The 57,170-nt window shown below is 45.1% G+C and carries 53 protein-coding genes and 3 tRNA genes (1 of these 56 cut by a window edge); 31 read left to right on the forward strand and 25 right to left on the reverse strand.

The window, feature by feature from the left end; genetic code table 11:
* The 5 genes in view from hisH to hisG are tightly spaced (at most 3 nt apart) and all read right to left on the reverse strand, a layout consistent with a single transcriptional unit that may run on beyond the window.
* Positions 1-262: the start of an imidazole glycerol phosphate synthase subunit HisH gene (gene hisH / locus E0Z06_RS05525; RefSeq protein ID WP_132582673.1), read on the reverse strand. It extends 335 nt beyond the left edge of the window; 262 of the gene's 597 nt are visible here — the first part of the coding sequence; it begins with the start codon at positions 260-262; the stop codon falls past the left edge of the window.
* The gene (gene hisB / locus E0Z06_RS05530) at positions 262-1,332 is read right to left on the reverse strand and encodes a bifunctional histidinol-phosphatase/imidazoleglycerol-phosphate dehydratase HisB (RefSeq protein WP_132582675.1); all 1,071 of its coding nucleotides are present in this window, start codon (positions 1,330-1,332) and stop codon (positions 262-264) included. The genes hisH and hisB overlap by 1 nt, the downstream gene beginning before the upstream one ends.
* Positions 1,329-2,423: a histidinol-phosphate transaminase gene (hisC, locus tag E0Z06_RS05535; protein ID WP_132582677.1), complete on the reverse strand. Its 1,095-nt coding sequence runs from the start codon at positions 2,421-2,423 to the stop codon at positions 1,329-1,331. Before hisC ends, hisB begins: the two co-directional genes overlap by 4 nt.
* A 3-nt stretch (positions 2,424-2,426) precedes the next feature.
* Positions 2,427-3,764, reverse strand: coding sequence for a histidinol dehydrogenase (gene hisD, locus E0Z06_RS05540; protein ID WP_243695567.1), 1,338 nt, complete (start codon positions 3,762-3,764; stop codon positions 2,427-2,429).
* The gene (gene hisG / locus E0Z06_RS05545) at positions 3,764-4,672 is read right to left on the reverse strand and encodes an ATP phosphoribosyltransferase (RefSeq protein WP_132582679.1); all 909 of its coding nucleotides are present in this window, start codon (positions 4,670-4,672) and stop codon (positions 3,764-3,766) included. The genes hisD and hisG overlap by 1 nt, the downstream gene beginning before the upstream one ends.
* Before the next feature lie 453 nt (positions 4,673-5,125).
* On the opposite strand from hisG, the gene E0Z06_RS05550 reads away from it, so the two are divergent.
* The 8 genes from E0Z06_RS05550 (at position 5,126) to E0Z06_RS05585 (ending at position 11,552) form a co-directional block, all read left to right on the forward strand.
* Positions 5,126-6,319, forward strand: a complete 1,194-nt coding sequence (locus E0Z06_RS05550) for a Xaa-Pro peptidase family protein (protein WP_132582681.1) — start codon at positions 5,126-5,128, stop codon at positions 6,317-6,319.
* Positions 6,320-6,412: 93 nt separating this feature from the next.
* Positions 6,413-6,664, forward strand: a complete 252-nt coding sequence (locus tag E0Z06_RS05555; protein ID WP_132582683.1) for a hypothetical protein — start codon at positions 6,413-6,415, stop codon at positions 6,662-6,664.
* A gap of 112 nt (positions 6,665-6,776) precedes the next feature.
* On the forward strand, positions 6,777-8,702 hold the full coding sequence (locus tag E0Z06_RS05560; RefSeq protein WP_132582685.1) for an ATP-dependent DNA helicase: 1,926 nt from the start codon (positions 6,777-6,779) through the stop codon (positions 8,700-8,702).
* Between the two features lie 3 nt (positions 8,703-8,705).
* On the forward strand, positions 8,706-9,398 hold the full coding sequence (gene tsaB, locus E0Z06_RS05565) for a tRNA (adenosine(37)-N6)-threonylcarbamoyltransferase complex dimerization subunit type 1 TsaB (RefSeq protein WP_132582687.1): 693 nt from the start codon (positions 8,706-8,708) through the stop codon (positions 9,396-9,398).
* 61 nt (positions 9,399-9,459) lie between these two features.
* Complete coding sequence (locus tag E0Z06_RS05570) at positions 9,460-9,759, forward strand: hypothetical protein (RefSeq protein ID WP_132582689.1); 300 nt, start codon at positions 9,460-9,462, stop codon at positions 9,757-9,759.
* A 62-nt stretch (positions 9,760-9,821) separates the two neighbouring features.
* Entirely contained in the window at positions 9,822-10,562 is a 741-nt protein-coding gene (locus E0Z06_RS05575) for an SDR family NAD(P)-dependent oxidoreductase (protein ID WP_132582691.1), read from the forward strand.
* Entirely contained in the window at positions 10,559-11,059 is a 501-nt protein-coding gene (locus tag E0Z06_RS05580) for a DUF2878 domain-containing protein (RefSeq protein ID WP_132582693.1), read from the forward strand. The genes E0Z06_RS05575 and E0Z06_RS05580 overlap by 4 nt, the downstream gene beginning before the upstream one ends.
* Positions 11,043-11,552: a chalcone isomerase family protein gene (locus E0Z06_RS05585; RefSeq protein ID WP_132582695.1), complete on the forward strand. Its 510-nt coding sequence runs from the start codon at positions 11,043-11,045 to the stop codon at positions 11,550-11,552. Before E0Z06_RS05580 ends, E0Z06_RS05585 begins: the two co-directional genes overlap by 17 nt.
* A gap of 12 nt (positions 11,553-11,564) precedes the next feature.
* Here E0Z06_RS05585 and E0Z06_RS05590 read toward each other — a convergent pair whose 3' ends face one another.
* Positions 11,565-12,863, reverse strand: coding sequence for an alkaline phosphatase (locus E0Z06_RS05590; RefSeq protein ID WP_132582697.1), 1,299 nt, complete (start codon positions 12,861-12,863; stop codon positions 11,565-11,567).
* 251 nt (positions 12,864-13,114) lie between these two features.
* Between E0Z06_RS05590 and E0Z06_RS05595 the strand changes: the two genes are divergently transcribed.
* The 3 genes from E0Z06_RS05595 (at position 13,115) to rnd (ending at position 16,994) form a co-directional block, all read left to right on the forward strand.
* Positions 13,115-13,966, forward strand: coding sequence for a methyltransferase (locus E0Z06_RS05595; protein WP_243695568.1), 852 nt, complete (start codon positions 13,115-13,117; stop codon positions 13,964-13,966).
* A gap of 163 nt (positions 13,967-14,129) precedes the next feature.
* Positions 14,130-15,785, forward strand: a complete 1,656-nt coding sequence (fadD, locus tag E0Z06_RS05600; protein ID WP_132582699.1) for a long-chain-fatty-acid--CoA ligase FadD — start codon at positions 14,130-14,132, stop codon at positions 15,783-15,785.
* 75 nt (positions 15,786-15,860) lie between these two features.
* On the forward strand, positions 15,861-16,994 hold the full coding sequence (rnd, locus tag E0Z06_RS05605; protein WP_132582700.1) for a ribonuclease D: 1,134 nt from the start codon (positions 15,861-15,863) through the stop codon (positions 16,992-16,994).
* Between the two features lie 321 nt (positions 16,995-17,315).
* Here the strand turns inward: rnd and E0Z06_RS05615 are convergent, their stop codons facing one another.
* Positions 17,316-20,564, reverse strand: a complete 3,249-nt coding sequence (locus E0Z06_RS05615) for a S41 family peptidase (RefSeq protein WP_132582702.1) — start codon at positions 20,562-20,564, stop codon at positions 17,316-17,318.
* Between the two features lie 403 nt (positions 20,565-20,967).
* On the opposite strand from E0Z06_RS05615, the gene E0Z06_RS05620 reads away from it, so the two are divergent.
* A complete protein-coding gene (locus E0Z06_RS05620; RefSeq protein WP_132582703.1) occupies positions 20,968-21,369 on the forward strand; it encodes a hypothetical protein in 402 nt (133 codons plus the stop codon).
* A gap of 78 nt (positions 21,370-21,447) precedes the next feature.
* Here the strand turns inward: E0Z06_RS05620 and minE are convergent, their stop codons facing one another.
* From minE to minC, 3 genes are read right to left on the reverse strand one after another with little or no spacing between them, the layout of a single operon-like run.
* The gene (gene minE, locus E0Z06_RS05625) at positions 21,448-21,708 is read right to left on the reverse strand and encodes a cell division topological specificity factor MinE (RefSeq protein ID WP_132582705.1); all 261 of its coding nucleotides are present in this window, start codon (positions 21,706-21,708) and stop codon (positions 21,448-21,450) included.
* 3 nt (positions 21,709-21,711) lie between these two features.
* Positions 21,712-22,521 carry a septum site-determining protein MinD gene (minD, locus tag E0Z06_RS05630; protein ID WP_132582707.1) on the reverse strand — a complete coding sequence of 270 codons (810 nt, stop codon included), beginning with the start codon at positions 22,519-22,521 and terminating at the stop codon, positions 21,712-21,714.
* Positions 22,522-22,531: 10 nt separating this feature from the next.
* The gene (gene minC, locus E0Z06_RS05635) at positions 22,532-23,239 is read right to left on the reverse strand and encodes a septum site-determining protein MinC (RefSeq protein ID WP_132582709.1); all 708 of its coding nucleotides are present in this window, start codon (positions 23,237-23,239) and stop codon (positions 22,532-22,534) included.
* Positions 23,240-23,403: 164 nt separating this feature from the next.
* Between minC and E0Z06_RS05640 the strand changes: the two genes are divergently transcribed.
* The 10 genes from E0Z06_RS05640 to E0Z06_RS05685 all read left to right on the forward strand — a co-directional run bounded on the left by E0Z06_RS05640 (position 23,404) and on the right by E0Z06_RS05685 (position 33,867).
* Entirely contained in the window at positions 23,404-23,673 is a 270-nt protein-coding gene (locus E0Z06_RS05640; RefSeq protein ID WP_132582711.1) for a YcgL domain-containing protein, read from the forward strand.
* Positions 23,674-23,698: 25 nt separating this feature from the next.
* Entirely contained in the window at positions 23,699-24,739 is a 1,041-nt protein-coding gene (locus E0Z06_RS05645; RefSeq protein ID WP_132582713.1) for a lytic murein transglycosylase, read from the forward strand.
* Positions 24,740-24,741: 2 nt separating this feature from the next.
* Positions 24,742-25,404 carry a fumarylacetoacetate hydrolase family protein gene (locus E0Z06_RS05650; protein ID WP_132582715.1) on the forward strand — a complete coding sequence of 221 codons (663 nt, stop codon included), beginning with the start codon at positions 24,742-24,744 and terminating at the stop codon, positions 25,402-25,404.
* 2 nt (positions 25,405-25,406) lie between these two features.
* Positions 25,407-25,907: a YcgN family cysteine cluster protein gene (locus E0Z06_RS05655; protein ID WP_132582717.1), complete on the forward strand. Its 501-nt coding sequence runs from the start codon at positions 25,407-25,409 to the stop codon at positions 25,905-25,907.
* 29 nt (positions 25,908-25,936) lie between these two features.
* A complete protein-coding gene (locus E0Z06_RS05660; RefSeq protein WP_207903149.1) occupies positions 25,937-26,554 on the forward strand; it encodes a mechanosensitive ion channel domain-containing protein in 618 nt (205 codons plus the stop codon).
* A 76-nt stretch (positions 26,555-26,630) separates the two neighbouring features.
* Positions 26,631-30,044, forward strand: coding sequence for a chromosome segregation protein SMC (smc, locus tag E0Z06_RS05665; RefSeq protein WP_132582719.1), 3,414 nt, complete (start codon positions 26,631-26,633; stop codon positions 30,042-30,044).
* A gap of 14 nt (positions 30,045-30,058) precedes the next feature.
* Positions 30,059-30,916, forward strand: coding sequence for a cell division protein ZipA (gene zipA / locus E0Z06_RS05670; RefSeq protein WP_132582721.1), 858 nt, complete (start codon positions 30,059-30,061; stop codon positions 30,914-30,916).
* A 93-nt stretch (positions 30,917-31,009) separates the two neighbouring features.
* Positions 31,010-33,043: an NAD-dependent DNA ligase LigA gene (gene ligA, locus E0Z06_RS05675; protein ID WP_132582723.1), complete on the forward strand. Its 2,034-nt coding sequence runs from the start codon at positions 31,010-31,012 to the stop codon at positions 33,041-33,043.
* A complete protein-coding gene (locus E0Z06_RS05680; RefSeq protein ID WP_132582725.1) occupies positions 33,044-33,379 on the forward strand; it encodes a DUF3392 domain-containing protein in 336 nt (111 codons plus the stop codon).
* Positions 33,376-33,867, forward strand: coding sequence for a DUF2919 family protein (locus tag E0Z06_RS05685; protein WP_132582727.1), 492 nt, complete (start codon positions 33,376-33,378; stop codon positions 33,865-33,867). The genes E0Z06_RS05680 and E0Z06_RS05685 overlap by 4 nt, the downstream gene beginning before the upstream one ends.
* Here E0Z06_RS05685 and E0Z06_RS05690 read toward each other — a convergent pair.
* From E0Z06_RS05690 to E0Z06_RS05705, 4 genes are all read right to left on the reverse strand, one after another.
* Positions 33,864-35,486 carry a response regulator gene (locus E0Z06_RS05690; RefSeq protein ID WP_132582729.1) on the reverse strand — a complete coding sequence of 541 codons (1,623 nt, stop codon included), beginning with the start codon at positions 35,484-35,486 and terminating at the stop codon, positions 33,864-33,866. The genes E0Z06_RS05685 and E0Z06_RS05690 overlap by 4 nt on opposite strands.
* Before the next feature lie 142 nt (positions 35,487-35,628).
* Positions 35,629-35,704: transfer RNA gene (locus E0Z06_RS05695), tRNA-Val, on the reverse strand.
* Positions 35,705-35,729: 25 nt separating this feature from the next.
* Positions 35,730-35,805, reverse strand: a tRNA-Val gene (locus tag E0Z06_RS05700).
* A gap of 26 nt (positions 35,806-35,831) precedes the next feature.
* Positions 35,832-35,907 (reverse strand) — tRNA-Val (locus tag E0Z06_RS05705).
* Positions 35,908-36,107: 200 nt separating this feature from the next.
* Here E0Z06_RS05705 and gltX point away from each other — a divergent pair.
* Positions 36,108-37,517 (forward strand): glutamate--tRNA ligase, encoded by a 1,410-nt coding sequence (gene gltX / locus E0Z06_RS05710; RefSeq protein WP_132582731.1) that lies wholly within the window; start codon positions 36,108-36,110, stop codon positions 37,515-37,517.
* A 170-nt stretch (positions 37,518-37,687) separates the two neighbouring features.
* Entirely contained in the window at positions 37,688-38,485 is a 798-nt protein-coding gene (locus tag E0Z06_RS05715; RefSeq protein ID WP_132582733.1) for a DUF481 domain-containing protein, read from the forward strand.
* 24 nt (positions 38,486-38,509) lie between these two features.
* On the opposite strand, the gene E0Z06_RS05720 is transcribed toward E0Z06_RS05715, so the two are convergent.
* Entirely contained in the window at positions 38,510-39,001 is a 492-nt protein-coding gene (locus E0Z06_RS05720; protein WP_132582735.1) for a glutathione peroxidase, read from the reverse strand.
* An 85-nt stretch (positions 39,002-39,086) separates the two neighbouring features.
* On the opposite strand from E0Z06_RS05720, the gene E0Z06_RS05725 reads away from it, so the two are divergent.
* Positions 39,087-39,968: an NAD(P)-dependent oxidoreductase gene (locus E0Z06_RS05725; RefSeq protein ID WP_132582737.1), complete on the forward strand. Its 882-nt coding sequence runs from the start codon at positions 39,087-39,089 to the stop codon at positions 39,966-39,968.
* Here E0Z06_RS05725 and E0Z06_RS05730 read toward each other — a convergent pair.
* From E0Z06_RS05730 to E0Z06_RS05775, 10 genes are all read right to left on the reverse strand, one after another.
* A complete protein-coding gene (locus tag E0Z06_RS05730; protein ID WP_132582739.1) occupies positions 39,957-40,430 on the reverse strand; it encodes an RES domain-containing protein in 474 nt (157 codons plus the stop codon). The two genes, E0Z06_RS05725 and E0Z06_RS05730, sit on opposite strands and share 12 nt — an antisense overlap.
* 41 nt (positions 40,431-40,471) lie before the next feature.
* Complete coding sequence (locus tag E0Z06_RS05735; RefSeq protein ID WP_132582740.1) at positions 40,472-40,921, reverse strand: antitoxin Xre-like helix-turn-helix domain-containing protein; 450 nt, start codon at positions 40,919-40,921, stop codon at positions 40,472-40,474.
* A gap of 125 nt (positions 40,922-41,046) precedes the next feature.
* A complete protein-coding gene (locus E0Z06_RS05740; RefSeq protein WP_132582742.1) occupies positions 41,047-41,706 on the reverse strand; it encodes a CoA transferase subunit B in 660 nt (219 codons plus the stop codon).
* 10 nt (positions 41,707-41,716) lie between these two features.
* Positions 41,717-42,418: a CoA transferase subunit A gene (locus E0Z06_RS05745; RefSeq protein WP_132582744.1), complete on the reverse strand. Its 702-nt coding sequence runs from the start codon at positions 42,416-42,418 to the stop codon at positions 41,717-41,719.
* 23 nt (positions 42,419-42,441) lie between these two features.
* Positions 42,442-43,356: a hydroxymethylglutaryl-CoA lyase gene (locus E0Z06_RS05750; RefSeq protein WP_132582746.1), complete on the reverse strand. Its 915-nt coding sequence runs from the start codon at positions 43,354-43,356 to the stop codon at positions 42,442-42,444.
* The gene (locus tag E0Z06_RS05755) at positions 43,353-45,326 is read right to left on the reverse strand and encodes an acetyl/propionyl/methylcrotonyl-CoA carboxylase subunit alpha (RefSeq protein ID WP_132582748.1); all 1,974 of its coding nucleotides are present in this window, start codon (positions 45,324-45,326) and stop codon (positions 43,353-43,355) included. Before E0Z06_RS05755 ends, E0Z06_RS05750 begins: the two co-directional genes overlap by 4 nt.
* Before the next feature lie 5 nt (positions 45,327-45,331).
* Positions 45,332-46,126 carry an enoyl-CoA hydratase/isomerase family protein gene (locus tag E0Z06_RS05760; protein ID WP_132582750.1) on the reverse strand — a complete coding sequence of 265 codons (795 nt, stop codon included), beginning with the start codon at positions 46,124-46,126 and terminating at the stop codon, positions 45,332-45,334.
* A 308-nt stretch (positions 46,127-46,434) separates the two neighbouring features.
* Positions 46,435-47,979, reverse strand: coding sequence for a carboxyl transferase domain-containing protein (locus E0Z06_RS05765; protein ID WP_347812439.1), 1,545 nt, complete (start codon positions 47,977-47,979; stop codon positions 46,435-46,437).
* Positions 47,980-48,135: 156 nt separating this feature from the next.
* Positions 48,136-49,305, reverse strand: coding sequence for an isovaleryl-CoA dehydrogenase (locus E0Z06_RS05770; protein WP_132582754.1), 1,170 nt, complete (start codon positions 49,303-49,305; stop codon positions 48,136-48,138).
* A 31-nt stretch (positions 49,306-49,336) separates the two neighbouring features.
* Positions 49,337-49,741, reverse strand: a complete 405-nt coding sequence (locus E0Z06_RS05775; RefSeq protein ID WP_132582756.1) for a MerR family DNA-binding transcriptional regulator — start codon at positions 49,739-49,741, stop codon at positions 49,337-49,339.
* 267 nt (positions 49,742-50,008) lie between these two features.
* On the opposite strand from E0Z06_RS05775, the gene E0Z06_RS05780 reads away from it, so the two are divergent.
* From E0Z06_RS05780 to mmsB, 6 genes are all read left to right on the forward strand, one after another.
* Positions 50,009-51,190 carry an acetyl-CoA C-acyltransferase gene (locus E0Z06_RS05780; RefSeq protein WP_132582758.1) on the forward strand — a complete coding sequence of 394 codons (1,182 nt, stop codon included), beginning with the start codon at positions 50,009-50,011 and terminating at the stop codon, positions 51,188-51,190.
* Positions 51,191-51,270: 80 nt separating this feature from the next.
* Positions 51,271-52,767 (forward strand): CoA-acylating methylmalonate-semialdehyde dehydrogenase, encoded by a 1,497-nt coding sequence (locus E0Z06_RS05785; protein WP_132582760.1) that lies wholly within the window; start codon positions 51,271-51,273, stop codon positions 52,765-52,767.
* A 148-nt stretch (positions 52,768-52,915) separates the two neighbouring features.
* Positions 52,916-54,073 carry an acyl-CoA dehydrogenase family protein gene (locus E0Z06_RS05790; protein WP_132582762.1) on the forward strand — a complete coding sequence of 386 codons (1,158 nt, stop codon included), beginning with the start codon at positions 52,916-52,918 and terminating at the stop codon, positions 54,071-54,073.
* A 24-nt stretch (positions 54,074-54,097) separates the two neighbouring features.
* On the forward strand, positions 54,098-54,871 hold the full coding sequence (locus E0Z06_RS05795; RefSeq protein WP_132582764.1) for an enoyl-CoA hydratase: 774 nt from the start codon (positions 54,098-54,100) through the stop codon (positions 54,869-54,871).
* On the forward strand, positions 54,871-56,013 hold the full coding sequence (locus E0Z06_RS05800) for an enoyl-CoA hydratase/isomerase family protein (protein WP_132582766.1): 1,143 nt from the start codon (positions 54,871-54,873) through the stop codon (positions 56,011-56,013). The genes E0Z06_RS05795 and E0Z06_RS05800 overlap by 1 nt, the downstream gene beginning before the upstream one ends.
* 13 nt (positions 56,014-56,026) lie before the next feature.
* Positions 56,027-56,917: a 3-hydroxyisobutyrate dehydrogenase gene (gene mmsB, locus E0Z06_RS05805; protein WP_132582768.1), complete on the forward strand. Its 891-nt coding sequence runs from the start codon at positions 56,027-56,029 to the stop codon at positions 56,915-56,917.
* Positions 56,918-57,170 lie beyond the last annotated feature (253 nt).

The raw sequence follows: 57,170 nt of genomic DNA on the forward strand, positions 1-57,170 counted from the left end.
TATCGCGATTCAGCATTTGCATACCTAAGCAAATACCCAATAGTGGCTGCTGCAAACTTTGTAGCGTGCTAATTAATTCAGCCTGTTGCAACTTTGCCATCGCATTATGTGCAGTACCAACACCGGGTAAAATAACTTTAGCTGCGGCTTTTATAATTTTTGCATTATGGCTAATTACTGCATCGACTCCTAAGCGCTTAATCGCAAAGTAGACCGAGCTAATATTGGCGCAGCCGGTATCAACAATAACCAGTTGTGCCATTACAGCACTCCTTTAGAGCTAGGCAGCGCTTCGCCAGACACTTTAATGGCATTACCAAGCGCACGGCCGAATACTTTAAATAAGCCCTCTACCATGTGGTGTTTATTACCGTCGCTAATGGATAAGTGCAGCGTTATAAGCATGGCATCGCTAAGTGAGCGGAAAAAGTGTGGTACCATTTCTAAATTTAATCCGCCAACACTGCCTGAACCTAAGTTAGCGTCAAACTTAAACATCGGCCGGCCGGATAAATCTAATACGCATTCGGCGCGGCATTCGTCCATGGGTAAAACAAAGCCAAAACGATTAATACCGCGTTTATTGCCCAGCGCCTGCTTTAATGCTTGGCCTAGTGCCAGTGCGGTGTCTTCAACACTGTGGTGATCATCAATATATAAATCGCCAGTCACTTTTACCTGCAGGGAAAAACCGCCGTGGGTGGCAATTTGATCGAGCATATGATCAAAAAAGCCGACGCCGGTTTCAAACACATTATTCCCAGTGCTGTCTAAGTCGACGCTGATTTTGATATCAGTTTCACGGGTGGTACGTTGCACAGTAGCTTGGCGGCCTTTGCTAAGAATACGTTTAGTAATTTCAGGCCAACCTAAATTGGCTCGGTCATATAAAAATGCTGGTAGGCCCATGTTTTCTGCCAGCTGCACATCGGTAGCGCGATCGCCAATGACGTAAGAGCTGGTAAAATCGATTTTTCCTTGTTGCAAATAATCTTTAACTAAACCTAGCTTGGGTTTACGGCAACTGCAGTTGTCTTGCTCAAAGTGCGGGCAAATTAATACATCGTCAAACTGAACGCCTTGTGAGTTTAGTAACTGCATCATTTTGTTATGTGGCGCATCAAAGGTATTACGCGGGAAGCTGTCAGTACCAAGACCATCTTGATTGGTTACCATAACTAGGCGATAACCGGCGGCCTGCAGCTTTAATAGTGCAGGTACTAAACCGCTCTCGTAAGCCAGCTTTTCTAAACTATCAAGCTGCTTATCTATAGCTGGCTCTTCAACCATAGTGCCGTCACGGTCAATAAATAATATCGGCTGGCCTTTCATATGCGCTCCTTGTTTGCGGTGCTGTTCGCTAAATTAAAATATTTGTCCATAGCTGTGGTGAGAGCTTGCATCTCGTTAGCGCTGCCAATAGACACGCGTACTACTTGCGATAAACCCAACTGACTTGATTGATTACGAATTAAAATACCTTGCTCGGCCAGCGCAGCTACGCAGGCGGCAGCGTCGGCTACCTGCAACAGCACGTAGTTAGCGCTGCTTGGCCACACTTGGTTAATACCGGTTCTGGCTTTGGCGTAGGTAATAAAGTTATCGCGCAGCTGATTAAGCGTGTTTACGCTGTTTTGCATCTTTGCTATTGCTTCGGGCCGCAGCGCTTGTGCGGCAATTTGGGCCACAGGCTCAGCTAACGGATAGGGCGCGATCATCTGTTTTAATGCCAAAATAATGTCTGGCGCCGCCAGCGTAAAACCACAACGTAAACCGGCTAGCGCAAAGGCTTTAGACAAGGTGCGCAGTATTACAAGGTTGGGGTAATCGTTTAATAAATTTAGCGTTGACGCCTCGGGTGCAAACTCAATATAGGCCTCATCTACGACTATTAGCGCACTGTGTTTAAAATGCTCTAACACCGCAATAATTTGTTGGCGCGGAATGAGATTACCGGTCGGGTTATTTGGGCTACAAATAAACACCAACTTAGGTGAGGTGGCAAATAACGCTGGTAAATTAAGTTCAAAATTCGCGGTTAGCGGCACAATATTACAGGCTACATCGTTACTTTGTGCGCTAATGGCATACATGCCGTAAGTGGGCGGGCAAAGGCTAATACTCTCTTGCTTTGGCTGACAAAAACTACGAATTAACAACTCAATCGCTTCATCGGCGCCACGGCTCACTAACACTTGATCCGGTTGCAGCTTGGCGTAGGCGGCATAGCCGTCAATTACCGCTTTGGGCTGACAAGACGGATAGCGATTAAAGCTGCCAGTTAGCTGATACTCTGGTGCTAACGCATTTTCATTGGCGTTTAACCAAATGGCACCGCCGCTCATGCTGCTTCTTGCTGAAGCGTAGGGCTGAATTGCTTTTACCGTATCGCGCGCTAGGGCATGTATTTTTGTCGTATTCATCTATTACTCCTTACACTTTTCTAGCGCGGCTAAACGTATACTGACGGCATTAGCATGGGCATCTAAGCCTTCTGCGTTAGCCAAGGTCACTATGCTGGGGCCAAGATTACGCATGCCAGTTTCCGACAAGGTTTGTACCGTGTAGCGTCGATAAAAATCAGTTAGCGATAAGCTAGATACCGTTTTACTGTAACCGTAGGTTGGTAACACATGGTTAGTGCCGCTGGCATAGTCACCGGCTGATTCTGGTGTCCATTTGCCAACAAAAATACTGGCGGCACTGTCAAATTGTTCGATGAGCTCGGCATCGATATCGGTCTGTATAATTAAATGCTCTGGTGCATAAGCGTTGATAACGCTGACGGCCTGTACAAGATCCCGCGTTAAAATATAGCGGCTGTGTTTAAGTGCTTGTGCGGCAATAGCTTGCCTTGGTAAAGCCATAAGTTGGCGGCTTACTTGAGCTTGCACTGCGGCAATTACGCTTTGGCTATTACTTACCAACAATACTTGTGAATCAGGGCCGTGCTCGGCTTGCGACAGTAAATCGGCAGCAACAAATGCAGGATTAGCATTTGCGTCGGCTAATACCAATACCTCTGATGGGCCAGCAGGCATATCAATAGCTGCGCCTTTAATATCTTGGCTAACTTGGCGCTTGGCTTCAGTAACATAACGATTACCTGGGCCAAAAATTTTGTCTACCTTAGGAATGGTTGCTGTACCATAGGCCAGTGCAGCTATGGCTTGGGCACCGCCAATCGTAAAAATGTCCTTGATACCGCACAATTCTGCGGCATAAATAATTTCTGCTGCTATGGCATCGGCTTGGGTTTTACCTGGTGGAGTTATTAGCACTACACGTTTACAGCCGGCTAATTGTGCCGGCACACCCAACATTAATACTGTGGAAGGTAGTGGCGCACTGCCTCCGGGAATATATAAGCCAACGGCATTAAGCGCGCGATTTTTAAGTTGGCACATAACACCTTGGCTAGTTTCTACCTCAATATCACGCGGCAACTGTGCAGCATGAAATTTACGAATATTGTTGTAAGCCAATTCTATGGCGGCTTTACGTTCAGGTAATAAGGTTGCTAATAGCTGCTGCTTTTTATTGTCACTAATACACAGCGTATTGGTAGTTAGGCTATCAAATTGTTGGCTATAAGCACGCAACGCGGCATCGCCTTGCTGCTGCACTGTACTAATAATGGCGCTAACTTGAGCGGTTAAATTGGCCGAGTCATCAAGTTGCGGCCGTGCTAAAGCCGCATGTTGTTCAACAGCCGATAGCTCTGACCAGTCAATAATGCTATTCACAATTACAGCATCCATCATTACACCATCATCTTTTCAATTGGCAGCACTAAAATTGAGCTGGCGCCTAGCGCTTTTAGCTGCTCCATGGTTTCCCAAAACAGGCTTTCACTACTCACAACGTGAATAGCAACCAGGTTGTCATTCCCCGCTAGTGGCAATATGGTTGGGTTTTCGGCACCCGGTAATAGCGCAATAATTTGCTCTAGTTCTGTGCGCGGTGCGTGCAACATAATGTATTTACTTTCATTAGCTTGCATTACGCCGTTAATGCGGGGCATCAGTTTGTTAATTAATTTAAGCTGCTTGTCGTCACAGAGGTTCTTGCGCTGAATAAGCACCGCTTTGCTGCGATAAATAACTTCAACTTCTTTTAAACCATTAGCATCTAAGGTGGCGCCGGTGGACACCAAATCACAAATGGCATCAGCTAAACCGGCGCGTGGTGCTACTTCAACCGAGCCTTTTAAGGTAACAATACGTGCATTTACTCCTTGTTGTTTTAAATAACGCGCCAGTAAACGTGGGTAAGTGGTGGCAATGGTTTTGCCTTCTAATGAACTAGAATTGGCGTAGGTTTCTTCTTGCGGCACGGCGATAGACAAGCGGCAGCTACCAAAGTCGAGTCGTTTTAAAATAGTGTAGTCGGCACTGTCGTTATCTAACTTGCGCTGTAGCGACTCTTCTTCCAGCACGTTTTCGCCAACAATGCCTAAATCACAGACGCCGTCCATAATTAGGCCAGGAATATCGTCATCACGTACGCGTAAAATATCGATAGCCATATTTTCAACGTGGGCAATAAGGCGTTGTTCGCGCAGGTTAATTTTTAAACCGCAGCTAGCAAATAATGCTTGAGAGTCAACCGATAAACGGCCAGATTTCTGCATGGCGATACGTAAGCGTTTCGATTCTGTTGCCGGACTCATATAGGTCTCCGTGACGATAATTTTAAATTGATGATGCTAAAAACAAAAATCCCGAGCCTGGGCTCGGGATTTTTGTTTTTCACCGGAGCGCCAGAAATCAGCCCTCCGAAAATATCGGATGGCTAGTCGCTATGATGATGGTACAGATTAATCGTATTCATGTTTTAAGCTCTCGCCTGTTTTGTTGCTATACAAGTTAGCGGTTTTTTATTAACAGAACAAGCTTTTTATGTTTTTAATATCAATAGGATTTGTTTTTATCTATCTGATTTTAAATATTTTTTATTTTAGTGTTATTTTTAACGTAAAAATAAAATTTTAATGCAGAATATTTATTGGTGTTCTGTGCTCATTTAATAAGCATGTTGTATAGTCATGCCTAAGTTGTGATCTTGATACTGTTTTACTGTTAGAATGGTAAAAATAGCAAAACATAGCTTTGGGTAGGTAACAATGAACGGTATTGGCGGCGTAACAAAAGCAGCAGCACTCGCAACATTAACTGACATGACATCAGGCGTTAGCCCGATAACGCAGCAAGAGTTTCAGCAACGGTTGACAAAGGCCGTGCAATTAATGCAACAGCAAAAACTGGATGCGATATTACTAACTGCAGGGACCAGTCTATATTATTTTACTGGTTTACGTTGGTATGCCAGCGAGCGGTTGGTCGCGGCATTGCTGTTAGCGGATGGCAGGTTGCTGTACATTATTCCTGAGTTTGAGCGCGGTACTATAGCGCCACAATTAGTCATGCCAGGGCAGTTACACGGCTGGCAAGAGCACGAAAGCCCATATCAGCTTTGTATTAAGCTATTGCAAGATAAAATGGCATTGGCGCTAGACGAAAGTGCCGCGTTTTTTATTGCTGATGGCTTGCTAAAAGCTGAACCCGCGTTGCAGTTGAGCAACGCCTCTAGTGTAACTTCCGCTTGTCGGCGCATTAAATCGGCCGCTGAGCTGGCGCTGATGCAACGCGCAATGGATATGACGCTTGCAGTGCATAAAGCGGTAGCCAGTATACTTTATGCGGGTATTAGCACTAAAGAGGTTGAAGCTTTTATTGATCAGGCACACCGCAAAGTAGGCGCAGTTGATGGCAATTATTTTTGTATCGTCTTGTTTGGTAGTGATACCTCGTATCCGCATGGTGTAGCAAACCCGAAAAATCTAGAGCATGGCGATATGGTGCTTATTGATACTGGCTGCAAACTCCATGGTTATTTATCGGATATCACCCGCAGTTATGTATTTGGCCAACCAACAGCAAAACAACAAGCGGTATGGCAACACGAAAAAAACGCTCAAGCCGCCGCCTTCGCTGCTGCGCAAATTGGCGTGGCTTGTCAGGAAGTTGATCGCGCGGCACGTAAGTACTTACAGCAACAAGGTTACGGCCCTGATTATCAGTTACCGGGTTTACCGCATCGCACTGGCCACGGTATTGGCTTAGATATTCATGAATGGCCTTATTTAGTGGAAGGTAACGAGCAACCTTTGGCTGCCGGTATGTGTTTTAGTAACGAGCCAATGTTAGTGCTACCGGGAGAATTTGGTGTGCGTTTAGAAGATCACTTCTATATGACAGAGCAAGGCCCGCGTTGGTTTACTGAGCCGGCATTAGCTATTGATCAGCCATTTAGATAAAGGTTAGCTGCGTTTGGCGTCTGTTAGTGTCTTTTAACATCAAGTTAATATAATGTTGGCCGATAACAAGGTAAAGCATAACGGGAGACGGTAATGGACGCTTTTATGCCCTTTGTACAACGTGTGCCTGGTACGCCAGTTGAGCCTGAGCCCAAATTGGTGGTACCGGTATTTAAAGAAGCTCGGCTAAGCCCGATTAAACCTAATGAGCAGAAATACCTTATTTTACGCCGCAAAGCGCGAGCAGGTAATAAAGGTACTGAGTCATACCCTGACGCACCATACACCACCCCAGAAGACGAGCAACACGTAGACAGTGAAGGCAGGTTAGATATTTTTGTCTGAATTTTTCTCTGGTTCAAGGCATAATAGCGGTCTTGTTTGTTCTCGGTTGCTTACGTGTTGATACTATTTTTACTAAATAATCTAAGATCTTTATCCTGTATGCTAAGTTGCTATGCGTAAGCAGGTCAGTTTAGCCTTTGCGCCTGATGGTACCTTAGCCAAGCATATTGCCGGTTTTAATGCCCGCGACGCTCAGCTTGAAATGGCCTTAGCGGTGGCCGATGTTATCGAAACGCCCGGCGCTTTAGTGGTTGAGGCCGGCACCGGCACCGGAAAAACCTACGCCTATTTAGTGCCAGCATTGTTAAGTAATAAAAAAGTAATACTGTCTACCGGTACTAAAAACCTGCAAGAACAATTATATTTTCGTGACCTACCCAAGGTTGCTAAAGCCTTAGCCAGCCCATTGCAGCTGGCATTACTAAAAGGCCGCAGTAACTACCTGTGTTTATTTCGTTTAGAGCAGCATTATCATCATGTGCCAATGCAAGACGAGCAGCTAATCCAAGATTTATCGCTAATTAAAAAGTGGTCGGCCGAAACCCAAAGCGGCGATATTGGCGAGCTAAGTTACATTGCGGAAGATTCTAAAGCGCTGCCGTATGTTACTAGCACTACCGATAACTGCCTTGGCAAAGACTGCCCCGTGTATGACGACTGTCACTTATTAAAAGCGCGAAAAAAAGCCCAAGCTGCCGATGTGGTAGTGGTAAATCATCATCTGTTTTTCGCCGATTTAGCGCTTAAAGATACCGGCTTTGGTGAGTTATTGCCGCAGATGGACGTGGTTATTTTTGATGAAGCACACCAGTTACCCGATATTGCCAGCGATTATTTTGGTGACAATGTTTCAAGCCGTTTATTACTCGATATTTGCCGTGATATTGATTTAGCCTGTAAAAGTGAGTTACGTGATCACCCACAACTTGCTAAAACCGCGGATAAATTAGCCGTACTGATTAAAGACTGGCGCTTACAATTTTCAACTGAACCTAGCCGCGGCAATTGGCGCGAAGCCTATCAGCAAGCCAGTATGCAAACCGCAGTTAATCGTGTTAGCGAAGCAATAGACATGCTGTATTTAGTGATTAAAAGTAGCTTAGGTCGCAGCGAACTGGTCGATAATGCCTTTGAACGGCTGGCGCTAGCTAAAATACGATTAATCAAGTTACTTGATCTGCAGCAAAGTGGCGTAAGTTTATGGTTTGAAACCACACGCTTACAGGTAAGTTTGCATTTAACGCCACTGAGTATTGCCGACAAATTTCGTGATATTGTGGCGGCAGACCAGCGTAGTTGGATCTTTACCTCTGCAACCTTGTCAGTAAACAACGGTTTTAGTCATTACACCGCGCAGATGGGGTTAAATTCCGCACAAACCTTACTGCTAGAAAGCCCATTTAATTATGCTGAACAAGCCCTATTGTGCGTGCCGCGTTATTTAAGCGAGCCGCACGAGCAAACAATGGCTGGGCAGCTACTGCAAATTGCGGTACGTTTAATTGAAGCGAATAATGGTCGCTGTTTCTTTTTATTTACTAGCCATCGTATGTTGCAGTTAGTCGCAAAGCAACTGCCTGACTTAGTACGTCAACCCGTGTTAGTACAAGGCAGCACCGGTAAACGTTTATTGCTAGAGCAGTTTGTTACACTGGATAACGCCGTTTTATTAGGTACCGGCAGCTTTTGGGAAGGCGTCGATGTGCGCGGCGATACCTTAAGCTGCGTTATTATTGATAAGCTGCCATTTGCTTCACCTGATGAGCCGTTATTGCAGGCGCGTAGTGAAGACTGCGCCATGCGCGGCGAAGACCCGTTCGCACAAGTGCAGCTACCCCAAGCGGTTATTACGCTAAAACAGGGCGTAGGGCGGTTAATTCGTGACGTAACCGATCGCGGTGTAATGGTTATTTGTGATAATCGTTTAGTTACCAAGCCCTATGGCGAAGTGTTTTTAACCAGCTTGCCGCCCATGCGCCGCACGCGATCGCTTGATGAAGCGGTCGCTTTTTTACAACAAAATAAACGGGACAATTAAGTTATGCCCTCTTCGTTAAAGTTATTGGCCTTAGATACCTCAACCGAAGCGTGCTCGGTAGCACTGCAGTTAGGCAGCAAGATATTAACCCTTGATGAAGTATGCCCACAGCAGCACAGCAAGCGCATACTGCCTATGGTGCAGCAATTATTAAGCGAAGCTGGCGTTAGTTTACAGCAGCTTGATGGTATTGTGTTTGGCCGTGGCCCTGGCAGTTTTACTGGCGTGCGTATTGGCGTGGGGGTAACTCAGGGTTTAGCCTTTGGTGCTAATTTACCGGTATATGGTGTGTCAACCTTAGCGGCGATGGCGCAAGCGGCGTACCGATTACATAATGCTAGCCAGGTTATTGCCGCTATTGATGCGCGGATGGCAGAGGTGTATATCGCCAGCTTTGCGTTAAAAGACGAGGTAATGCTGGCAACCAGTGACGAGTTAGCGCTAAAGCCGCAGCTAGCGAGTGCGTTTAATTTAACGGGCGATGTGATAGCAGTAGGCACCGGCTGGCAAACTTATACTGAGCAATTATTGGCGTTACAAGCAGCAACAGTGAGTGATATTTTATATCCTTCAGCGCAAGATATGCTAATTCTAGCGCAGAACGCTTATAAAGCAGGGCAATTTGTTGATGCCGAACAGGCCGAGCCGGTGTATGTGCGAGATGAAGTTACTTGGCAAAAATTACCGGGTAGATAAAATACTTGGCTAATAAAGCATTCCGGTTATACTAACCACAGGTATGTTAGGTGATGATGCTATGACCCTAAATGTAAATCAGAGTTTGAATGCGACTAGCGTTGCCAGCGTTTTTGTTGGTAATGAGCCTCGTCGTGCGCCGCAGCGCAGCGAACAAACCACTGAATTACTTCAAGGTCGTGGCGTACGTGCCAGTTCAGACGTAGTTAATAAACTTGATGATGAACGACGTCAGCGTTTTAATTTTAATGACAATACCAGCCGCCGCGGTCAACAGGCGGTAGCCGCTTATCAAAGTTTGGCTAATGAACAGCGCCGTAGCGAAGTTCAATCTATGCTCGGCGTCGATCTTTACGCCTAAATAAATCCAATCGCTGTTTCTTAACGTAACCCTAACAATCATATATTGCTTTGGGGGCTGTTATGGCATCTACTTGTTTAATTACTGGCGCCAGTTCTGGTATCGGCCGTGCATTAGCATTGCATTATGCAGCTAATGGCTGGACGGTATATGCAGTTGCGCGTTCAAAAGATAAGCTAGCAGAGCTGGCAAAAACCGCTAATATTCGCCCGTTAGTGTTAGATCTTACCGATCATATCGCGATGAGTGGCGTAGCCCAGCAGTTAATTAATGCCGGTGTAGTATTGGATTTAGTGCTGCTAAATGCTGGAACCTGCGAATATGTTGACGCGAACAATTTAGACTTAGCGGCGTTTGAGCGCACTTTTGCTATTAATTTTCATGCGGTAGTGGCGGCAACAAAGTATTTTATGCCCTTACTTCGTGCATCGTTAACGCCACAATTGGCCATTGTTAGTTCTATGGCGCACTTTTTTCCGTTCACTCAATCTCAAGCCTATGGTGCTAGTAAAGCAGCAGTAAGTTATTTTGCCGACAGTTTGCGTGTTGATATTGCCGATAGCGGTATTAGCGTGTGTTTAATTGAGCCCGGCTTTGTTGACACCCCTTTAACACAGAAAAACACCTTTGCTATGCCATTTTTAGTAACGCCAGAGCAGGCGGCCATACGAATTTTTAATGGCTTAATAGCGGGCAAAAACCGCATTCGTTTTCCTCGGCGTTTAAGTGTGAGTTTGAAATTGTTAGCGCTGCTGCCTTACAACCTACGTATTAGCGTGGCTAAACGGTTAAAGCAGCAATGAGTTCAGCTTATGGTTTTAGTTGGCGCGCCTTTATTGGTTTTCAGGCTAGCTGGTTTGCCTTGATCTACTGGCAATACTTGGCGTTATTGCCCGTAGCCTTGTACACAACTTATGCCATTTGGCGTTTACCAAGCAAAGGCCAACTTGCCGTTATCGCGGTATTTGCTTTGGGTTTAGTGGTTGATAGCATATTAGTTGCCAGTAATATAATTCAGTTTGTTGGCGGTAATGGATTGCCGCTATGGTTTGTATTGATTTGGCTGGTATTTGCTATTGCCGCAGTTGAATTTATGGCGGCAATGCTAAAGCCCATATGGCTAGCGGTGTTATTGGCGGGTGTTGGTGGCCCGTTATCGTACTTTAGCGGTGCTAAATTAAGCCAGCATTTACTGCTGTTTCCACAAAATGAAATTTCATGGCTGGTGCTAATAGCCGTCTGGTCAGTTATTGGTGTTGTGCTTGGACAAACAAGGAGCTTATATGTACCGGTTAACTAACGTTGGCTTATTATTTTTGCTGGGTATGTTGTCATTTTCAGCAGTGGCACTGCCAGAGTTAAACACTGTGGGGCAGGGCTCGTATCGATATTTATTTTGGCAGCTATACGATGCCAGATTAGCAACACCAAACGGTGAATTTAGTGATTATAAAACCAGCAGCCCTTTATTGTTAGAGCTTGAGTACAAACGAAAAATAGCTAAAGACGATATTATCACAGCTACACTAGAGCAGTGGCAAAAACTAAATAATGTTGCTAAAAGCCAACAAGATAACTGGGTAGTGCAGCTTGGTAAATTGTGGCGCGATGTAGATAAAGGTGACAAGCTTTCTGCATTAATGCAACAAGATGGCAGTGTAGTGTTTTATTTCAATGGTGAAGAAACCGGCAAAGTAACTGACACTGAATTTGGCCCAGCATTTTTTGATATTTGGCTTAGCCCAGATAGCAGCGCGCCAAAACTACGCCGTCAACTAATAACGGCGCAGTAAGGTAATACGGGTTTATTTAGTTTGTTGAATATACTGAATTAGCTTTTTGGCAATATCAGTATTGTCTTGAAAGCCAGTAAACTCGTCACGCCATTTGCCGTAGGCTAGTACCGCAACATCTGTAGCGGTATGGCCAGAAGTCGTCCAACCGGTGTAGGAATATTTAGCTACTAACTGGTTCGATAGTTTACGCAGCTCAGTTTCATCTTGTTGTCTGGTGCTAAGTAACGTGGCTTGTTCGGTGTCAGTTAGCTCAATTGAGGTTAACTGTGTCCATAACTCCAGCGCGGCCTTATCTGAATCAGCGTGTTTTAATTGGCTGGCAATGCTGCGGCCAGTGGCTTTAACTTTTTTCACTACATCAGGTAGCCATAAATATTTACCTGCGGCGCCCAATGTCATACCGCCAGTTTCATGATCGGCAGTAATAACTAACAATGTATCAGGGTGCGCATCAACATAAGCTTTTGCTACTGCAATGGCTTTCGCAAAATCGTCCATTTCTGCCATCGCGCAGGCAATGTCATTGTCATGGCCGCACCAATCAATTTGGCTGCCTTCTACCATTAGCACAAAACCTTTTTTCGCCGGTGTTAATAGCGCAAGTGCTTTTTCAGTTAAGGTAGCTAGCTGGCGAGGTTGCTCGGTATTTAATGCTGCCGGCAACGCCGTTTCTGCTAACAATGCCATTGCAGGCATCTTGGTTAAGCTATCCAGTTTTTGCCAGCTATCAGTGTATTGAAACCCCAACTGTTTAAGCTCGGTGATCAAATTTCTATCTTCCCGCACAAAGTAATCAGTACCGCCGCCTAACATAACGTCGGCTACCGGCAGGTCGTTTATACGATAATCGACATACATATCGGCAATTTCATTGTAATTGCGACGGCTTTTGTTATGGGCCAAAAATGCGGCTGGCGTAGCATGGTTTATTTGCGAGCTGGCGACAATGCCATTAGCTTTACCTTGGCGTTTCGCTAACTGCATCATAGTGCCAATTGGAATATGTTGGCGGTTAACCGATATCGCTCCATTGTAACTTTTTTCACCAGTAGCAAGCGCGGTAGCACCTGCAGCAGAGTCGGTTACATAGGTGTCATCATCAGGGTAGGTGCTGGCCATACCTCGCCATAGCTCGTCAAAAATGGTGTTTTCTACCGCTTTGGTGCTGGTGTCGTCATTATAATAGCGATAAGCCGATAGGTAAGTTGGCCCCATGCCATCACCTATCATATAAATAATATTCTTCGGTGCAGCTAGAGTGGCCGTAGGCACAAGTAGCAAACACAACGACAATAAATGTGGGCGCATAGAAATTACCTTATTAGAGCTTGATGTTCTTAATTGCTAGTGTACTTTATAGCGTAACTATGACAAAGCGATGTCGATAAAGCGCTATTTTAGTAAGCTTAATGCGCTGTTTGGCATTTATGGCTCAGGGATAGTAATTTAGCGTGCAATGGAACTGAATTAAAACTGAATACTCGAACACGGAGTTAATCTGCTTAGCGGCTGAGGTCAGCCGATAATGGGCAGCATTAGTTATTAGTAAGGCTAGAAGTATGTCAATAATTATTAGAAAAAAGACAGTGGTATTATCGTTATTATTTAGCTGCTTAACCAGTTTCCCCAGTTTAGCTTCAGTAAATGATAACGTTGAAGCGTTGACACTGTTTGCTAACTCTGAAGTACGCAGTAGTGAAAATAGACAGCGCAATCAATATCGACATCCTGCTGAAACACTAGATTTTTTTGGCATACAGCCACAGATGTCGGTGCTTGAAGTGTGGCCGGGTCACGGTTGGTATACTGAAATACTGGCACCTTATCTGAAAGAGAGTGGCAAATTAACCTTAGCGCAGTTTCGTCACAATGATGGCTCATTTAAAAATGAACGCAGTATTTTTTGGGCGCGGGTTAGCCAACATTTGGCGCAGCGTATTACCAATGAAGTAGACTATTTTGGTGAGCCGACCTTAATAGAATTAGACCCGCCGACATTTTATCCGCCGCAGTATCAACAGTTTGATATGGTGTTAACTTTTCGCAATGCGCATATTTGGAATGATGATGGTAATTTAACAACAACATTGGAAACCTTGTTTCAAGCGCTAAAACCAGGTGGTGTGCTGGGTATGGTGGAACATCGCGCAGCACGCTTATCGGACATTTCTAGCTCGGCAGTAGATGGCTATTTAGATGAGGCTTATGTAATTAAAGTGGCTGAATCTGCAGGTTTTACTTTGGTTGCCACTAGCGAGTTAAATGCAAACCTTAAAGACACGAAGAATTATCCTAAAGGCGTTTATGCCTTGCCACCTACCCTTGCCATGGGGCAGGATAATAAAGCAGCCTATCTGGCTATTGGCGAGAGTGATCGTATGACGCTTAAATTTGTTAAACCTACACGCTAATGCTGCTAATTGTGCAAAATTAATAATTGTGGGATGATTACCGGCTAGAGTAAATGCTCCAATGTGCCGCCGGTGATCACCGGGCCATGAAAGTGCAGCCGCAGATTGCATGCCGAGTGTTTCACATATATACAATAATAACCTTAGATAAAAGGAGAAGACGGTGGATAGAGTGTGGTTAAAACGTTACCCGTCAGGTGTACCCGCAGAGATTAATGCCGATTATTTCCCGTCATTATTAGATATTTTCAGCCAAAGCATTGCGCAATATCCGAATAAAACTGCCTTTATTAATATGGGTAAAGGTATTAGTTATCAGGAGCTTGATAAGAAAAGCACCGCGTTTGCAGCCTATTTGCAAACTGAGCTAGGCCTAAAAAAAGGTGACGCCGTTGCCATAATGATGCCCAACCTGCTGCAATATCCTATTGTGCTTATGGGTATACTGCGTGCCGGTTGTACCGTAGTTAACGTTAATCCGTTATACACAGCGCGCGAATTGGAGCATCAGCTTACCGACTCTAAAGCTAAAACCATTATTATTGTCGAAAACTTTGCCCATACCTTAGCGGCTGTTGAAAATAAGCTGCACCTAGAACACGTTATTCTTACTAAGATGGGTGATTGCTTAGGTATGTTTAAAGGTACTGCTGTCAATTTAGTCGTTAAGTACATTAAAAAATTAGTACCTGCATATAAATTAGATAAGTTTGTGCGCTTTAATGACACCTTAGCAAAAGGTGCCACGCTCAGTTACAGCCAGCCCGTTATGCAGGGTAGCGATATTGCCTTTTTGCAATATACCGGCGGTACTACTGGTGTGTCTAAAGGCGCCATGCTAACCCATCGCAATATGGTGGGTAACTTAGAACAAGTTAGTGGTTGCTTAGACACCTTTTTAGAGAAAGGTCACGAGCACGTCGTAACCGCGTTGCCGCTGTACCATATCTTTGCTTTAACGGCTAACTTCTTCACATTCTTCAAATATGGTGGTACTAACCTTTTAATCACTAACCCACGTGATATGCCTGGTTTTGTTAAAGAGCTCAGCAAGTTTCCGTTTACAGCTATTACCGGGGTTAATACCTTATTTAATGGTTTATTAAATACCCCTGGTTTTAAAGATCTTAACTTCTCTACCCTTAGGTTGTCATTAGGTGGCGGCATGGCAGTGCAGCGCCCAGTAGCTGAACGCTGGCAAAAAACGACTGGTACTCGTTTAGTCGAAGGCTATGGCTTAACAGAATGTTGTCCTTTAGTTACAGTGAGCCCATACGATTTAGACTCGTTTAACGGCAGTATTGGTTTACCTGCACCATCAACCGATATTCGTTTAGTTGACGAAGATGGCAACGATGTACCTGCAGGTGAAGTGGGTGAAATGCTCGTCAAGGGGCCACAAGTCATGCTTGGCTACCTAAACCGACCTGAAGAGACTGACAAAGTATTAAAAGACGGCTGGCTTTATACTGGCGATATTGCCCGTATGGACGAACAAGGCTTCTTCTATATTGTTGATCGTAAGAAAGATATGATTTTGGTATCGGGCTTTAACGTTTACCCGAACGAAATTGAAGAAGTGGTTGCAATGAATGAAAAGGTACTTGAAGTTGCCGCGGTTGGCGTACCTAACGAAGCAACTGGTGAAGCGGTTAAATTATTCATTGTGAAAAAGGATCAATCTTTAACCGAAAAAGAAATTATCCAACATTGTCGTGAACAATTAACGGGCTATAAAGTACCGAAACAGGTAGAATTTCGTACCGAATTGCCCAAAACCAACGTTGGCAAAATTTTACGTCGCGAACTTCGCGGCTAACAGCTTGTACAACAAAAGCCGGCTTAGATGCCGGCTTTTGTTTGTAAGATAGACACGAAACAATACAGGTAACAGATGACAGGTTTAATTACTGACAACATCGCGTTGGCAACATATTGTCAGCAAGTCGCTAATAGCAAAGTATTAGCGATGGATACCGAGTTTATTCGCCAAAGTACACTCGCACCCAAATTAGGCCTTATTCAGTTATTTGATGGTCATACCTTGGCATTAGTTGACCCGCTAGCCATTTCAGATTGGCAACCGCTGAAGCGGTTAATGTCAGATCAGGGTATCGTTAAACTATTGCATTCCTGCAGTGAAGATATCGAAGCACTGGCCACTATTGGCGTGTACGACATTGCGCCGTTATTTGATACCCAGTTGGCTGCTGAACTTATTGGCTGGGGCGCCAGCATGGGCTATGCGCGTTTGGTAGAGCAGCTAAGCGGCGAAGTACTCGATAAAAGTGAATCGCGTACCGACTGGTTAGCGCGGCCTTTAGCCGAAACCCAGTTAATTTATGCTGCCAACGATGTGCACTTTTTATTCCCGTTATACGAAAAATTATTAAGCCATCTGTCAGCGTTGCAGCATCAATTATTGCTGCAAGAAGGCCAGCAGTTAATGCACCGACGCGAGCAATTACTGCCGCTAGAATATAAATATTTAGAAATAAAAAATAGCTGGCTGTTAACACCAAGAGAGCTGTCGGTGTTACGCGAATTAGCCGGATGGCGTTACCGTTATGCCCAGCAGCGAGATTTAGCGCTTGGCTTAATTTTAAAAGATATTCATTTAATCGAGTTAGCTAAACGCCGGCCGGCAACCGCAGAAAGTTTACTTAATATTCCCGGTATGCCGCCACGTGATGTAAGACGGCACGCTAAGCTATTAGTTGATCTTATTGGCCAAGCTAAAGAGCAACCCATTATTACCTGTCCACAGCGCTTTTATCACGAAGCGCAGTTTCCTGGCTACAAAGAAACCGTTAACGAGCTAACTAAAGCGGTAAAGGTATCGGCCGACGAGCTGGGCATACCCAGTGGCTTTATGTCCGTAAAACGCCAGTTAAACGAATACCTAAACTGGTGCTGGCGCGTATCTGATACCGAACGCCAGCAACTGCCTACGCCGGAATACCTTAAAGGCTGGCGCGCTGAGTATTTACTGCCATTCCTTCCACGGCCCGAACATATTATTAAGTAAGTTATATCAGCAAAAAAAGTAACAGCGCGTTAACCTGTCTAATTTTTAGATAGGTTAAGGCGATTTTATGCTTCGGTTATTTTTGATCCTAAAACTGCTGCTATAGGCCCGGTGGTGTTATCGCTTCAAGCTAATAGTATTTACACCGCAATTGCGCGTGATGGCGTAGGCTTAACCGCTGATGTTGGGTTAATTTTAATGGATGACTTTGTGCAGCCATAAGCAAGAACAACCTTATTTAGGGTGGGACAGATTTAACGAAATGAAAAAGGCTGCAGTGATGCAGCCTTTTTGGTTATTTAATAACTAGCAGTAGTGTTGTTACAAACCCAGTTGCTGAGGCATGGCTGGGGCTTGGCTATGATCGGCTGGTGGGTTAGCTTTTAATTGCTCTAACGTATAGCTAATTGCGCGCTCTAATTGCACATCAATACCTTTATTTACAGCAATTGGGTCAAGCTCGACTTCAATGTCTGGCGCTACGCCTTCGTTTTCTACCCGCCATTCACCATCGGCAGTATAAAAGCGGAAAAACGGTACTACGTGAAAGCCGCCATCAATCATATTTGGGTTTGCAGAAATACCAATTAAGCCACCCCAAGTGCGGGTGCCAATGGTTTTGCCTAACTTTAAGTATTTAAATGCCCAAGGTAAGAAGTCGCCACCTGAACCGGCATCTTGGTCAATTAGCATAGTTTTCGGGCCATGAATAGCGCCACCTGGAGTGGTAAAGCCTAAGCCATCACGGTCTTTCCAACCTGATAAAAATGGCCGACTTAAAATGTCAGTAATATAGTTAGCTGCTTGGCCACCACCATTTTTACGCTCATCAATAATTAATGCCGGTTTATCTACCTGCGCAAAAAACATCCGGTTAAAAAAGTAAAAGCCACCATCAGCCGTGTTAGGTAAATACACATACGCCAGCTTACCGTTGGATTTCTTGTCAACTAACTGTCTATTTTGCTCTACCCAATGCCAAAGCCGTAATTGGCTTTCATTCGCCACCGGCTCAACCGTAATATTGCGGCTGTTTTTACCGTTGCTATTGTCGGCAAGGGTTAGTACTAGCTGCTTTTTGACAGTGTTCTCTAAGCGTTGGTAAATGTTTTCACTGGCAAACAGCGGCTTACCGTTAATGGCGAGCAGGTACTCACCATTTTTAGCGGCAGCACCAGGTACCGCCAGTGGCGCTTTTAAAAACGGTGACCAGCGATCGCCTTGATACACGGTACTTATTTGATAGCGATTATCACGGATGGTGAAGTCGGCACCGAGTAAACCCACGTTATTGCTTGGCTCTTGATGTATATCGCCGCCGCCAATGCGGTTATGGCCAACTTGCAGCTCGGCAATCATGGCTACGAGTACATCGTTTAAATCTTCACGGCGTTGCACGTGCTTTAACATAGGCTGATATTTTTCGTACATAGCCTGCCAATTAATGCCATGCATTTTGGCATCATAAAAATAGTTTTGCTGCATACGCCATGCATCATCAAAAATTTGTTGCCATTCTTGAACTGGATCAACAAAGCTTTTGACGTCCGCTAAACTTATATCTTTGGCTTTGGGCTTTTCAACGGCATCGGCAATTTTTAGGCTATTAGTATCTGAGATTAACAAGAGTTTTTTACCATCAGCACTCAAGCTAAAAGCGGATAATTTGTCTTGAATTTCGCTGCTGGTTTTTTCTTTAAAGTCAAAACGATACAAGCTGGCATTATTATCATCTCTGGCTTGAGGTAATTCGTTGCTGCTGCCCGGTTGGCTGCGCTGTAAATAAAATAACGCACCATCATTAGCAACCGCTAAGCTGTCGTAGTTACGCTCAGCAATAGGTAAGGCAACAATGCGATGGTTTAAACCGGCTACATCCAGTTTAACTGGCGTTACTTTTTTGCTGGGTTTAGCTTTATCGTCAGCGTCAGTATTGGTGTCGGCTTTAGGTTCATCGCCGCTGTTAACCAATAACGGTGACTTACCATTAGCGGCCAGTATGGCGACATAAATAGCTTTGCGAATAGGGCGCTCTTGGGTAGATAAATCTAAGCCAACTTGAGACGGCCCGGTATTAACTGATGCGGTAAAGTATAAGTAATTGTCACTAAATGCGGGGTCATCCGCATGGCTTAAGCCATCAGTTAGCTGGACGTTTTTATTATTAGTAAAATCGAACAGTTTAATTTGGCTAAAGTAGTTTTCATTTGACACGGTGTAAGCCAAATAGCGGCTATCAGCGGAAAAGCTAACCTTAAATTCCGCACGGCGTAATGAGGTATCTAATTTTTGATTACTCTTTTTCTTGATGTCATAGGCATATAAATTTAAATGGTTATCTTGATAGACAATACGATTACCGTCGGGCGACCAGCTGAGTAAGGTTAAATAGCCATCGTTATTTAAGGCATAGGTTGTTGCTTCACTCATGCCGTCTTGGTTTTGAATTAGCAGTTGATGCGTATTGCCTTTATCTGACAGATAAGCCACTTGGCTGCCGTCTGGGCTCCACAAGCCAGAGAACTCACGAACGCCAGAGGTTTGCGTTAAATTACGGGTTGAACCCTCTTCAACCGGTACGGTAAAAATATCGCCGCGTGCACTAACAATAACGCGTTGTCCCGTACTGGATAATTGCGCCGACGTTAAGTTTTGGCTAGCGTCTTTCCATTGCGCACGACGCTGTGCGGACTGCGTTTTAATATCGATATTAATTTGCTGGCTTTGGCCATTGTTTAAGTTTAATTGATATAAATAACCACCAGCGGCGTAAACAATAGCGTCACCATAGCCTGCTGCGGTTTCAATATCCCACTCTTGTAGCTGGGTTAACTGGCTAACTTTATTTGCTGTGTAGCTAAATAAATTAACCGCCTTATTATCACGGTCGGATAAAAAATATACGCTGTCATTAAGCCAAAACGGGTTAAATTCATTGGCATTGGGGTGTGGTATTTTTTCTAGGTTTTGTTTGGCTAAATCAATAATCCAGATTGGCGGTGTACTGCCGCCACGGTGTAAACGCCAACCGCTGGTGCCACTATAAGCCATGTTATTTGGCCGGTAGGCTAGCTTAGTGCCATCTTTAGACCATTTACCTTCAAAAGCGACAGCTGGCATAACTTTTTCTTCGTAGCCGCCGGTTATGGCAACTTCAAATAATTGATTACTACGGCTATTGGCCACTTCGCGGTTTGAGGCAAACAGTACTTTTTTGCCATCAGGGCTCCAGCCATTTACCGTATCAGCAGCCGGATGCCACGTTAAACGTTGCGCTGTGCCGCCTGAGGTCGGCATAACATAAACATCGGTATTGTTATCGTAACTTGCTGAAAATGCGATCCAGTTGCCATCGGGTGAAAAATGCGGAGCTAATTCATTGGCTGGATGACTAGTTAACTGCCGTGGGTTTTGCCCGTTGCGGTCGGCTAGCCAAATATCACCACCATAAACAAAGGTTAATTTATCAGCTGAAATATCGGGCTGGCGCAATAAGCGGCTACTTTCAGCGGCACAAACACCGGCAGAAGCCAAAATTGCCACCAAGCATAAATACCGTGGTTTAAACATGTTAAGTCCTTATTTTATCGTTATTTTTTTGGAATATAAGTAGATGAAATTAACCGGCAATATAATTAATGGTATTGAGCATAGCAAAAAACCACCTCAATTGAGGTGGTTTTTTTAAGGCTTGAGAGTCAGACACAATTGCTAACTCTGGATCTGACCTTCAAGGCATTAACAAAATGGTTATTGAGATAACGTAAGTCAAGCCCGCATCCAAAGGTTTTGTTTATTTGTGTTTGAAGTTCGCACTTATCGTTAAGGAGGCCATGTTAGTGTTGATATTTATTTTTTTTGAGCACATTGGTTTATGTAAGCTAATTTTTTTGTAAGTAACGTTTACTTTGTGTTAAATGTGTTGATTTATTTTGCAATTATAGTGTTGATAATGTTTTGTTGGAGTTTTTGCATGAGTTCAGTCATTCGTTCACTTTTTTTTGTTGGGAGCTTGGGGGCAGCGATTATTGCACCACAAGCTATATCAGCTGAGGATATTGATTTTAGTCAGGCAAAATTGTTGCTTGAGATCACTGCAGTTACTATTGTCAGTAAAGAGGTAAAAGATCATTCAGCTCGCTTTAGCATTCAAGCGGTCTGTGATGAGAGCAAAAAAAATTGTGATCCGTCTGAAGAACAAGAGGAGGTTGAGGAGCGAAGGGTTGAAGAGCGATGGTGGGAAGATGACCGTGGCGACGAGTGGTATGAAAGAGCTGAATACTATAAGTACGAGGATAGTGAAATCTGGGACTTGGTATCTAAGACGCAAGCAAAAAAAGGAACTACAGGTTTTGTTTCTCGGCCAGAAGGTTAGTAAACAGATAGTCTGAGTTGACGTACAAATAAACAAAGCCCGCTTAATGCGGGCTTTGTTTATTTGTGTTTGAGAGATTTAACGCTTATCTTCCGGAAAAGTAATATTGAGTTCTAATACCGACAATTCGTTGTCTCGTTGCTCTAACGATACGGCAATTTGTTCTGGCGAAATATCTACGTATTTACGAATAACTTCTAATATATCTCGCTCTAACTGCGGCAGGTAATCTGGGCTGTTACGTTTTCTGCGCTCATGCGCGACTATAATCTGTAACCGCTCTTTTGCTGTACTAGCGCTATTTTTTTTGCTTGAACGAAAATAATCCAGTAATGACATCCGTTATCCTCCAAATATCCGCTTTAACAGGCCTTTTTTCTCCACTGTTAAAAAGCGGAACGGCACAGTTTCGCCCAACAGGCGATTAATTGTATCCATGTAGGCTTGGCCAGCGTCACTCTCTTTATCTAGGATAACTGGTTGGCCAGAGTTAGAGGCGCTAAGCACGGCTTGTGATTCTGGTATGACACCAATTAGGTCAATAGACAGAATATCTTTAACGTCTTCTACGCTTAACATTTCGCCTTTCTCTACTCGCTCAGGGTTATAGCGAGTAAGAAGTAAATACTCTTTAATATTGTCTAAGCCTTGTTCAGCGCGGCGAGACTTGCTAGATAACATACCTAAAATACGATCTGAGTCGCGTACAGATGATACTTCAGGGTTAGTAACTACAATGGCTTCGTCGGCAAAGTACAGTGCCATCATGGCGCCAGACTCAATACCGGCAGGAGAATCACAGAGAATAAAATCGAAATCTTTAGCTAACTCGTTTAGTACTCGCTCAACACCTTCTTTGGTTAAGGCGTCTTTATCGCGCGTTTGTGATGCCGGCAAAATAAACAGGTTATCGATGCGCTTATCTTTTATTAATGTTTGTTTTAAATTCGCTTCACCGTTAATTACGTTGATAAAATCGTATACTACGCGGCGCTCACAGCCCATGATTAAGTCTAAATTACGCAGGCCAACGTCAAAATCGATAATAACAGTTTTATGGCCTTTTAATGCTAAACCGGTACCAATAGCTGCGCTAGACGTAGTTTTTCCCACACCACCTTTGCCTGAGGTGACAACAATAATTTTTGCCATCAAAAATTCCTTATACTAATTCTGCTAATACTAAATGGTCGTCTTGCAGCTTAATACACGCTGCCTTACCCCAAAATTCGCCCTGCAAGCTTTCACTTAACCAGTAGTTACCGGCAATAGACACTAATTCGGCCTGCAAGTTGTAACAATAAATGCGTTTGCTGTTGTCACCACTAGCACCGGCAATAGCTTTACCACGTAAGGTGCCATAAATATGAATATTGCCATCAGCAATAACCTCGGCGCCTGCGCCTACGGTGCCTTTGACAATTAAATCTGTACCTTTAGCATATACCTGTTGGCCTGAACGTACCGTGTGTTCAATTACTTTACTGTCCGTTGCTGCACTGGCCACGTTTGCGGTTAGTTCAGCAGCTTTACTGCTAGACACTGCGCTAGTCGTGCTTTTGTTGTCTTTGCCCAGTTGCAATGCAGCAAGGCCAGCTTGCTGCGCTTGCTGCTTTAGTTCTGCATTGGCCCCACACACACCCACTAACACTAACTTTAACTCGACAAATAGCTGTTTAATTGCTGCAAAGTCGGGGGTTTGTTGGCATTGGCTTAAGTTTAAAATAATCGGTGCTTGATAAAAAAATGCGGGTGCTTGTGCTAGTTTTTGAGCTAACTGCGTCTGTAATGCGTTGACGCTAAGATCTGGGCAGGAGAGTACCGATAAGGGAAATAAGCTACCTTTTAATTCCAAAGTCTGTTCTGACATAACTGATTCTTTGCGCACTTATAATAATTTGCTGCAACTGTAGCTTGGGTCGCGCCAAGCCGTGTATTTATTTGCATTGCTACCCGTTGGTAGGTACGCAATAACAAGGCTTCATGTTATAGTTTAGGCTTTCGTTAAGCAAGTTTGCGGCGTGGTTTTATTCGATGTTATGTGCAGTATATAAAAGTGTAAAAAAAGATCAGACCTATCTGTATGTAAAGCAGCGCGATAACTTTTCTGCGGTGCCTGAAGTGCTATTGAAAACCTTTGGCGTGCCAGTGCTGGTAACCTTACTTAATTTAGCCAAGCGGGAACATTTAGCGTTGGCTGATATCGATAAGGTTAAGCAGCAGTTGGAGCAACACGGTTTTTACTTGCAAATACCACCTCCTGCCGAAAACTTGTTAGCACAACATAAAGCGCAGCAATATTAATTTTTCTCATCTTATAGGCCTTATTATGTTTAGAACCCTAATTTCTCTTGCTACAGCAGCGGTGTTTAGCGCCGGCGTGTTAACCGTTAATGCGCAAGAACAAAGTACAAACGAGACTAAGCCCAGTTTTGCCGATTACACCGCAACACTAAAACAGGAAGCATTAAGTAAAGGCTACGCTGCAGAGTTGGTAGAGCCGGTATTCGCTTCGTTAACCTATCATGAACGCATTGTTAGTGCCGACAAAGCGCAGCCAGAAGTGGTGGAAACCCTAAGTACCTATTTACCTAAACGTGTTAGCGAAATACGTATAAAAATGGCGCGCGAACGTTATCAGCAATATTTACCTGAGCTAGAAAAAATTGGTGAAAAATATGGCGTGCAACCGCGCTTTATTATTGCGCTGTGGGGGCTGGAAAGTAGCTTTGGCCGTTTTATGGGCACCTATTCAGTACCCTCAGCTTTGGTAACACTAGCGTACGAAGGTCGACGTGAAAGCTTCTTTAAACAAGAGTTTTATCAAGCCTTAGATATTTTGGCCCAAGGCCATATTAGCTTAGACGAAATGAAAGGCTCTTGGGCTGGCGCTATGGGCCAAAGCCAGTTTATGCCCAGCTCGTTTATGGCCTATGCACAAGATGGTGATGGCGATGGTAAAAAAGATATTTGGACTAACCAGTTGGATGTTTTTGCCTCTATTGCTAACTATTTAAAACAACAAGGCTGGGACAATAGTAAAACCTGGGGCCGCGAAGTATTGCTCCCCGCTAATTTTGATAATACTCAGGCTATTGCGCGCGGCAGTTTACAGCGTGGCGAATGGTTAGAACGCTGGAATAAGTCAGAACGCAGTTTGGCTGATTGGCATAAGTTAGGTGTACAACGTTTAAATAAAACGCCACTGCCACCGCGTGATATTAATGCTGCGCTAGTATTGCCTGATGGTGAAACGGGTCGGGCATTTTTAGCTTATGACAATTACAAAGCGTTAATGCATTGGAACCGTTCTTACTACTTTGTTACCAGCGTTGGCTATTTAGCTGATCTTATAGTTACCTCGGAGTAATAATGCCATATCAGCACGTTAGCTTAAATGGTGAGCCTATTGCATTGCCTGTGGGTAAGGTGGTGTGCATTGGGCAAAATTATCATGACCATATTGCCGAGATGCAAAGTAAAACAGCGGAGCAGGCCCTGTTTTTTATTAAACCTTCAACCGCGTTATGCGCGTTGGCACCGGGTTTTAGTATTCCACAGCAACAAGGCGAGGTGCATAACGAACTCGAGCTTGCGGTACTTATTGCTAAACCGTTAAAAAATGCTGATGCGACCACGGTTAATGATGCCATTTGGGGTTACAGCTTAGCGCTTGATCTTACTTTGCGAGAGCTACAAAGCCAATTGAAACAACTGGGTCGACCATGGGAAATCGCTAAAGGTTTTGATGGGGCATGCCCTATAGCAGGTTTTGTTGAAAAGCAGCAGGTAGTAGCCGCACAGCAGTTAGAATTTAGCCTAACGGTAAACCACACACTGCGCCAACAAGGTAACAGCGCTAATATGATCCGCAGTATTACGCAAATAATTAGCGAAATGAGTGCACATTTTACGTTATTACCGGGTGATATAGTGCTTACCGGTACGCCGGCTGGCGTTGGGCCACTGCATTTGGGTGATCAGCTGCAATTGCAGCTTGCTAATTTTTTTAGCGTTAACAGTAGGGTATATTAAGCATGACGTTGGCTGAACGGTTTTGGCAAAATAAAACGCTGGATGAAATGAACCAGCAAGAGTGGGAAGCACTGTGTGATGGCTGTGGTAAATGTTGTCTAAATAAGTTTATTGATGATGACGACGAAGACGAAGCTGGGCCGACTGCTGTTTTGCATAATAACGAACAGGTACATTATACCAATATTGCTTGTCGTTATTTAAATAGCCATAAGTGTGAGTGCACCGAGTATAACCAGCGCACGCTATTAGTGCCTGATTGCATTGCGCTAACTAAAGAAAATTTAAAAGACATTTTCTTTATGCCAACCAGCTGTGCTTACCGGCGGTTACATGAGGGCCGGGGGTTACCGCATTGGCACCCATTATTAAATGATGGTAAAAAAAGCTTGATGCATAAAAAGCAAATGTCGGTACGCAATAAAAGTATTTCAGAACTGCAGGTTAACCTTGAGGATTTTGAAGATTATATTGTGCGCTGGCCATTGAACGATTTAGATTAGTTATTACCCACAATTTGGGGAGTTTTAGCTTGCCAGTTATAGAGTATATTCAAAAACTAATGCAGCACTTTAGCCCAACTACGGTGCAGCTGATTATTAGTAGTTTGGTCATCGCGCTGTATTTTATGATCAGTCGGCGTTTGGCACCCTTGCTATTTCAGGTTATTTCGCGCAGCCGCCTTAAAGCTGAAATGCACAAACGTGCATTGGTGGTGTCGCATATTTTACTGGCGTTGCTGCTAGCCGTAGTACTGAGCGTGGTGTGGGGCGTTGATATTCGCGGTTTGCTGGTACTGGCATCGTCAATGATCGCCGTAATCGGTGTCGCGTTATTTGCCGCATGGAGCCTACTGAGTAATATTACTGCGTTTTTTATCTTGCTGGGGCAAAAAGCCTTTGCCGAAGGTATGGAAATACGTGTTATTGATGGTGGTAATCATCTTGAAGGCAAAATTGTTGAAATAAATTTATTTAGCACCGTACTACGTACTAAAGATAATGAACAGATTGTATACCCCAATAACTTATTGATCTCGCGACCAGTAGTCATTTATCCGAAAAAGAGCCGCAAGGTAGTACAAAATACCGTTGCAGAAAAAGCCCAGCGCTGGCGGCGTAAGCTATTGATTGGCAACAAAAGTGAGTAGTATTACCGTGACAGCAACACAATGCACTGCTACATTCGACCAAACGCCATGCTAACTAGAATGTAATCTTGCCCTAATGCGCTTAAAACAGATCAAGCTATCCGGCTTTAAGTCGTTTGTTGATAGCACTACCGTACCTTTTCCCCAGCAAATGACCGCCGTGGTTGGGCCTAATGGTTGCGGCAAATCTAACGTTATAGACGCGGTGCGTTGGGTACTAGGCGAAAGCTCAGCAAAAAACTTACGCGGCGATGCCATGACCGACGTTATCTTTAACGGCTCATCGCAGCGAAAGCCCGTGTCGCAAGCCTCTGTTGAGCTCGTGTTTGAAAATACCGAGGGCCGTTTAACCGGTGGCTTGGCAGATCGTAGCGAAATTTCTATTAAGCGTATTGTTACTCGTGATGCGCAATCTAATTATTTTCTTAATGGCAGTAAGTGCCGTCGTCGCGATATTACCGATATTTTCTTAGGCACTGGCCTTGGCCCGCGCAGTTACGCCATTATTGAACAAGGCATGATTTCGCGCCTAATTGAATCTAAACCACAAGAACTTAGAGTGTTTTTAGAAGAAGCCGCCGGTATTTCCAAATACAAAGAGCGACGCCGCGAAACGGAAAACCGCATTAAACATACCCGCGAAAATTTAGACCGCTTAGCTGATGTGCGTGAAGAGCTGGGCAAAAATATTGAAAAGCTTAAACGACAGGCCACGGCAGCGCAGCGCTATAAAGAGCTTAAAGCCCAAGAGCGTAAGTTAAAAGCAGAGCTAACTACAATAAAATGGCTGCATTATACCAACCATTTTAACGCGCTAGAGCAGCAGCGCTTGCAACAGCAAACAGAACTAGATAAATATCAATCGCAAGAGCTTGGCGATCAGCGGGTGTTGTTAGAGTTAAAGCAGCAAGCGCAAGATGGCCGACAAGCATTAGAGCAAATACAAAGCCAGTTTTATCAGTTAGGCGCATTGATCAGCCGTTTAGAGCAGCAAATTTTGCATCAGCGCCAAACGCAGCAAACCTTGTATGCACAAGCACAACAGGCGAAGCGCAGCTTGCAGCAGGCGAATGACTATATTGCTAGTGAGCAAGCGCAGCAGCATGAGCTAGAGCAGCAGTTACAGCAAGATGAACCTCAGCTAGAAATACTACTGGAGCAACTAGACGAGCTTAGCCAGCAGTTACAGTTGCTAGAAGAAGAACAGCAACAACAACAGCGCGCGTTTATGCACTGGCAACAGCAGCAGTTTAGTTTGCAGCAACAACAGCAACAGCAACAAATGCAATTGCAGAACCAGCAACAGCAACTAAACGACAACCTACAGCAGCAAAACCAATTGCAACAAGAGCTGACCGAATTAGCCTTGGCGCCGCTGCTACAGCGTCAACAGCAGTTAGCCCAACAATTACAGCAAAGCATTAGCCAAGTAGAAAAGGCTGAGCAAGCCTATAATGAGCTGCAGTTAACATTGCAACAGCAGCAGCGGCTTCACCGCGAACTCGACGTGCAGCAGTTGCACGCGAGCTCAGAGTTACAGCAGCTACAGCGAGAGCAACAACGTTTGCAGCAAATGCAGCAGCAAAAAGATGATCAACAGCAACAGTTATTACAACAGCTACAGGTTAAAACTGGCTGGGCTAGCGCGGTGGCATTAGCGCTTGGCCAGTTGCAACACGCAATGGTAGCGCAAAGTATGCAACCAAGCAGCCTAGCTATGGTTAGTACCAATACTCAACCTGCAGCACCTAACAGCCTAGCGACGAAAATTGAGCAAGGTGTTTATCCTGATAGCTTTAACCAAATTATTTGCGCGCAAACGCTAGAGCAGGCGCAACAACTGCAACCGCAGCTGCAAATGGGGCAGTCGGTGATCTGCGCGGAGGGCATTTGGCTGGGCAGTAACTGGTTAATACCCAGTAGCGTCGAGCAGCAAGACAGCTACCTGCTGCGAGTAGAACGTTTAGCTCAACTACAAATAGCTATAGTGGCGGCACAACAACACCAGCAACACATAAATAACCAGCTTGAAGCACAAACCGAGCAGGTAATTGCCGCGACGCAGCAAGTAGAACACGCGCAGCAAGTCGTTAATAACGAGCAGCGTCAGCAACAACAGCTGCAAACTGATCTGCTATTGGCTGAGCAAGCATTGCAGCAAGCGCAAAAGCTGAGCGAGAAACTGGCCACTGAGTACGCAAAATTACAACTTAATCAAGCACAGCAACAAGAGCGTATTGAGCAACTTTCACTGGCGCTAGAGTTAACTGCTGAACAACTGATTGAACATGATAGCGCGCAGCAGCAACTGCAGCAGCAAGGTGGCTCACAGCAGCAACAGTTACAACAATTACGCGCTCAGTTTGAGCAAAAACGTCAGCAACAACAACAGTTGCTCATGCAGCAAAAAGTGGCCGAACAACAACTCAGTACATTACAACAAAACCTTCTGCGTATGCGTTCGCAGCAACAGCAATTACAAGAGCAAGTAAGCGAACTTGAGCAAAAGTTACAAGGCGATGACGAGCCGGAGCTGATATTACAAGAGCAACTACAACAAAGCCTGATTGAGCGCGAAGATGCCGAGCAAAAAATGGTGAGGCAGCAGGATGAACTCGCCAATGTAGAAGCGCAAATTCGGCAGCTTGAACAAGGGCAGCAAGGCATTATGCAGCTGCTAAATAAAAAACGCGCTGCATTAGAAGATTTGCGACTGGATGCAGAAGGCTATCGAGTGCGAGCCAATAATATGATGGAGCTACTACGCGAGCAACAGGCTAACATGAAAGATGTATTAGCTCAGTTGCCAGCCGACGCTGACGAAACAACATGGCAGCAGCAGTTAGATAAAACCATTGATGCGGTAGGCAGGTTAGGGCCGATAAACTTAGCCGCTATTGACGAATACGAACAGCAAGCAGAGCGCAAACATTATCTGGATGCGCAAAATGATGATTTAACCGCAGCAATGGACACCTTAGAAACCGCCATTCGCAAAATTGATAAAGAAACGCGACAAAAATTTAAAGACACCTTCGAGCAGGTTAACGAAGGATTAAAAACCCTGTTTCCTAAGGTGTTCGGTGGCGGCAGTGCGTATTTAGCGTTAACCGAAGAAGACATGCTAGAAACAGGTGTTACTATCATGGCGCGACCGCCAGGGAAAAAAAACAGCACAATACATTTATTATCGGGTGGTGAAAAAGCCCTAACCGCTTTATCATTGGTGTTTTCAATTTTTCGACTTAATCCAGCGCCGTTTTGTATGCTAGATGAAGTAGATGCGCCACTTGACGATGCTAACGTAGGTCGGTTTTGTAATTTGGTGCGAGAAATGTCGGAAACAGTACAATTTATTTATATTAGCCACAATAAAATTGCCATGGAAATGGCGGCACAGTTAATGGGCGTGACGATGCAAGAACCCGGTGTATCACGAGTAGTTGCTGTAGATGTGGATGATGCTGTAAAAATGGCAGCAGCCTCTTAATTAAAGGTAACCTTATGGCTTTCGAATTACGATTAGTATTTATTATTATTGGCGCCCTAATATTGGGAGCGCTGTTGTTGCATGGGTTGTGGACCGTGCGAAAAAATGCTGGGCAGCCTAGGCATAGGTACTACGACGAATCAGTTAAAGAAAACACTGACAAGGCTGAGGGTTTTGATGAGTTGGGTGTGGGTGCTGTGCGTGTCGTTAAAAAAGCGGACAATGCAGCTGCGAGTAACGTAAAACCTGAGATACATCAACGCGAAAGCTTGCCCCGCACTTCGCTAATGCAAAGCGAAGAAGTGCAAGCTGAGTTACCTTTTGATGAGCCGCAAGAGCCAAGATTACATTTTGCTGCTTTAGACGAGGTTGACGCTGCAGAGATGTCATTTGAGGCAGAGCCAATAACCGCGGCGGAAGAGCCGATAACCAGCCCGGAAGAACCAGCAGAAGTACTTATTTTGTATGTGTTGCTACCGGAAAACAAAGAAATGAAAGGCCCAGATTTATTATCACTGCTATTAACACTGGGCTTTAAATACGGTGATATGGATATATTCCACCGTCACCAAGACAGTGCCGGCTCAGGTGCGGTGTTATTTAGTTTGGCCAATATGTTTAACCCAGGTACTTTTGATTTAGAAAATATAAATAAATTAGCAACCCGTGGCGTGAGCTTATTTATGATGTTACCCGGCCCTGGCGAGCCACTACAAAACTTTAATTTAATGCACAATGCGGCTAAAAAACTAGCAGAAGAGTTTGGCGGCCAAGTGCTTGATGGCCAACGCAGTGTATTAACGGTGCAAACTGTGCGGCATTATGTGGATAAAATACGTGAGTTTCAGCGCCAACAATTGATCCATGGTTAAATGCTAAAATAGTATTAGCGAAAACGGCAGGCAGTAGTCCTGCCGTTTTTGTTATGGCAAAATTACAGCAATATTTTTTCGGGCAATTATTTTATGACTCAGTCTATTGTGCTGCAGTTGCAGCAACTGCGACAGCAGTTAGAAGAATACAGTTATCAATATTACGTATTAGATAATCCAAGCATGCCAGATGCAGAATACGACCGATTATATCGCCAGCTACAACAGCTGGAAGCGGCGCACCCTGAACTAATAACGGCTGATTCACCCACCCAACGCGTCGGCGCTGCACCACTAATTAAATTTGGCCAAGTTGCGCACAGTATTTCAATGTTATCGTTAGATAACGCCTTTGATGCTGCTGAATTTCACGCCTTTACTAAACGCATTGCCGAGCGGCTTGATGCGTGCGCCGAGTTTAGTTTTTGTTGTGAACCCAAATTGGATGGTTTAGCGGTAAGCATTCGTTATGAAAATGGCTTATTGGTGCAAGCGGCAACCCGAGGTGATGGTTATACCGGTGAAGATATTACCAGCAATGTAAAAACCATTCGTGCCGTGCCATTAAAGCTAAAAGGCGACAAGGTACCTGCGGTATTAGAAGTACGAGGCGAAGTGTTTATGCCATTGGCTGGCTTTACCGCGATGAATGATAAAGCCCGCGCTGAGGGTGAAAAGATATTTGCCAACCCACGTAATGCGGCGGCGGGTAGTTTGCGACAACTTGATCCGAAAATTAGTGCCCAGCGGCCATTAATGTTTTATGCCTATGCCGTGGGTGCGGTTGACGATGTAAGCGGCTTATTAGATAACCACAGTCATCATCGGCGTTTAATGCAGTTAAAAGACTGGGGTTTGCCGGTGTGCCCAGAAATTCGTTTAGTGAGTGGTGGCGAAGCGGCACTGGAATATTATCAAGACATACTTACTCGGCGGGCTAAGCTTACTTACGAAATTGATGGTGTAGTTATCAAGGTTGATAACCTTGCGCAGCAGCAAGCACTGGGTTTTGTCGCTAGAGCACCACGCTGGGCTATCGCTTTTAAGTTTCCGGCGCAAGAAATGCTTACCTCGCTGTTAGATGTTGAATTTCAGGTAGGGCGCACAGGTGCTATTACGCCGGTTGCGCGTTTAGAGCCAGTGGTAGTGGGCGGTGTTACGGTAAGTAATGCCACCTTACATAATCAGGATGAAATAGAACGGCTAGGTATTAAAATTGGCGACAACGTAATAGTGCGCCGCGCCGGTGATGTTATTCCGCAAATTGTCTCGGTAGTGCTAGAGCAACGCCCTGATGCCGCAACAGATATTGTGTTTCCTACACAGTGTCCGGTATGTGGTTCAGCAATTGAACGTGTAAGTGGTGAAGCCGTAGCGCGTTGCAGTGGTGGTTTGTTTTGTGCAGCGCAGCTAAAAGAATCTATTAAACATTTTGTCTCACGTAAAGCGATGGATATTGACGGCTTAGGCGATAAATTGGTTGAGCAATTAGTTGATCAGCAATTGGTTAAAACGCCGGCGGATATCTACCAGCTAGATATGGCGGCATTGGTTGGCTTAGAGCGCATGGCAGAGAAATCAGCATTAAAGCTATTAGCTGCGATTGCGCAGTCTAAAACTACCAGCTTGCCACGGTTTATTTATGCGTTAGGTATTCGCGAAGTAGGCGAGGCCACCGCCCTTAGTTTGGCTAATCATTTTGCCAGTTTGGAGCAGGTGCAGCAAGCCAGCTTAGAGCAGCTATTAACGGTGCCGGATGTTGGCACTGTTGTTGCTGAGCACCTAACCAGCTTTTTTAACGAATCGCATAACCAAACGGTTATTGCTCAACTAATTGCTGCAGGTATTCACTGGCCAGCCATTGAGCAGCAAGCTGTTACTGAACAGCCGTTTGCTGGGCAAACTCTAGTGCTTACTGGCACCCTAACCAGTATGGGCCGTGATGACGCCAAAGCGCGTTTACAGCGTTTAGGGGCGAAGGTTTCAGGTTCAGTATCAGCTAAAACCCATGCAGTTATCGCAGGCGATAATGCCGGCTCTAAATTAGCTAAAGCCACTGAGCTTAACGTGCCGGTATGGACTGAGCAGCAAATGTTAGATGTGTTTACGCAGTACGGAGTAACCTAGATGCCAGATTTTCTTTATCAGTTATTACTCGATTGGGGCAGTGTATTTCGCCCCTATGTGCGCGATATAGCGCTGGCAATGGTAGCAACCTGCTTGGTGGTATTTGGTGATGACATTAACCGCTTTGTGCGCCGTCAAATTGCTACACTGCATTTTATTTGGCGCACCGGTATTTTTGTCTTGTTATGTGCCTTTGGTTATGGCGCATTAACCATTTTTTTAACGCCGGTAGTGGCGGGCCAACTTGGCAAGCTTAGTAACCTGTGGCTACCTTGGGTTAGCTTAGGTATTTTTACCGTGCTAGGTATTTTGGCACAGCGTAAGCGCCAAGTATGAGTAAAGTACCCCTGTGGCCGGTGCTAGATGATTACGGTTTACAAAAGATACCGCTGCGTTTTTATGGCTTACTATTGCTGTTACTGCGTCCCTATATTTGCTGGGTACTAACGCTAACCTTGCCGCAAGAGCATCGCTCTATGTTGGCGTTTATCTATCCGTTACAAAGTGACTTTATCCTTGCATGCTTAGTTGCTGCACCTGTATTACTTCTTGTCGCGGCGCAAAGCCAACGTAAGCCTAAAGGTTATGCGCCGTGGCGCCATGTTTGGCGCTATGGGCGTTTTATCATGTTGGTCGTAGCAATAGCTGATTTTGCTTTTACGCTATCACATCTACCGTCGCAGTTTATGCTAGACACGCCTTGGCGCGTGGTATCGCCATTATTATTATTGGTTGGCGCTATTTGGCTGGTGTATTCGCAAACCCTAAAAATGGTGTTTTCTGAATGGCCGCTACCGCCTGAATCAAAGCCCGCCGCAGACTAAGCGAGTTTAGACAAATGCTTTTGCTTTAATTGCTCGTAACGTACTAACTGCTCTGGTTTTAGCTTACTGCTGTCAATTAATAACTGACAATGTTGTAGTAGTTGTTGTTTTTGCTGTGGGTTGCACAGCGCCCGTGGCGAGGTTACCAAGGTTTGCCATAGGTTGAGCGCAATGCCAACATTTTTTGGCATCACTTGCCAGGCTAAAATAAAGGCAGAAAATGCTTCTTGCCAATTACCATGTTGGTATAACTGCACCGCGTTATTGTTTAATTCGCGAGGGCCAAGTGGCATAGCGGCACGTTCTTGCTGCTCTTGCGACAAGTAAGCGGCAAATACCGGTTCCGGTTGTTGTTGGCGGCAATGCTGGCTAATACGGCTAAATAAGGTTTTTGATGCATCAGTTAAGCCCACTTCATGTAAGGCTTTAGCTTTGTCTAGCGCATCTTCTAAAGATTGGATCTCGGTATTGTCACTTAACTCAGTTAATAACTGGCGGGCTTTTGCCCGATGATCTTGTAAATACAATAACCGAGCGTGTAACACTTGCTGGGCTTCAGTTAATTGCTGTTGGCCAAATTGGCGCTGTACGGTATTTAGCGATAGGGTAGCCTGACGATTTAAACGGCTTTGTTGCTCGCTGTCATCAACGCTTAAGGCAAAATCGATGCTGGCACGCGCCAAGTTTAAATACAGATCCGGCTGCTCGTACAGTGAGTGTCGGGCAAATTTCACCATATCGCGGGCTGCGCGATACTGCATTTCGTAATCATGGTTTAACCGCGACAGCTGCAGTAGCTTTTGTTGGCGCATTAAATTGCGTGGCGCAATATTGGCGGCGGCGAGAATATGCTGCTGTGCTTGCTGATATTGCTGTTGTTTAAACTCAAGCTCAGATAGGCAGTCTAGGGCAAATAGCCGCGTTTCAGTGCGCACCAGCATGTGTTCTAATTCGGCAAAAGCTTGTGCTTCATTATTATTGTGTAATAAGCAGCGTACCTTGCCTATCTTGGCCCAGCTAAAGGGTTGTAGGTGCAGCATAGCGGTAAAAAAGGTCAGCGCTTCGGTATAGGCTTGCTGTTGCAGCAAGATGTCGCCTTTCATTTTTAGTAATAACGGAAACAGCTTATGTAATTCAGGTTGAGCCAGTTGCTGGTTTAATAAATCTAACGCTTTATCGTATTGTTGATGCTCTAGCTGGCTGTATACAGGGCGTAACTGCAGTTTGCGTTTTAGTACACGTTCAATACGTTGTTGTAAATCACGAATAACATAAGGCTTGGCTAAAAACTCATCTGGCTGCAGTTCTAATACGCTATGTACCAACGCGGGATCGGTTTCTGCGCTAATAAAAATAAGGCCGCAGCTTAATTTATGTAGACCCGTTATTTTTAACTCTTCAAATAGCTGATAGCCATCTTTACCTTGCGGTAAGTTATAAGCACAAATAATCAGATCGTAACTATTTTGTTTACACAAATTAAGCGCTGTGTTCGCGCGGTCGGCATAGCTTAAGTTCTGATAACCTAATTGCTCTAACGCATAGCGTAAATAACTTTGGCTAAGGCTTTGGTCGTCAATAATTAAAATGCGCTCATCGCGTTTAACAGCAGGTTGCATAGTTAGCAGCAAGTCCAAACAGGCAAGATGGGCATCACTATAGCAAATTTTTAACAAAAGATAATGAAGTAGAGGTAAAAGTAGAGCGTTGCTGTTCTAGCTGAAGCTAAAAATGTATGGAGTAAAAGTGTTTTGCAGAAAATGGTGGATTGTACTGGGTTCGAACCAGTGACCCCCGCCTTGTAAGGGCGGTGCTCTCCCAGCTGAGCTAACAATCCATGGGAAAAAGCATATTACAAAAATTGGTGGATTGTACTGGGTTCGAACCAGTGACCCCCGCCTTGTAAGGGCGATGCTCTCCCAGCTGAGCTAACAATCCATGGGATAAAATATGTTACATCAAAATGGTGGATTGTACTGGGTTCGAACCAGTGACCCCCGCCTTGTAAGGGCGATGCTCTCCCAGCTGAGCTAACAATCCATGCCGTTTGATGGCGCTCATTATAGGGAGCATGGTTTTGCTGTCAACATTATTTTATTAAATATGGTTCGCTTGCTGCAAAAGTAAACATAATGCCAATATTTAACTGAAAACATAAGCTAACACCTCACCTAAAGCAGTGCATCCAACGCGGGGCATTGTTACAATACTCGGTATTATTGCACTGTGATGGATAAACTATGTCTCTTGTTACTCGTTTTGCCCCAAGTCCTACTGGTTATTTGCACGTTGGTGGTGCTCGTACCGCGCTATTTAGCTGGTTATATGCAAAAAAAATGGGCGGAAAATTTATTTTGCGTATTGAGGATACCGATTTAGAGCGTTCTACTCAGGAATCCGTCGACGCTATTTTAGAGGGCATGAGCTGGTTGGGATTAGATCATGACGAAGGCCCTTATTATCAAACTAAACGTTTTGATTTATACAAAGAAGTAGTTGCAGAACTTTTAGCCGCAGGCCACGCTTATAAGTGTTTTTGTACCATAGAAGAAGTGGATGCGATGCGCGAAGCGCAAACAGCCGCAGGTGAAAAACCGCGTTATAACGGAATGTGGCGCAACCGCACTGATCACCCAACGGATAAGCCTTATGTGATCCGTTTTAAAAACCCACAAACTGGTGTGGTAGTGATTGATGATTTAATTAAAGGCCGAATTGAAATTGCCAATGCGGAACTTGATGATTTAATTATTGCCAGAAGTGATGGCACACCAACCTATAACTTAACAGTAGTGGTTGATGACTGGAAAATGGGCATCACCCACGTTATTCGTGGCGATGATCACGTAAATAATACGCCACGCCAGATGAATATATTAGCGGCGCTGGGTGCCGATATTCCTAAGTATGCTCATGTGCCGATGATTTTAGGCGATGACGGTAAGCGTTTATCTAAGCGCCATGGCGCGGTAGGTGTAATGCAATATCGTGATAACGGCTTTTTACCCGAGGCGTTATTAAATTATTTAGTGCGGTTGGGTTGGTCGCATGGCGATCAAGAGATTTTTAGTAAAGCAGAGTTAATTCAACTGTTTGATTTAAATAGCTGCAACCGTGCGCCATCAGCGTTTAATACTGACAAGCTTATTTGGTTAAATCAGCATTATATGAAAACCTTACCCGCTGAGCAGGTTGCCAAGCAGTTAGAGTGGCACATTAAAGAGCAAAAGCTTGATATTAGTAATGGCCCAGCGTTAACCGCACTAGTGGCGGCGCAAGCCGAACGGGTAAAAACGTTAAAAGAAATGGTGGAAGTAAGCCGTTATTTTTATGAAGACTTTAGTGAGTTAGATGCGGATGCGGCGAAAAAACATTTACGCCCAGTAGCATTAGAACCGTTGCAAGCTGTTGCTGCGGCGTTATCTGATCTTAGCACTTGGACTGAAGCATCAATTCATCAGGCTATTAACGCTACTGCAGAAAAGCTGGGTGTCGGTATGGGTAAAATTGGTATGCCGTTGCGAGTAGCTGTAACCGGCGGCGGTAACTCGCCAGCGCTAGATATTACACTGGCACTTATTGGTAAAACACGCAGTTTAAACCGACTGGCGCAAGCAATCAGTTTTGTTGAGCAGCGCGCGGCGGAGTAATTTATTACTACATTTGCGCATAATTTACGCTCAATGGCAGAATTACTCAGCTCGTTTAACTGGGCTGAGTAATTCTAGTTGGTACAATAATGGCTTTAATGTTTACTAAAAATAGTATGCTCAGGTGCTCAACTGGTTGAGTAGCGTGATTGGAGTGATATAACGACATAATGCCTGTTTTCTTACGAGCTGCCAGTTTGGCGCTACTTTTGTGTTTGTTTGGTGCGCAAGCGGCAGAGGGTGATGACTTACCCAGTGGCGAAGAGCCGCTGCAGCCAATAGGCTTTTTTGGCACGGTTACCGGCGATATTGAGCTGGGCTTTTTGTTTACGTCAGGTAATACGGACTCTTTTGCTATCCGTGCAAATAGCGAGTTAGTGCATGATTTAGAGTACTTTCGTAATCGCTATCAGATGCAAAGCTTGTTACAAAAAAATAATGTCGCAAGAAATGCTAATGGCGATACACAAAACGTAACCACGGCCAGTCGATATAGTTTTACTGGGCAGAGTAACTACAAGTTAGTAAAAGGCCGAGAATCGATATTTGGCCGCGCCACCTATGCACATGATAAATTTGGTGCGTTTCGTGAACAAGCATCCCTCGCGGTAGGTTATGGTAATCGGGTGTATGAACAACGCACGAGCTATTTTGATCTTGAAACTGGACCGGGTTTTTCCTATAGCAATACCGCCGCGAGCGTAACTCATAGCGGTGTAATTTGGTTTGTTGCTGCGAACTTAGATTATGCTTTGTTTGATACGAGCAGCTTTCGCCAAACGCTGGAAGGGGCACTATCATTAGACGGTGAAAATACTATTTTTCTGAGCCGCAGCAGTATCACCACTAAAATCATTGACAAACTGTCTATGCGTTTTAGTTTTATTGTCAAATACAACTCAGAGCCAGAAGGTGATTTACGTAAAGCCGATACCGAAACCTCGGCTTCTTTGGTGTATACCTTCTAAATTAAAGGTCTGCTTTATACGTCATTAAAGTAACGCAGCTATGGCATTACTCATACTGGTGGGCTTCGTTTTTGGTGCATAACGGGCAATGACTTGTCCCTGCTTATTTATTAAGAACTTGGTGAAGTTCCATTTAATTGCGCGGGTATTTAACACACCACGAGCTTGATCTTTTAAGTAGCTAAACAAAGGCGCTGCCTCTGGACCATTAACTAAAATCTTGCTCATAACCGGAAAGCTGACACCAAAATTTATTTCACAAAATTGCTGAATATCACTATCTGCAGCAGGTTCTTGACCACCAAATTGATTACACGGAAAAGCCAAAATAACTAAACCCTTGTCGTGGTATGTTTGGTGTAGCGCCTCTAGTTCTTTATACTGAGGGGTAAAACCGCACTGGCTTGCAGTGTTAACGATTAAAAGTACCTTACCCTGATATTGGCTTAGGCTAACCTTATTACCTTGCGCATCGTTAACACTATGCTCATACACATTATTTATAGCCTCGTTCATAACTTTTCCATCCTTAAATGCTTTCAATCCGGCGCATATCTTTGTAAGCTCAACAGCCCAGTATGTCACAGTTTAAGTCAGTTATATGTCGAATCAAAATAGTAAAAAAGTCGCGTTTATTGGTCTTGGTGTTATGGGTTACCCAATGGCAGGTTACCTACAGCAAAAGGGCTACCAGGTAACGGTATATAACCGCACTACAGCGAAGGCAGAGCAATGGGCTACGCAGTATAAGGGTAACTTTGCCGATACGCCGGCCAAGGCCGCACAGGGCGCTGAGTTAGTGTTTATGTGCGTAGGCAATGACGACGATGTGCGCTCCATTGTGTACGGCGAGCAGGGTGTGCTTAGCGGTATGCATGCTGGTGCGGTACTCGTTGACCATACTACAGCATCGGCAGACTTAGCGCGTGAGCTAGCCGCCAATGCCCAGCAGCAAAGCGTAGGGTTTTTAGATGCTCCAGTGTCAGGTGGACAAGCGGGTGCTGAAAACGGCGTATTAACCGTGATGGTAGGCGGTGAGCCTGCCGCTTTTGCTAAAGCGGAGGCCGCAATTAGCTGTTATTCGCGCTGCGTTAAGTTGTTAGGGCCTGCTGGTTCTGGTCAGCTAGCGAAAATGGTTAACCAAATATGTATTGCTGGTGTAGTACAAGGTTTGGCCGAAGCGTTAAACTTTGCGCAAAATGCCGGCTTAGATGGTGCTGCGGTAGTTGAAGTTATTTCACAAGGTGCAGCATCATCTTGGCAGATGCAAAACCGCTCGTTGACAATGCTAGACGGTAAGTATGACTTTGGCTTTGCGGTAGACTGGATGCGTAAAGACTTAGGTATAGCACTTGCCGAAGCGCGTAATAATGGCAGCCATTTACCAGTAACGGCATTGGTTGATCAGTTTTACAGTGAAGTGCAACAAATGGGCGGCAAACGTTGGGATACCTCAAGTTTACTGGCGCGATTAAAGCGCTAAACGCGGATCGGGCATAAAGTCTAGTTCAGTATTACTGGCTAAACAGCGACTAAAGTTAGCATGCTTGGGGTTAAGCAAAATATTGTTTTCTCTTGGTGCTAATACGCTAGGCACTGCTAAGGCTAAACTAGCGGTTTGGTTTAGCCAGCTATCACCAATACGCGCTGTTTCCGCGGTGGCAGGTTGCTCACGCCAGCTAGCAGGTAATGTGCTAGTGCTTATTTGCATCAGTTCGTTGCGTTCAATTGTTAATTGAAATAGCCGGTAATGGTTTAATGCCACACGATTATTTAAATGCACTAAAATCTCTAAAATAGCTAAGGCTTCACTGCCAGCGGTATAAATACAAAGCTGGCCTTTGCTATTCCAACGCCCACCAAATAAACGTGCACCTTCACCGTCAAAAGCTTGTGCAGCCCATTTACTATGTACTAAACGATATAGCTTTATGCTATTGCTCATTCAGCGGCGTTCCCGTTTCGCTACACCGTTAATAAACCGCATTAGGCAAACACACCGTGTTCTAAGCGGCCAATTAAATCGAGTATGGCTTGAGTTTCTGCCGATGTAGCCAGCATATCTAATGGGGCTTTATCGCCAAGGCCGTAAACTGGCTCGATTAACCAACGACTGGCGGCAGGAATGTTATCATTAAATAAAGCGGTAGCCGCCACTAGTACCGTAGCAAAACGATATAACCGATCGCTTTCATCTTGAGAAAATTTACCGCTTTTAGCGCGTCGGGATAAGGTTGCCGGTGCTAGCTGACATACTGACGCTAATTGCTTTTTATCTAGACCAGATAAACTAGCGAGCGTGTCAAAAACCCGATAACTAAAGCCATCATGAAGCGCTTGATATAATTTAGGCCCGCGCTCGGCAATACCTAGCTGCTGCCAAATATTATTAGCTTGATAAAGCTGAGGGGTAAATTCTTTGACTAATGCAATCATGCTACACCTTTTTTATCAAATGGTACTTTGTAAGTGTATCAGATGATAGGTGCTTGGTCAAAAATTCAACGAGGTAAAGAGGGTAGCGCGCAATAATAGCGCGCCACTAAAGATTAAAGCGTAATTTAGTTAAACGCCATTTCAGGTATGTCACCAGAAACAATTAGTTTACCACCCGTTTTTTGCTGAATTTCTTCAACAGAAATTCCCGGTGCGCGTTCTAGTAAATGAAATGCACCATCGCGTACTTCTAATACTGCCAAATCGGTAACAATTTTCTTTACACAGCCAACGCCAGTTAATGGCAGACTGCAATTGTCTAGTAACTTACTATTACCGTATTTGTCGGCGTGTGTCATAGTAACTACAATATTTTGCGCGCCGGCCACTAAATCCATAGCGCCGCCCATGCCTTTAACGAGCTTACCTGGGATCATCCAGCTAGCAATATTGCCGTTTTGATCTACTTCAAACGCACCTAGCACAGTTAAATCAACATGGCCGCCGCGGATCATGGCAAAGCTTTCTGCTGAATTAAAAATAGCAGCGCCCTTGATAGCGGTAACGGTTTCTTTGCCTGCGTTAATCATGTCGGCGTCTAGTTCAGCTTCAGTAGGGTATGGGCCCATACCTAACAGGCCGTTCTCTGATTGCAACATAACTTCGATGCCTGCTGGCACATAGTTGGCAACTAAAGTAGGAATACCTATGCCTAAGTTAACGTAGTAACCGTCTTGAAGCTCTTGTGCCACACGCATGGCAACCTGTTCACGAGTTAAAGCCATTGTTGCCTCCTTAATCTTGACGCACGGTGCGACGTTCAATACGTTTTTCAAAGTTACCTTTGATCACGCGCTGTACATAAATGCCCGGAGTATGAATTTGTGACGGTTCTAGCTCACCCGGTTCAACAATTTCTTCTACTTCAGCCACAGTAATTTTACCAGCCGTTGCCGCCATTGGGTTGAAGTTCATTGAAGTGTGGCGGAACATCAGGTTGCCATAACGGTCGGCTTTCCACGCGCGAACTATGGCAAAATCGCCAGTGATAGATTCTTCTAACACATAGTTACGGCCTTTAATTTCACGGGTTTCTTTACCCTCAGCAACAGGAGTGCCGTAGCCGGTAGCAGTAAAAAATGCCGGAATACCTGCACCACCAGCGCGCATTTTCTCGGCTAGCGTACCTTGTGGTGTTAGCTCAACTTCTAATTCGCCATTTAATAACTGCTTTTCAAACAGGGCATTTTCGCCAACGTATGAAGCAATCATTTTTTTAATTTGTCGATCTTCTAATAAAATACCTAAGCCAAAGCCGTCAACACCACAGTTGTTTGACACTACGGTTAAGTCTTTGGTGGCCATTTTTTTAATTTGATCAATTAAGCCCTCTGGAATACCGCATAAACCAAAGCCACCAGCGATAACGGTCATGCCGTCTTGCAAGCCTGCCATGGCGTCTTCGTAGCTATGTACTACTTTATTAAACCCTGCCATTTTTTGTCCTCTGAGCGCTATGTTTAGTTGTTAGTTTGCGTGCATTTGGCGCCAAGTGCCAATCCTACTTTAGAACTAGGCTGCTTGCCCAGCTTGTCAGTAATAAACCAACCCGCTTTGGCTAGCGCCTGTAAATCTACGCCGTGGTTAATACCAAGGCCATTGAGTAAATACACCACATCTTCACTGGCCACATTGCCTGAGGCGCCAGCGGCGTAAGGGCAGCCGCCTAAACCGGCGACGGCGCAGTCAATAACACTAATGCCACGCTGTAAGGCGACATAAATATTGGTTAAGGCTTGGCCGTAAGTATCATGAAAATGTACCGCCAGTTTATCTACTGGCACAACAGCTAATACCGCATCTAACATAGCGTTGACTTTATCTGGGGTACCCACACCTATGGTATCGCCTAGCGAAATTTCGTAGCAGCCCATATTTAATAACGCCTTGGCAACACGGGCCACTTCGGCTGGGGCAACGTCACCTTGATAGGGGCAACCCACCACGCAGGAGACATAGCCGCGCACTTTAATGCCGTCGGTTTTGGCTGTGGCCATAACAGGAGCAAATCGGGCTAAGCTTTCGCTAATAGAGCAGTTAATGTTTTTTTGGCTAAAGGCTTCAGATGCTGCGCCAAAAATAGCCACTTCACTGGCGTTGGCAGCTTTAGCTGCAGCGTAGCCTTGCAAGTTAGGTGTAAGTGCGGCGTAAGTAACGTTAGTGCTGCGGGTTATGCCAGCAAAAACCTCACTAGAGTCGGCCATTTGTGGCACCCACTTAGCAGAGACAAAAGCACCGCTTTCAATATAGCTGTGGCCAGCAGCACTTAGCATATTAATCAGTGTAATTTTGTCTTGAGTGCTAACTGTCGCTTCATTTTGTAAGCCATCGCGCGGGCCAACTTCAACTAGGCGTACATTTTTCGGTAGGCTCATGCGTCCTCCGCCGTAAAATCAACCAGTTCAGCGCCGTCTTTTACCAGATCACCGGCAGCATAAAATACATCATTAACCACACCGTTTTTCGGCGCTTTAATGCTGTATTCCATTTTCATCGCTTCCATTATTACTAAGGTATCACCGGCTGCTACTGTAGCGCCTTTTTGTGCGATAACCGCCACTATGGTGCCGTTCATAGGCGCAGTTAAGCTGCCTGCATGCTCAGAGCCATCGTGTTCAATAGTAACTTCGGTTTGATAAATAAAATCGTAACGCTGATTTTTTAGAAATACACTGATTGTATCTTGATAACGACTAACACGGACCTTAATAAGCTGCTCGCCCATTACTACACTTAGCTTATCGCCGTGTAATTGTGCGCTGCAACTTAGCTGCTGGCCGGCAACCTTAACTAGGTAGTTATTTGCGGTTTGCGCAATGCTTAGCTGATGTTTGGTTTCACCTTGCTGTAAGCTAAGTTGAATAGTCGGTAATTCATTTAGCTGCCAACCCTTATTGCATTGCCATGGGTTAGTGCTATTTGTATTGTGTTGTTGCAGCAAAATAAATAACCCAGCGAAAACTAAAGCTTGATCATCTTGTTTGTTCACTGGTGCAAATAGGCTGTCATGGTGTTGATTAATAAAATTAGTATCGAGCTGAGCCGCTTTAAACGCAGGGTGTGCAGTTAGACGAGTCAAAAAGCCTAGGTTTGTGGTAACACCCGCAATGCGGTAATCGTCTAGGGCGCGTAACATGCGGTTAATAGCGCGGTCACGGTTTTCATCCCAAACAATAAGCTTGGCTATCATGGGGTCGTAAAACGGTGAAACTTCATCGTTTTCAATTACACCCGTGTCTATCCGCACATGGCGGTTAGCCTCTGGCTGGCGTAAATAACTCAGTTTACCGGTAGCCGGCATAAAGTCGTTATCAGGGTCTTCGGCATACACGCGCACTTCAATGGCATGGCCGTTAATTTGCACTTGGCTTTGTGTTAGCGGCAAAGCTTCGCCAGCGGCGACCAATAATTGCCACTGCACTAAGTCTTGTCCGGTAATCATTTCGGTAACGGGGTGTTCAACCTGCAGTCGGGTATTCATTTCCATAAAATAGAATGAACCGTCTTCGTCAAACAAAAACTCAACCGTACCCGCGCCGCGGTAATTAATGGCTTTGGCGGCTTTAACTGCGGCTTCGCCCATGGCTTTGCGCTGTTCAGCGCTAAAATTAGGCGCTGGCGCTTCTTCAATGACCTTCTGATGGCGGCGTTGAATAGAGCAGTCGCGCTCGGCTAAATACACGGCATTGCCATGATTGTCGGCAAATACCTGAATTTCAATGTGGCGTGGTTTAGTAAGGTAGCGCTCAATTAGCATTTTGTCGTTGCCAAAACCGGCTTTGGCTTCACGTCGCGCGCTGGCAAGAGCTTCGCTAAATTCTTCTTTTTTCCATACCACCCGCATGCCTTTACCGCCGCCGCCATAGGCTGCTTTTAACAGTTGCGGATAACCAATTTTGGCTGATTCGTCTGCTAATAGCTGATCAGATTGATCATCGCCATGATAGCCAGGCACCAATGGTACTCCGGCTTGCTGCATAATAATTTTAGCGGCACTTTTAGAGCCCATAGCGGTAATAGCATCTACCGGCGGGCCAATAAAGATGATACCTGCTGCATCACAAGCTTTAGCAAATTCTTCGTTTTCAGACAAAAAACCATAGCCAGGATGTATTGCTTCAGCACCGGCTTTTTTAGCAATGGCAATAATTTTGTCTGCGCGTAAGTAAGAGTCTTTACTCGGTGCTGGGCCTAGCAAATAAGCTTCGTCTGCCATGCGCACATGACGAGCATTGGCGTCGGCTTCTGAATATACGGCAACACAGCTGATCCCCAACTTGTGGGCAGTATCGATCACGCGACAAGCAATTTCGCCGCGGTTGGCGATGAGAATTTTGCGAAACATTATAGTTATTCCTTGCCAAGCCAAGCCGGTGGGCGTTTAGATAAAAACGCGGTTAGCCCTTCTTGGCCTTCTTTTGATACACGAATTTCAGCAATAGCTTGCGTAGTATGGGCAATAACGTTGTTGCTGATCTTACGATTATAAATATTGTGAATTAGCGCTTTGGCTGCGCCGATTGCTGCAGGGCTATTTTGTAGCATACCAGTAATAAACTGGTCTGCGTTGGCCTGCAGTTCACCGTCTTTAGCCACTTGGTGCACTAAACCTATGTCTAACGCAGTGGCCGCTGAGAAGCGCTCCGCTGTGATAAAATAACGACGGCTTTGGCGCTCGCCAATAGCACGCATAACGTAAGGGCTAATAACCGCAGGAATTAAGCCAATGCGCACTTCACTTAAACAAAAGCTGGCTTTCTCTTCGGCAATGGCGATATCGCAACAAGCAACTAAACCAACTGCGCCACCAAAGGCAGCACCATTAACTAAGGCAATAGTGGGCTTTGGAAATTTGTCTAATCGGTGCATTAAGGTGGCTAATTCTTCGGCATCAGCCTGGTTTTGACCAAAGTTTTTCTCTGCCATAGAGCGCATCCAGTTGATGTCGGCTCCGGCTGAGAAATTTTTACCATTAGCGGCAAGTATCAACATACGCACATCGTCATTATTGGCCAAGTCCTTTAATACTTGGATCAATTCGGCGATCATATGATCGTCAAACGCATTGTGCACGTCAGGGCGGTTTAGCGTGAGTGTGGCGACACCGCGGTTATCAATGCTAACTTCTGTATAAATATGGCTCATTGTCTCTCCGAAAGTGTTGGCGTAACCTGCTACTGCATTTCTTCGAATTCGCATCTGCTACGTGCATTTTTTCTGTGACACGCCGTAAACCCATCCATGGGGGCTCGTTTTCGCCCGTCCAGGGCTACAACGGTCACTGAAAAAATCACATCCGCATCTGCTGCTAATCCGGTCGAGCAAGCGCACAGTGCACTTTGCTCAGAACCGTGTTTTTCAGGGACGAAAAACACGAGCCTACAGGGATGTATTTACGGCGTGTTCTGACAAAGCTGTACGGCGCGATTGCGAAAAATCTGCTGTTCAACTGATTACATCCGAAACACACCAAACTTTGTCTCTTCAATTGGCGCATTTAATGCTGCTGCCAAGGCTAAACCTACCGTCATTCGAGTTTGGGCTGGGTCAATAATGCCATCATCCCATAACCGACCGCTGGCGTAGTAAGGGTGGCCTTGTTTTTCATATTGTTCAATAATGGGTGTTTTCAATGCGGCTTCAGCGTCTGCCGACAAGGTTTCGCCTTTACGGGCTAAGCCGTCTTTGGTTACTTGCGCCATAACACCCGCAGCTTGTTCGCCACCCATTACCGAAATACGAGCATTAGGCCACATCCACATCATCGTTGGGTCAAATGCACGGCCACACATGCCGTAGTTGCCTGCACCATAACTGCCGCCAATTAATACGGTAAATTTAGGTACCTTAGCACAGCTTACTGCCATCACCATTTTAGCACCGTGTTTGGCAATACCTTCGGCTTCGTACTTTTTACCGACCATAAAGCCGGTAATGTTTTGTAAAAACAGTAGCGGTATTTTACGCTGCGAACATAGCTCAATAAAGTGTGCGCCTTTTTGTGCCGACTCGGAGAATAAAATGCCGTTATTAGCCACAATGCCCACAGGATAGCCAAAGATACGCGCAAAGCCGCACACTAAGGTTGCGCCATAGTATTGTTTAAACTCGTCAAAGTCGGAGTTATCAACAATGCGCGCTATCACTTCTTTTACATCAAAAGGCTTGCGTAAATCAGTGCCAACAATGCCGTATAACTCTTTGGCATCGTACAGCGGCTCTTGCGCTGCTTTTATGTCCATCGCTTCAGGTGCCGGACGGTTTAACCGTGACACGGCATTACGGGCAATTTGCAGCGCGTGCTCGTCACTTAATGCGTAATGATCGGCCACACCCGAAATTTTACAGTGCACATCAGCGCCACCTAGCTCTTCCGCGGTAACTTCTTCACCGGTCGCGGCTTTTACTAACGGTGGACCCGCTAAGAAAATAGTGCCTTGCTCTTTAACAATAATGCTTTCATCGGCCATGGCCGGCACATAAGCACCGCCAGCGGTACACAAACCCATTACCACAGCAATTTGCGGAATGCCTTTGGCTGACATATTGGCTTGGTTAAAGAAAATGCGACCAAAGTGCAGTTTATCTGGGAAAACATCATCTTGGCGCGGCAGGTTAGCGCCACCAGAGTCGACTAAATAAATGCAGGGTAGGTGGCAACGCTCCGCAATTTCTTGGGCACGTAAATGCTTTTTAACCGTAAGCGGGTAGTAGGTGCCGCCTTTAACCGTCGCATCGTTAGCGACAATCATGCATTCAACGCCGCTCACCCGACCAATACCCGCAACAATACCGGCGCTTGGTACGTAATCGTCGTAGCATTCCCAACCCGCAAACTGAGCCACTTCTAAAAATGGTGAACCCGGATCAAGCAGCTTTTGAATACGATCACGAACAAATAATTTACCTCGTGAGGTATGGCGGGCAATTAATGCTTCACCGCCGCCAAGTTTAATTTGTTGTACTTTGTTGTTGAGATCATCAACCACTACCTGCATGGCAGCAGCGTTTTTTAGAAACTCCTCAGAGCGAGGATTAATTTTTGACGTGATTCTGGTCACTTAGGTTACCTTTTGTGCCACAATTGAAAGCCACCAGCTTCGCGGCTACAACAGGTTTAACTCGCTTAAACCTGTTGGCGCAATGCCTCTTAATTAGTTAGATTCGGTAAATAACTCACGGCCAATCAACATACGGCGAATTTCTGAGGTGCCTGCGCCAATTTCATAGAGCTTGGCGTCACGCAGCAAACGACCAGTAGGGTATTCGTTGATATAACCATTACCGCCTAGCAACTGAATAGCATCAAGCGCCATCTTAGTGGCTAACTCTGCAGCATATAAAATTACGGCCGCGGCATCTTTACGCGTAGTTTCACCACGGTCACAGGCCTTGGCCACGGTATAAATATAGGCTTTTGCTGCGTTCATCTGAGTATACATATCAGCAAGTTTGCCCTGCACCAGCTGAAATTCACCAATAGCTTGACCAAACTGCTTACGATCGTGAACGTAAGGAATAACCACATCCATACAAGCGGTCATAATACCCAGTGGGCCAGCAGATAATACTACTCGTTCGTAATCTAGGCCGCTCATTAGTACACGTACACCCGCACCTACTTGGCCTAATACGTTTTCTTCTGGTACTTCGCAATCTTCAAATACTAGCTCACAAGTATTTGAACCGCGCATGCCTAATTTATCAAGCTTTTGTGCCGTGCTAAAACCTTTATAGCCGCGCTCAACAATAAACGCGGTAATGCCTTTTGAGCCAGCGTTAACGTCGGTTTTCGCGTAAATAACATAAGTATGTGCATCGGGGCCGTTGGTGATCCACATTTTATTGCCGTTTAAGATGTACTTATCACCTTTTTTCTCCGCACGCAGTTTCATACTTACTACGTCAGAACCGGCATTAGGCTCGCTCATGGCTAGTGCACCAATATGTTCGCCTGAACATAATTTTGGCAGGTACTTCATTTTTTGTGCTTCAGTGCCGTTACGGAAAATTTGGTTTACACACAGGTTAGAATGCGCACCGTAAGATAGGGCCACAGAAGCTGAGGCGCGACTAATTTCTTCCATTGCTACTACATGTTCTAGATAGCCTAGGCCGGAACCGCCATATTTTTCATCTACGGTAATGCCTAATAAACCTAGGTCGCCAAATTTGCGCCATAAATCATTAGGAAATTCATTTACTTCGTCAATATGGGCAGCGCGTGGTGCAATTTCGTCACGGGCAAACGCGTTTACCTGTTCGCGGATCATATCGACCGTTTCGCCCAAATCAAAATTAAGCCCTTTATAACTGCTAATCATATCTACCCCGTATGCTATATAGTAAAACTGTTTAAATAGTTTTATGTTGTTTGGCGTCGGCTAAGGTGTCGCGGCAACGTTTTTCAACGGTTACCAACTCCATTAGCACAATTTTGATATCGTCCATTTGCTGATGCAGCTCTACTTTCTTCTGCTCGATCAGCTTTAACATGGTACTTAACTGCGTCACGCTGGTTTTATCAGCGTCATATAATTCAAATAATTGACCGGTTTCGGCCAAACTAAAACCAAGGCGTTTACCACGTAAAATGAGCTTTAAACGCACTCGATCGCGTTTAGTGTAAATGCGGGTTTGGCCTTTACGTAATGGCAATATTAGCCCCTGATCTTCGTAAAAGCGGATACTACGCGTGGTAATATCAAACTCTTTGGCCAGCTCACTAATACTGTATGTTTTTTCTTCTTTTTCTGTCATAACCGCCTTTCCCAAAATCGCAGTCAATATAAGTGAAGTTTACGTAAAGGTAAAGCTGATGGCGTGCTGCTGCATCGATGAGGCCGTTATTTAGCGGGAATTTGTAAAGCAAAAATGCCATTTTATGCGGGGTAATCTGTACAGTTAAATGAACCAAAGCCATGACACACTACCATAGTGTTAGTTAGTTGACGTTGGCGTAAACGTAAATTTGGTGTAGGCTCTGAAACAACTTTTTTTCGCTGACAGAATTTTTTTGGAGATAACATGGCTTCCGACAATATTGTAATAGTAGCTGCAAAACGCACCGCAATGGGTGGCTTTATGGGCGGCCTATCTGATGTTCATGCTACCGTTTTAGGCGCCACAGCCATTAAAGCCGCATTAGAGCAGGCAGGTATTACCGGCGATAAAGTTAGCGAAGTTATTATGGGTAATGTGTTGCCTGCAGGTTTAGGCCAAGCGCCAGCACGCCAAGCCACTTTAAAAGCTGGTTTACCGTTAACCGCAGGTGCAACTACGATTAATAAAGTGTGCGGTTCAGGTTTAAAAGCGGTAATGCTAGCGAGCGATTTATTAAAAGCAGGTAGTGCGGATGTTGTGGTTGCTGGCGGCATGGAATCTATGTCTAACGCGCCATACTTATTACCCAAAGCACGTGCTGGTTATCGTATGGGCCATGGCGAAATAAAAGATCATATGATGTTAGATGGTCTAGAAAACGCCTACGACGGTAAAGCGATGGGCTGTTTTGCCCAAGACACCGCTGACGAAAAAGGTATTACTCGTGAGCAAATGGATGCGTTTGCTGTGCAATCATTAACGCGTGCGCAGCAGGCTATAGGTAGCGGCGCATTTAGAGGTGAAATTGCCCCAGTAACTTTTGCTACCCGCAAGGGCGATGTTACTTTTGATGTAGACGAGCAGCCAGCCAATGCCAAGGTAGATAAAATACCGACATTGCGCCCAGCCTTTGCTAAAGAAGGCACTATTACTGCAGCCAACTCTAGTTCTATTTCAGACGGCGGTGCAGCCCTTATTTTAATGCGTGAAAGCGATGCTAAAACTCAAGGCTTAACGCCATTAGTGCGGGTGGTGGCGCATGCCACTAACGCGATGGAGCCAGCATTATTTACCGTAGCTCCGGTTGGCGCGATGCAAAAAGTATTGCAAAAAGCGGGCTGGGACAAAGCACAGGTAGACCTGTGGGAAATTAATGAAGCCTTCGCCATGGTAACTATGTTAGCTATTAACGAGCTAGGCTTAGATGCGGCAAAAGTAAACGTAAACGGCGGTGCTTGTGCACTAGGCCACCCTATTGGCGCGTCAGGCGCGCGTATTCTGGTTACTCTTATTCATGCGCTGCGTAACCGCGGCTTAAGCAAAGGCGTGGCATCACTCTGTATTGGTGGTGGCGAGGCTGTAGCGCTGGCAGTAGAAGTAGTTTAACCCATATTAAATAAGGCTATTGCGGCGCCAATAACAGGCCTTAAGGCTAGCCGCTTAGCTAAACCATCGGGAGAAGCAAGATGACACAACAGGTTAAACATTTTATTGACGGCGAGTTCGTTAGCTCAACGAGCGACAAATTAATTCCCGTAACGGATCCGGCAACACAAGAAATCATTGCACATGTACCCTGTGCGACACCTGACGAAATGCATCGTGCGGTTGAGTCGGCTAAAGCGGCATTTTTAACATGGAAAGAAGTGCCGGTATCAGATCGTGCGCGGTTAATGATGCGTTATGCGCATTTGTTAAAAGAACACCAAGCTGAAATTGCCGACATTATTTGTAAAGAATTAGGTAAAACGGTTGAAGACGCCAAAGGCGACGTATGGCGTGGTATTGAAGTTGTTGAGCAAGCAGCCAACATTCCATCACTAATGATGGGCGAAACAGTAGAAAACGTAGCACGCAGCATTGATACCTATAGCTATATTCAACCGTTAGGGGTGTGTGCGGGTATTACGCCGTTTAACTTCCCTGCGATGATCCCACTGTGGATGTTCCCATTAGCTATTGCTTGCGGTAATACCTTTGTTTTAAAACCGTCTGAGCAAGATCCAATGACGGTAAATAAACTGGCTGAGTTATTTGCTCTAGCTGGCGCGCCAAAAGGCGTGTTACAAGTGGTACATGGTGCGAAAGAGCAAGTTGATGCTATTTTGCATCATCCAGATATTAAAGCTATTTCGTTTGTTGGTTCAGTAAATGTTGGCCAATATATTTATAAAACCGGTACTGATAATTTAAAACGTGTACAAGCCTTTGCTGGCGCAAAAAACCATATGGTTATTATGCCTGACGCGAATAAGCAGCAGGTTGTTAACGCCTTAGTGGGGGCATCGGTAGGCGCTGCAGGTCAGCGCTGTATGGCCATTTCAGTTGCAGTATTTGTTGGTGATGCGGCTAAGTGGATCCCTGACGTTGCTGCAGCTATTGGTAAGGTACGCCCAGGTGTTTATACCGACCCAGACGCCGCTTATGGCCCGCAAATTAGCCCACAAGCGCGTGCTCGCGTGTTGTCGTTAATTGCGCAAGGTAAAAAAGAAGGTGCAACCTGCGTATTAGATGGTTCAGACTGCAAAGTCGAAGGTTACCCGAACGGTAACTGGGTTGGGCCAACGGTGTTTACAAACGTGACAACGGATATGGAAATTTATAAACAAGAAATTTTCGGTCCAGTGTTAACCACTATGCAGGTTGACTCATTAGACGCGGCATTAAAAGTAGTAAACGATAGCCCCTACGGTAACGGTACCTCAATTTATACTGCTAGCGGTGCTGCCGCGCGTAAATACCAGCACGAAGTAGAAGTTGGCCAAATAGGTATTAATATTCCTATTCCAGTACCTTTGCCATTTTTCTCGTTCACTGGTTGGAAAGGCTCGTTCTATGGCGATCAGCATGCTTATGGTAAGCAAGCGGTACGTTTCTATACTGAGACGAAAACCATTACCGCGCGTTGGTTTAATGATGATATTCCGGTTTCTGGCCCGAATATGTCAATTAATCTGCGTTAAGGTATAACCAAAACCTGCATACTTTAGCTGCTGCACCAGATAAACCGGCCTTAAGGCTGGTTTTTGGTCTGATACGGCCAGTGCTGGTCGGTTTAGTAAATATGTAACGGCTTTGCTATATATTCACGTTTTAAATCAGGGTTTAGTAATGAATTTCAATTTAACAGAAGACCAACAAGCCTTTGTTGATGTGGCCAAACAATTTGCCGAACAAGAATTGGCGCCGCACGCAGCGCAGTGGGATCGTGATCATCACTTTCCAAAAGATGTGATCCAAAAAGCCGGAGAGCTGGGTTTTTGCTCACTGTATACGCCAGAAGATGACGGCGGTATGGGCTTATCGCGGTTAGACTCCTCTATTATTTTTGAACAGTTAGCTATGGGCTGTACCGCTACCACAGCTATGTTAACCATACATAATATGGCAACCTGGATGGTGGCTAACTGGGGCACAAGTACAGCTAAAGCTGACTGGATGGCCGATTTAGTTACCGGACAAAAATTAGCATCGTACTGTTTAACTGAGCCGGGCTCAGGTTCAGATGCTGCCGGTTTGCGTACCTCAGCGAAAAAAGATGGTAACGACTACATTATTAATGGTTCCAAGATGTTTATCTCTGGTGCCGGTGAAACCGAAATGCTAGTGGTAATGGCCCGTACTGGTGAAGCTGGGCCCAAAGGCATATCAGCGTTTATTGTACCTGCTGATGCTAAAGGGGTTATTTACGGTAAAGCTGAAGAAAAAATGGGCTGGAACGCGCAGCCAACGCGCTTAATTACGTTTGAAGATGTTCGTATTCCTGCGCATTACTTATTGGGTAATGAAGGCGAAGGTTTTAGTTTTGCCATGAAAGGCCTAGACGGCGGCCGGATTAATATCGCCACTTGCTCTATCGGTACTGCACAGCAAGCACTGAATACTGCACGTAATTACATGTTAGAGCGTCAGCAGTTTGGTAAGCCATTAGCGGCGTTTCAAGCTTTGCAGTTTAAGCTTGCCGATATGGCAACTGAGCTAGTCGCTGCGCGCCAGTTAGTGCGTTTAGCTGCATTTAAACTGGATGAAAAAGACTGCGAAGCCACCGCTTATTGTGCTATGGCCAAACGTTTTGCCACCGATGTAGGCTTTCAGGTATGCGACCAAGCATTACAGTTGCACGGCGGTTACGGTTATATCAAGGAATACCCATTAGAGCGGCATTTCCGAGATGTGCGTGTGCATCAGATATTGGAAGGCACTAACGAAATTATGCGGTTAATTATTGGCCGTCGTTTATTGGATGCCGCAGCCGGCGATATTCTGTAAAACAGCTTAAATCAGGAGGCTAGAATGGCTCAGTTAAAATTAGAAAAACGCGGTCATACCGCGCTTATCACCATGGCTAACCCACCAGCTAACACCTGGACGCACGAAACCTTGTCGCAATTACGCGATGCGGTAAAAAGTTTAAACGAAGATAAAAATATTTATGCGCTAGTTATTACTGGCGAAGGCGAAAAGTTTTTCTCAGCGGGTGCTGATTTAAAATTATTTGCCGATGGCGATAAAGGCGTAGCCAGCACTATGTCGCGTATTTTTGGCGAAGCGTTTGAAACGCTAAGTGCGTTTAGCGGTGTTTCTATTGCCGCTATTAATGGTTATGCCATGGGTGGCGGTTTAGAAGTAGCGCTGGCCTGTGATATTCGTATTGCTGAACAACAAGCACAAATGGCATTGCCTGAAGCAAAAGTAGGCTTATTACCTTGTGCTGGTGGTACGCAAAACTTGGCGTGGTTAGTCGGTGAAGGCTGGGCTAAACGAATGATTTTATGTGGTGAGCGTATTACCGCAGACAAAGCCCTGCAAATTGGTTTAGTAGAAGAAGTGGTCGGCACAGGCTTAGCGCTAGAAACGGCGTTACTGCTGGCTGATAAAGTGGCCGAGCAAAGCCCGTCTTCAGTAAGTGCTTGTAAAAAGCTGATCCAGCAAGGCCGTACAGGTACTATTAATAGCGCATTGCCGTTAGAGCGCGAGTTGTTTGTTGGTTTATTTGATACCAAAGATCAGGTTGAAGGTGTGCAAGCGTTTTTAGAAAAGCGTAAAGCAAACTGGGTAAATGGCTAATGAGTACTAACACAGAGGTAGTGCTGTATCAGGAACTGATAGCACACAACGGCAAGAAAATTGGTGTAGCAACATTAAACTCAGAAAAGTCACTTAACGCGCTGAGTTTACCTATGGTTGAGTCGTTATTGCCACAGCTTAACGCGTGGCAGCACGACAACAGCATCAGTATGGTTATGCTGCAAGGCGCGGGTGATAAAGCCTTTTGTGCTGGTGGCGATATTCGCGATCTGTATAAAGCAATGCTTGATCAACCTGGTACTTATGCACCTTATGTTGAAGAGTTTTTCACCAAAGAATACGCCTTAGATTACTTAATACATACCTTTGGCAAGCCCGTATTAGTATGGGGAAATGGCATTGTTATGGGCGGCGGTTTAGGCTTAATGGCTGCGGCGTCACACAAAGTGGTTACCATAACGAGCCGTATTGCTATGCCAGAAATGGCCATTGGGTTATACCCTGATGTTGGCGCAAGCTGGTTTTTAAATCGTATGCCGCCGGGCTGTGGTTTATTTTTAGGCTTAACTGGTGCGTCGATTAACGCCGCCGATGCCAAGTTTATTGGCTTAGCTGATAACTTTATATTGCATGAGCGTAAAGCAGACTTAGTAGAAAAACTGCTGGCCATTAATTGGGGCGACACCGTGGTGCTTAACCACCAAAAACTCGGTGATGTGCTGCGTAACGAAGAAGAACAATTTCGCGCGCAAATGCCACTGAGTCAAATTCGGCCGCACCAACAAGATATAGAAAAACTAGCCCAATTAGGCTCGTTACCCGACGTAATTACCGCTATTAATGCAATGTCAGGTGATGACAAATGGTTAGAGAAAGCCAAAGCATCGTTGGCTTACGGTAGCCCTATTACCGCACACATTGTTTATGCCCTGTTGCAACTGGGACAAAGTAAAATTTTGGCCGACAGCTTTAAGCTTGAACTAGGCTTAAGCGTACAATGTGGCAAGCTGGGTGAGTTTACCGAAGGTGTGCGGGCATTATTAATGGATAAAGATCTTAAACCAAACTGGCAATATAAAACCGTAGCCGACGTGCCAAAAGCCGTGATCGACGAGTTGTTCCGTTCACCTTGGAGCACCGCTGAGCACCCACTACGTGAACTTGGCCAACTAGACAATTAATTAGGACACGACAATGGCAAAAGTGGCATTTATTGGCTTAGGTAACATGGGTGGCCCTATGGCCATCAATTTAGTTAAATCTGGGCATCAGGTAACCGCCTTTGATTTATCTGTAGCCGCATTAGCCCAAGTTAAGGCTGAAGGCGCATTGGTGGCGTCAAGCGCTAGCGATGCGGTACAAGGCGCAGACTTTGTTATCTCTATGCTACCTGCTGGTAAGCATGTGTTAGCGTTGTATTTAGGCGAGCAGGGCATTGCTAAAGACATTAGCAAAACGGCTTTAGTTATAGATTGTTCTACTATCGACGCCGACAGTGCGCGTAAAGTAGGCGCAGGTTTGGCGGCACAGCAAATAGCCTTTATTGACGCGCCCGTATCGGGCGGAGTAGGCGGTGCTAAAGCCGGTACCTTAACCTTTATTACTGGCGGTAGCGTTGCCGATTACGAGCGAGCTAAAACTGTACTAAGCAATATGGGTAAAAACTTGTTTCACGCCGGTGACATTGGCGCGGGGCAGGTAGCAAAAATTTGTAATAATATGCTGTTAAGTATTTTAATGGTGGGTACATCAGAAGCACTGCAAATGGGTGTCGATAATGGCTTAGATCCAAAAGTACTGTCAGATATTATGCTAAAAAGCTCCGGCCGTAACTGGACTTTAGAGCTGTATAACCCCTGCCCAGATGTAATGGAAAACGTACCATCATCAAATGGTTATCAGGGTGGTTTTATGGTTGATTTAATGACCAAAGACTTAGGCCTTGCGTTAGAAGCTGCATTGCAAAGCAGCAGCAGCACGCCAATGGGCGCGTTAGCACGTAGCTTGTACGTAGCGCATCAGCGCGCCGGTAATGGCAAACTAGATTTCTCAAGCATTTTTAATATGTTTGCGAAAAAAGCTTAGTCAGTTGATATAACCCGCAAGCGCTGCGAATGTTTTCTCTGGAACACGCCGTAAATACGTCCCTGTAGGCTCGTGTTTTTCGTCCCTGAAAAACACGGTTCCAGAAGAAAAATTCTGCGCGCTTGCTGATATAGCAGTATTGAGCGAGTACGGATGTACTTTTTTCCGCGACCGTTGTAGGCCATGGATGGCCGGAACCGAGCCCCAGGGATGGTTTATGGCGTGTCGCGGAAAAAACGTGCGCAGTAATCGC

Source organism: Rheinheimera sp. D18, assembly GCF_004345025.1.
Lineage (GTDB): Bacteria > Pseudomonadota > Gammaproteobacteria > Enterobacterales > Alteromonadaceae > Alishewanella > Alishewanella metallidurans.

What these genes read in the sequence shown, in the direction of transcription:
- E0Z06_RS05730 (WP_132582739.1), bottom strand. Translation starts at nt 40,430, where the DNA reads ATGAGCAATAGCATAAAGCTATATCGTTTAGTACATAGTAAATGGGCT.
- E0Z06_RS05615 (WP_132582702.1), bottom strand. Translation starts at nt 20,564, where the DNA reads ATGTTTAAACCACGGTATTTATGCTTGGTGGCAATTTTGGCTTCTGCC.
- zipA (WP_132582721.1), top strand. Translation starts at nt 30,059, where the DNA reads ATGGCTTTCGAATTACGATTAGTATTTATTATTATTGGCGCCCTAATA.
- E0Z06_RS05575 (WP_132582691.1), top strand. Translation starts at nt 9,822, where the DNA reads ATGGCATCTACTTGTTTAATTACTGGCGCCAGTTCTGGTATCGGCCGT.
- E0Z06_RS05645 (WP_132582713.1), top strand. Translation starts at nt 23,699, where the DNA reads ATGTTTAGAACCCTAATTTCTCTTGCTACAGCAGCGGTGTTTAGCGCC.
- minD (WP_132582707.1), bottom strand. Translation starts at nt 22,521, where the DNA reads ATGGCAAAAATTATTGTTGTCACCTCAGGCAAAGGTGGTGTGGGAAAA.
- E0Z06_RS05655 (WP_132582717.1), top strand. Translation starts at nt 25,407, where the DNA reads ATGACGTTGGCTGAACGGTTTTGGCAAAATAAAACGCTGGATGAAATG.
- E0Z06_RS05750 (WP_132582746.1), bottom strand. Translation starts at nt 43,356, where the DNA reads ATGAGCCTACCGAAAAATGTACGCCTAGTTGAAGTTGGCCCGCGCGAT.
- rnd (WP_132582700.1), top strand. Translation starts at nt 15,861, where the DNA reads ATGACAGGTTTAATTACTGACAACATCGCGTTGGCAACATATTGTCAG.
- E0Z06_RS05550 (WP_132582681.1), top strand. Translation starts at nt 5,126, where the DNA reads ATGAACGGTATTGGCGGCGTAACAAAAGCAGCAGCACTCGCAACATTA.
- E0Z06_RS05775 (WP_132582756.1), bottom strand. Translation starts at nt 49,741, where the DNA reads ATGACAGAAAAAGAAGAAAAAACATACAGTATTAGTGAGCTGGCCAAA.
- E0Z06_RS05745 (WP_132582744.1), bottom strand. Translation starts at nt 42,418, where the DNA reads ATGGCAGGGTTTAATAAAGTAGTACATAGCTACGAAGACGCCATGGCA.
- E0Z06_RS05585 (WP_132582695.1), top strand. Translation starts at nt 11,043, where the DNA reads ATGTACCGGTTAACTAACGTTGGCTTATTATTTTTGCTGGGTATGTTG.
- E0Z06_RS05755 (WP_132582748.1), bottom strand. Translation starts at nt 45,326, where the DNA reads ATGTTTCGCAAAATTCTCATCGCCAACCGCGGCGAAATTGCTTGTCGC.
- E0Z06_RS05740 (WP_132582742.1), bottom strand. Translation starts at nt 41,706, where the DNA reads ATGGCTTTAACTCGTGAACAGGTTGCCATGCGTGTGGCACAAGAGCTT.
- hisG (WP_132582679.1), bottom strand. Translation starts at nt 4,672, where the DNA reads ATGAGTCCGGCAACAGAATCGAAACGCTTACGTATCGCCATGCAGAAA.
- E0Z06_RS05595 (WP_243695568.1), top strand. Translation starts at nt 13,115, where the DNA reads ATGTCAATAATTATTAGAAAAAAGACAGTGGTATTATCGTTATTATTT.
- E0Z06_RS05640 (WP_132582711.1), top strand. Translation starts at nt 23,404, where the DNA reads ATGTTATGTGCAGTATATAAAAGTGTAAAAAAAGATCAGACCTATCTG.
- mmsB (WP_132582768.1), top strand. Translation starts at nt 56,027, where the DNA reads ATGGCAAAAGTGGCATTTATTGGCTTAGGTAACATGGGTGGCCCTATG.
- tsaB (WP_132582687.1), top strand. Translation starts at nt 8,706, where the DNA reads ATGCCCTCTTCGTTAAAGTTATTGGCCTTAGATACCTCAACCGAAGCG.
- E0Z06_RS05790 (WP_132582762.1), top strand. Translation starts at nt 52,916, where the DNA reads ATGAATTTCAATTTAACAGAAGACCAACAAGCCTTTGTTGATGTGGCC.
- E0Z06_RS05650 (WP_132582715.1), top strand. Translation starts at nt 24,742, where the DNA reads ATGCCATATCAGCACGTTAGCTTAAATGGTGAGCCTATTGCATTGCCT.
- minC (WP_132582709.1), bottom strand. Translation starts at nt 23,239, where the DNA reads ATGTCAGAACAGACTTTGGAATTAAAAGGTAGCTTATTTCCCTTATCG.
- E0Z06_RS05560 (WP_132582685.1), top strand. Translation starts at nt 6,777, where the DNA reads ATGCGTAAGCAGGTCAGTTTAGCCTTTGCGCCTGATGGTACCTTAGCC.
- E0Z06_RS05725 (WP_132582737.1), top strand. Translation starts at nt 39,087, where the DNA reads ATGTCGAATCAAAATAGTAAAAAAGTCGCGTTTATTGGTCTTGGTGTT.
- E0Z06_RS05735 (WP_132582740.1), bottom strand. Translation starts at nt 40,921, where the DNA reads ATGATTGCATTAGTCAAAGAATTTACCCCTCAGCTTTATCAAGCTAAT.
- E0Z06_RS05680 (WP_132582725.1), top strand. Translation starts at nt 33,044, where the DNA reads ATGCCAGATTTTCTTTATCAGTTATTACTCGATTGGGGCAGTGTATTT.
- E0Z06_RS05760 (WP_132582750.1), bottom strand. Translation starts at nt 46,126, where the DNA reads ATGAGCCATATTTATACAGAAGTTAGCATTGATAACCGCGGTGTCGCC.
- E0Z06_RS05720 (WP_132582735.1), bottom strand. Translation starts at nt 39,001, where the DNA reads ATGAACGAGGCTATAAATAATGTGTATGAGCATAGTGTTAACGATGCG.
- E0Z06_RS05795 (WP_132582764.1), top strand. Translation starts at nt 54,098, where the DNA reads ATGGCTCAGTTAAAATTAGAAAAACGCGGTCATACCGCGCTTATCACC.
- E0Z06_RS05685 (WP_132582727.1), top strand. Translation starts at nt 33,376, where the DNA reads ATGAGTAAAGTACCCCTGTGGCCGGTGCTAGATGATTACGGTTTACAA.
- E0Z06_RS05590 (WP_132582697.1), bottom strand. Translation starts at nt 12,863, where the DNA reads ATGCGCCCACATTTATTGTCGTTGTGTTTGCTACTTGTGCCTACGGCC.
- E0Z06_RS05800 (WP_132582766.1), top strand. Translation starts at nt 54,871, where the DNA reads ATGAGTACTAACACAGAGGTAGTGCTGTATCAGGAACTGATAGCACAC.
- hisB (WP_132582675.1), bottom strand. Translation starts at nt 1,332, where the DNA reads ATGAAAGGCCAGCCGATATTATTTATTGACCGTGACGGCACTATGGTT.
- minE (WP_132582705.1), bottom strand. Translation starts at nt 21,708, where the DNA reads ATGTCATTACTGGATTATTTTCGTTCAAGCAAAAAAAATAGCGCTAGT.
- ligA (WP_132582723.1), top strand. Translation starts at nt 31,010, where the DNA reads ATGACTCAGTCTATTGTGCTGCAGTTGCAGCAACTGCGACAGCAGTTA.
- E0Z06_RS05620 (WP_132582703.1), top strand. Translation starts at nt 20,968, where the DNA reads ATGAGTTCAGTCATTCGTTCACTTTTTTTTGTTGGGAGCTTGGGGGCA.
- E0Z06_RS05785 (WP_132582760.1), top strand. Translation starts at nt 51,271, where the DNA reads ATGACACAACAGGTTAAACATTTTATTGACGGCGAGTTCGTTAGCTCA.
- hisC (WP_132582677.1), bottom strand. Translation starts at nt 2,423, where the DNA reads ATGAATACGACAAAAATACATGCCCTAGCGCGCGATACGGTAAAAGCA.
- E0Z06_RS05770 (WP_132582754.1), bottom strand. Translation starts at nt 49,305, where the DNA reads ATGATTAGCAGTTATAAAGGGCTTAATTTTGATTTGGGCGAAACGGTC.
- E0Z06_RS05690 (WP_132582729.1), bottom strand. Translation starts at nt 35,486, where the DNA reads ATGCAACCTGCTGTTAAACGCGATGAGCGCATTTTAATTATTGACGAC.
- E0Z06_RS05555 (WP_132582683.1), top strand. Translation starts at nt 6,413, where the DNA reads ATGGACGCTTTTATGCCCTTTGTACAACGTGTGCCTGGTACGCCAGTT.
- E0Z06_RS05715 (WP_132582733.1), top strand. Translation starts at nt 37,688, where the DNA reads ATGCCTGTTTTCTTACGAGCTGCCAGTTTGGCGCTACTTTTGTGTTTG.
- smc (WP_132582719.1), top strand. Translation starts at nt 26,631, where the DNA reads ATGCGCTTAAAACAGATCAAGCTATCCGGCTTTAAGTCGTTTGTTGAT.
- gltX (WP_132582731.1), top strand. Translation starts at nt 36,108, where the DNA reads ATGTCTCTTGTTACTCGTTTTGCCCCAAGTCCTACTGGTTATTTGCAC.
- E0Z06_RS05580 (WP_132582693.1), top strand. Translation starts at nt 10,559, where the DNA reads ATGAGTTCAGCTTATGGTTTTAGTTGGCGCGCCTTTATTGGTTTTCAG.
- E0Z06_RS05780 (WP_132582758.1), top strand. Translation starts at nt 50,009, where the DNA reads ATGGCTTCCGACAATATTGTAATAGTAGCTGCAAAACGCACCGCAATG.
- E0Z06_RS05765 (WP_347812439.1), bottom strand. Translation starts at nt 47,979, where the DNA reads ATGCAGGTAGTGGTTGATGATCTCAACAACAAAGTACAACAAATTAAA.
- hisD (WP_243695567.1), bottom strand. Translation starts at nt 3,764, where the DNA reads ATGATGGATGCTGTAATTGTGAATAGCATTATTGACTGGTCAGAGCTA.
- E0Z06_RS05570 (WP_132582689.1), top strand. Translation starts at nt 9,460, where the DNA reads ATGACCCTAAATGTAAATCAGAGTTTGAATGCGACTAGCGTTGCCAGC.